55 protein-coding genes (2 of these 55 only partly in view) are annotated in these 57,671 nt (G+C 50.2%); 41 read left to right on the top strand and 14 right to left on the bottom strand.

What is annotated here, in order from left to right:
- Positions 1–2,174, bottom strand: the 5' portion of a protein-coding gene (locus MHI45_RS13595; RefSeq protein ID WP_076112556.1) for an AraC family transcriptional regulator. The gene continues 58 nt to the left of window position 1, outside the view; only the first 2,174 of its 2,232 coding nucleotides appear in the window; it begins with the start codon at positions 2,172–2,174; its stop codon lies beyond the left edge, outside the window.
- Positions 2,175–2,486: 312 nt separating this feature from the next.
- Positions 2,487–3,236, bottom strand: coding sequence for an AraC family transcriptional regulator (locus tag MHI45_RS13590; RefSeq protein ID WP_076112557.1), 750 nt, complete (start codon positions 3,234–3,236; stop codon positions 2,487–2,489).
- A gap of 327 nt (positions 3,237–3,563) precedes the next feature.
- Here MHI45_RS13590 and MHI45_RS13585 point away from each other — a divergent pair, with 327 nt between their 5' ends.
- From MHI45_RS13585 to MHI45_RS13520, 14 genes are all read left to right on the top strand, one after another.
- A complete protein-coding gene (locus MHI45_RS13585; RefSeq protein WP_038596449.1) occupies positions 3,564–4,700 on the top strand; it encodes a BMP family ABC transporter substrate-binding protein in 1,137 nt (378 codons plus the stop codon).
- A 108-nt stretch (positions 4,701–4,808) separates the two neighbouring features.
- The gene (locus MHI45_RS13580) at positions 4,809–6,371 is read left to right on the top strand and encodes an ABC transporter ATP-binding protein (protein WP_076112558.1); all 1,563 of its coding nucleotides are present in this window, start codon (positions 4,809–4,811) and stop codon (positions 6,369–6,371) included.
- Positions 6,364–7,413, top strand: a complete 1,050-nt coding sequence (locus MHI45_RS13575) for an ABC transporter permease (protein WP_038596445.1) — start codon at positions 6,364–6,366, stop codon at positions 7,411–7,413. Before MHI45_RS13580 ends, MHI45_RS13575 begins: the two co-directional genes overlap by 8 nt.
- Positions 7,410–8,348 carry an ABC transporter permease gene (locus MHI45_RS13570; RefSeq protein ID WP_038596443.1) on the top strand — a complete coding sequence of 313 codons (939 nt, stop codon included), beginning with the start codon at positions 7,410–7,412 and terminating at the stop codon, positions 8,346–8,348. Before MHI45_RS13575 ends, MHI45_RS13570 begins: the two co-directional genes overlap by 4 nt.
- Positions 8,349–8,385: 37 nt before the next feature.
- Complete coding sequence (locus MHI45_RS13565; RefSeq protein ID WP_076112559.1) at positions 8,386–9,342, top strand: nucleoside hydrolase; 957 nt, start codon at positions 8,386–8,388, stop codon at positions 9,340–9,342.
- 3 nt (positions 9,343–9,345) lie between these two features.
- Positions 9,346–10,752: an ADP-ribosylglycohydrolase family protein gene (locus tag MHI45_RS13560; protein ID WP_076112560.1), complete on the top strand. Its 1,407-nt coding sequence runs from the start codon at positions 9,346–9,348 to the stop codon at positions 10,750–10,752.
- A gap of 252 nt (positions 10,753–11,004) precedes the next feature.
- Positions 11,005–12,546, top strand: a complete 1,542-nt coding sequence (locus MHI45_RS13555) for a response regulator transcription factor (RefSeq protein ID WP_076112561.1) — start codon at positions 11,005–11,007, stop codon at positions 12,544–12,546.
- 20 nt (positions 12,547–12,566) lie between these two features.
- Positions 12,567–14,393: a sensor histidine kinase gene (locus tag MHI45_RS13550; RefSeq protein ID WP_076112562.1), complete on the top strand. Its 1,827-nt coding sequence runs from the start codon at positions 12,567–12,569 to the stop codon at positions 14,391–14,393.
- A complete protein-coding gene (locus MHI45_RS13545; RefSeq protein WP_076112563.1) occupies positions 14,390–15,928 on the top strand; it encodes a response regulator transcription factor in 1,539 nt (512 codons plus the stop codon). Before MHI45_RS13550 ends, MHI45_RS13545 begins: the two co-directional genes overlap by 4 nt.
- Positions 15,929–16,042: 114 nt before the next feature.
- Positions 16,043–17,743, top strand: coding sequence for an extracellular solute-binding protein (locus MHI45_RS13540; RefSeq protein WP_076112564.1), 1,701 nt, complete (start codon positions 16,043–16,045; stop codon positions 17,741–17,743).
- Between the two features lie 74 nt (positions 17,744–17,817).
- Positions 17,818–18,795: an ABC transporter permease gene (locus tag MHI45_RS13535; RefSeq protein WP_076112565.1), complete on the top strand. Its 978-nt coding sequence runs from the start codon at positions 17,818–17,820 to the stop codon at positions 18,793–18,795.
- A 2-nt stretch (positions 18,796–18,797) separates the two neighbouring features.
- On the top strand, positions 18,798–19,757 hold the full coding sequence (locus MHI45_RS13530) for a carbohydrate ABC transporter permease (protein ID WP_083675782.1): 960 nt from the start codon (positions 18,798–18,800) through the stop codon (positions 19,755–19,757).
- 41 nt (positions 19,758–19,798) lie between these two features.
- Positions 19,799–21,337 carry a glycoside hydrolase family 43 protein gene (locus tag MHI45_RS13525; protein WP_076112566.1) on the top strand — a complete coding sequence of 513 codons (1,539 nt, stop codon included), beginning with the start codon at positions 19,799–19,801 and terminating at the stop codon, positions 21,335–21,337.
- Between the two features lie 47 nt (positions 21,338–21,384).
- Positions 21,385–22,398 (top strand): endo-1,4-beta-xylanase, encoded by a 1,014-nt coding sequence (locus MHI45_RS13520; RefSeq protein WP_076112567.1) that lies wholly within the window; start codon positions 21,385–21,387, stop codon positions 22,396–22,398.
- Positions 22,399–22,644: 246 nt separating this feature from the next.
- Here the strand turns inward: MHI45_RS13520 and MHI45_RS13515 are convergent, their stop codons facing one another.
- Positions 22,645–23,169, bottom strand: coding sequence for a hypothetical protein (locus tag MHI45_RS13515; RefSeq protein WP_076112568.1), 525 nt, complete (start codon positions 23,167–23,169; stop codon positions 22,645–22,647).
- A gap of 640 nt (positions 23,170–23,809) precedes the next feature.
- On the opposite strand from MHI45_RS13515, the gene MHI45_RS13510 reads away from it, so the two are divergent.
- The 3 genes from MHI45_RS13510 to MHI45_RS13500 are packed head-to-tail and all read left to right on the top strand — an operon-like array spanning position 23,810 to position 26,111.
- Positions 23,810–24,571 (top strand): methionine ABC transporter ATP-binding protein, encoded by a 762-nt coding sequence (locus MHI45_RS13510; protein WP_076112569.1) that lies wholly within the window; start codon positions 23,810–23,812, stop codon positions 24,569–24,571.
- A complete protein-coding gene (locus MHI45_RS13505) occupies positions 24,564–25,226 on the top strand; it encodes a methionine ABC transporter permease (RefSeq protein ID WP_076112570.1) in 663 nt (220 codons plus the stop codon). Before MHI45_RS13510 ends, MHI45_RS13505 begins: the two co-directional genes overlap by 8 nt.
- A 60-nt stretch (positions 25,227–25,286) precedes the next feature.
- Entirely contained in the window at positions 25,287–26,111 is an 825-nt protein-coding gene (locus MHI45_RS13500; RefSeq protein WP_076112571.1) for a MetQ/NlpA family ABC transporter substrate-binding protein, read from the top strand.
- Between the two features lie 172 nt (positions 26,112–26,283).
- On the opposite strand, the gene MHI45_RS13495 is transcribed toward MHI45_RS13500, so the two are convergent.
- The 6 genes from MHI45_RS13495 to MHI45_RS13470 all read right to left on the bottom strand — a co-directional run bounded on the left by MHI45_RS13495 (position 26,284) and on the right by MHI45_RS13470 (position 31,599).
- The gene (locus MHI45_RS13495) at positions 26,284–27,168 is read right to left on the bottom strand and encodes a metallophosphoesterase family protein (RefSeq protein ID WP_076112572.1); all 885 of its coding nucleotides are present in this window, start codon (positions 27,166–27,168) and stop codon (positions 26,284–26,286) included.
- Positions 27,169–27,234: 66 nt separating this feature from the next.
- The gene (locus MHI45_RS13490; RefSeq protein ID WP_076112573.1) at positions 27,235–27,576 is read right to left on the bottom strand and encodes a DMT family transporter; all 342 of its coding nucleotides are present in this window, start codon (positions 27,574–27,576) and stop codon (positions 27,235–27,237) included.
- Positions 27,573–28,358: an HAD family hydrolase gene (locus MHI45_RS13485; RefSeq protein ID WP_076112574.1), complete on the bottom strand. Its 786-nt coding sequence runs from the start codon at positions 28,356–28,358 to the stop codon at positions 27,573–27,575. The genes MHI45_RS13490 and MHI45_RS13485 overlap by 4 nt, the downstream gene beginning before the upstream one ends.
- A 104-nt stretch (positions 28,359–28,462) precedes the next feature.
- Positions 28,463–29,809: an ABC transporter substrate-binding protein gene (locus MHI45_RS13480; protein WP_083675783.1), complete on the bottom strand. Its 1,347-nt coding sequence runs from the start codon at positions 29,807–29,809 to the stop codon at positions 28,463–28,465.
- Between the two features lie 33 nt (positions 29,810–29,842).
- A complete protein-coding gene (locus MHI45_RS13475) occupies positions 29,843–30,685 on the bottom strand; it encodes a carbohydrate ABC transporter permease (protein ID WP_052092313.1) in 843 nt (280 codons plus the stop codon).
- A gap of 32 nt (positions 30,686–30,717) precedes the next feature.
- Complete coding sequence (locus MHI45_RS13470; protein WP_076112617.1) at positions 30,718–31,599, bottom strand: carbohydrate ABC transporter permease; 882 nt, start codon at positions 31,597–31,599, stop codon at positions 30,718–30,720.
- Positions 31,600–31,820: 221 nt separating this feature from the next.
- Here MHI45_RS13470 and MHI45_RS13465 point away from each other — a divergent pair, with 221 nt between their 5' ends.
- The 3 genes from MHI45_RS13465 (at position 31,821) to MHI45_RS13455 (ending at position 35,164) form a co-directional block, all read left to right on the top strand.
- Positions 31,821–32,381 carry a GbsR/MarR family transcriptional regulator gene (locus MHI45_RS13465; protein WP_076112576.1) on the top strand — a complete coding sequence of 187 codons (561 nt, stop codon included), beginning with the start codon at positions 31,821–31,823 and terminating at the stop codon, positions 32,379–32,381.
- An 836-nt stretch (positions 32,382–33,217) separates the two neighbouring features.
- A complete protein-coding gene (yedA, locus tag MHI45_RS13460) occupies positions 33,218–34,189 on the top strand; it encodes a drug/metabolite exporter YedA (RefSeq protein WP_083675784.1) in 972 nt (323 codons plus the stop codon).
- Positions 34,190–34,216: 27 nt separating this feature from the next.
- On the top strand, positions 34,217–35,164 hold the full coding sequence (locus MHI45_RS13455) for a helix-turn-helix domain-containing protein (RefSeq protein WP_076112577.1): 948 nt from the start codon (positions 34,217–34,219) through the stop codon (positions 35,162–35,164).
- A gap of 99 nt (positions 35,165–35,263) precedes the next feature.
- Here the strand turns inward: MHI45_RS13455 and MHI45_RS13450 are convergent, their stop codons facing one another.
- From MHI45_RS13450 to MHI45_RS13430, 5 genes are all read right to left on the bottom strand, one after another.
- A complete protein-coding gene (locus MHI45_RS13450; RefSeq protein WP_076112578.1) occupies positions 35,264–37,456 on the bottom strand; it encodes an alpha-galactosidase in 2,193 nt (730 codons plus the stop codon).
- A 184-nt stretch (positions 37,457–37,640) separates the two neighbouring features.
- A complete protein-coding gene (locus MHI45_RS13445) occupies positions 37,641–40,172 on the bottom strand; it encodes an ABC transporter permease (RefSeq protein WP_076112579.1) in 2,532 nt (843 codons plus the stop codon).
- Positions 40,169–40,873, bottom strand: coding sequence for an ABC transporter ATP-binding protein (locus MHI45_RS13440; RefSeq protein ID WP_038596393.1), 705 nt, complete (start codon positions 40,871–40,873; stop codon positions 40,169–40,171). Before MHI45_RS13440 ends, MHI45_RS13445 begins: the two co-directional genes overlap by 4 nt.
- 89 nt (positions 40,874–40,962) lie before the next feature.
- Positions 40,963–41,997: a sensor histidine kinase gene (locus MHI45_RS13435; RefSeq protein ID WP_144024394.1), complete on the bottom strand. Its 1,035-nt coding sequence runs from the start codon at positions 41,995–41,997 to the stop codon at positions 40,963–40,965.
- Positions 41,994–42,680 carry a response regulator transcription factor gene (locus MHI45_RS13430; RefSeq protein WP_144024395.1) on the bottom strand — a complete coding sequence of 229 codons (687 nt, stop codon included), beginning with the start codon at positions 42,678–42,680 and terminating at the stop codon, positions 41,994–41,996. Before MHI45_RS13430 ends, MHI45_RS13435 begins: the two co-directional genes overlap by 4 nt.
- Before the next feature lie 255 nt (positions 42,681–42,935).
- On the opposite strand from MHI45_RS13430, the gene MHI45_RS13425 reads away from it, so the two are divergent.
- From MHI45_RS13425 to MHI45_RS13325, 21 genes are all read left to right on the top strand, one after another.
- The gene (locus MHI45_RS13425; protein ID WP_038596389.1) at positions 42,936–43,238 is read left to right on the top strand and encodes a LiaF transmembrane domain-containing protein; all 303 of its coding nucleotides are present in this window, start codon (positions 42,936–42,938) and stop codon (positions 43,236–43,238) included.
- 47 nt (positions 43,239–43,285) lie between these two features.
- Positions 43,286–43,963: a PspA/IM30 family protein gene (locus MHI45_RS13420; RefSeq protein ID WP_038596387.1), complete on the top strand. Its 678-nt coding sequence runs from the start codon at positions 43,286–43,288 to the stop codon at positions 43,961–43,963.
- Between the two features lie 4 nt (positions 43,964–43,967).
- Positions 43,968–44,453, top strand: coding sequence for a PspC domain-containing protein (locus MHI45_RS13415; RefSeq protein WP_038596379.1), 486 nt, complete (start codon positions 43,968–43,970; stop codon positions 44,451–44,453).
- Positions 44,454–44,456: 3 nt separating this feature from the next.
- Positions 44,457–45,161 carry a PspA/IM30 family protein gene (locus tag MHI45_RS13410; protein ID WP_038596377.1) on the top strand — a complete coding sequence of 235 codons (705 nt, stop codon included), beginning with the start codon at positions 44,457–44,459 and terminating at the stop codon, positions 45,159–45,161.
- A gap of 204 nt (positions 45,162–45,365) precedes the next feature.
- The gene (gene liaF, locus MHI45_RS13405) at positions 45,366–46,013 is read left to right on the top strand and encodes a cell wall-active antibiotics response protein LiaF (RefSeq protein ID WP_076112581.1); all 648 of its coding nucleotides are present in this window, start codon (positions 45,366–45,368) and stop codon (positions 46,011–46,013) included.
- A gap of 59 nt (positions 46,014–46,072) precedes the next feature.
- Positions 46,073–47,086, top strand: a complete 1,014-nt coding sequence (locus tag MHI45_RS13400; RefSeq protein ID WP_379145701.1) for a sensor histidine kinase — start codon at positions 46,073–46,075, stop codon at positions 47,084–47,086.
- 23 nt (positions 47,087–47,109) lie between these two features.
- On the top strand, positions 47,110–47,763 hold the full coding sequence (locus tag MHI45_RS13395) for a response regulator (protein WP_038600745.1): 654 nt from the start codon (positions 47,110–47,112) through the stop codon (positions 47,761–47,763).
- Between the two features lie 94 nt (positions 47,764–47,857).
- Positions 47,858–48,304 carry a helix-turn-helix domain-containing protein gene (locus tag MHI45_RS13390; RefSeq protein ID WP_076112582.1) on the top strand — a complete coding sequence of 149 codons (447 nt, stop codon included), beginning with the start codon at positions 47,858–47,860 and terminating at the stop codon, positions 48,302–48,304.
- Positions 48,305–48,377: 73 nt separating this feature from the next.
- Positions 48,378–48,737: a hypothetical protein gene (locus tag MHI45_RS13385; protein WP_144024397.1), complete on the top strand. Its 360-nt coding sequence runs from the start codon at positions 48,378–48,380 to the stop codon at positions 48,735–48,737.
- On the top strand, positions 48,643–49,008 hold the full coding sequence (locus MHI45_RS13380) for a transposase (protein ID WP_144024398.1): 366 nt from the start codon (positions 48,643–48,645) through the stop codon (positions 49,006–49,008). Before MHI45_RS13385 ends, MHI45_RS13380 begins: the two co-directional genes overlap by 95 nt.
- Before the next feature lie 259 nt (positions 49,009–49,267).
- Entirely contained in the window at positions 49,268–49,537 is a 270-nt protein-coding gene (locus tag MHI45_RS13375; RefSeq protein ID WP_076112583.1) for an acyl carrier protein, read from the top strand.
- Positions 49,538–49,593: 56 nt separating this feature from the next.
- Positions 49,594–49,881 carry a BMC domain-containing protein gene (locus tag MHI45_RS13370; RefSeq protein ID WP_076112584.1) on the top strand — a complete coding sequence of 96 codons (288 nt, stop codon included), beginning with the start codon at positions 49,594–49,596 and terminating at the stop codon, positions 49,879–49,881.
- Positions 49,882–50,194: 313 nt separating this feature from the next.
- Positions 50,195–50,644 (top strand): GNAT family N-acetyltransferase, encoded by a 450-nt coding sequence (locus MHI45_RS13365; protein ID WP_083675785.1) that lies wholly within the window; start codon positions 50,195–50,197, stop codon positions 50,642–50,644.
- Positions 50,641–51,468, top strand: coding sequence for a 2-amino-3,7-dideoxy-D-threo-hept-6-ulosonate synthase (locus MHI45_RS13360; RefSeq protein ID WP_076112585.1), 828 nt, complete (start codon positions 50,641–50,643; stop codon positions 51,466–51,468). The genes MHI45_RS13365 and MHI45_RS13360 overlap by 4 nt, the downstream gene beginning before the upstream one ends.
- Positions 51,440–52,576, top strand: a complete 1,137-nt coding sequence (locus tag MHI45_RS13355) for a 3-dehydroquinate synthase II (protein ID WP_083675786.1) — start codon at positions 51,440–51,442, stop codon at positions 52,574–52,576. The genes MHI45_RS13360 and MHI45_RS13355 overlap by 29 nt, the downstream gene beginning before the upstream one ends.
- A 23-nt stretch (positions 52,577–52,599) precedes the next feature.
- Complete coding sequence (locus MHI45_RS13350) at positions 52,600–54,141, top strand: AMP-binding protein (protein ID WP_076112587.1); 1,542 nt, start codon at positions 52,600–52,602, stop codon at positions 54,139–54,141.
- A complete protein-coding gene (locus tag MHI45_RS13345; protein WP_144024399.1) occupies positions 54,117–55,229 on the top strand; it encodes an acyl-CoA dehydrogenase family protein in 1,113 nt (370 codons plus the stop codon). Before MHI45_RS13350 ends, MHI45_RS13345 begins: the two co-directional genes overlap by 25 nt.
- A 14-nt stretch (positions 55,230–55,243) precedes the next feature.
- A complete protein-coding gene (locus MHI45_RS13340; protein ID WP_076112589.1) occupies positions 55,244–55,522 on the top strand; it encodes a EutN/CcmL family microcompartment protein in 279 nt (92 codons plus the stop codon).
- Between the two features lie 12 nt (positions 55,523–55,534).
- Positions 55,535–55,822, top strand: coding sequence for a BMC domain-containing protein (locus tag MHI45_RS13335; protein ID WP_076112590.1), 288 nt, complete (start codon positions 55,535–55,537; stop codon positions 55,820–55,822).
- 62 nt (positions 55,823–55,884) lie between these two features.
- On the top strand, positions 55,885–57,591 hold the full coding sequence (locus MHI45_RS13330; protein WP_076112591.1) for a TrpB-like pyridoxal phosphate-dependent enzyme: 1,707 nt from the start codon (positions 55,885–55,887) through the stop codon (positions 57,589–57,591).
- 17 nt (positions 57,592–57,608) lie between these two features.
- Positions 57,609–57,671: the start of a UbiD family decarboxylase gene (locus MHI45_RS13325; protein ID WP_076112592.1), read on the top strand. It continues 1,362 nt past the right edge of the window; the window shows 63 of its 1,425 coding nt (coding positions 1–63); its start codon is at positions 57,609–57,611; the stop codon falls past the right edge of the window.

Genomic DNA, 57,671 nt, shown 5'->3' with positions numbered 1-57,671 from the left:
ATCCGGTGCAGGTAGGAGCTGCTGGTAAAGCCGCAGCGCTCGGCGATGATAGTTACCGGGAGATCGGTACTCTCCAGCAGACTGCATACTTCACGCATGCGCACCTCCAGAATGATGTCCACGATGCTGGACATGGTCTGCTGCTTGTATAGCCGGCTGATATAGATCGGGGACATATCAAGCTCGTCCGCGATCTGGTTCAGGCTAAGGTTCGGCTCCATATAATTCTCGTTTATTTTCTGATTAATCAGAAGGATCAGATCATGCTGCTTTGAGCTTTTTTTCTCAGCGAGCTGCTCCCGCATTTCACTGAACAGCACGAAGAAGGCTTCTTCCAGCTCAGCAACGGTTTCTACGGAATCCAGAGCGGGCAGCCCTGATGTCCCATCACATTGTAAACGGTTACGTTTTTGGACGGTACTGATGATTTCTTTGATCGTCACACTAAGCCTGGACAACGCTAACTGCACGGTGTGGAACGGATAAGATTCCGCTTCACGGAGGATGGCGCTAAAATGCTCCTGGGCGTCCTCCACTTTTCCGCTCATCAGAGCGTCGATAAGTTTCTTTTCCTTCTCGGTCGGATAGTGGTAGGTATTGGCCTGAAGACTGCTAACGGCCTGGGCGCTGATGATGCAGCCATGCCCGTAGAACAGACGGTGATTTGAAGCTTCCCGGACCTGCTTGTAAAGCTGATGCAGCTGCAGGGCATTCCGGTCAATATGGCTGTAGGTAAGAGTGAGGCTCACCTTCAGATAATCGGAGCAGGCCTGCTGAATCTGCCGCAGCAGCGTCTCGATCAGTCCTGTATCGGTATATTCTACAGGATCAATGATATTCAGCAGCACCAGTATGCCGTCATCATTCATATCCACGGTCTCCACACGGTAGGTCTGGCCGCAGATTTCCGAAGCGATGTTCATAATGGCAAATTTGTAGGCCAGCAAATAAGAGGATCTGGCTTCCCTGAATTCATTGTAGTTGTCAATCCGCAGCAGGATGAGGCGGTAATCGTCATTGAACGTGAAATGAATGCCAAGCTGCCTCAGCTTCTCCACCTGTTGCATGGATTGCAGCGGCTTTAACCCCAGCACCAGATCGCGCACCGTATTTTGCCTAATCATAAACATGCTGTCACGTTTTTCGCTTTCGAGAATATTCATCTCGCTGACGATCCGGTGAATGGGCAGATACAGCCTTTTCGACATGATCCAGGACAGCCCGATGCCTCCCACCAGAATAATGACTGCAATGAGCAGGGTAGCGTTCCGGATGTTGTCGGTCTGCTCGGTGATGATGTCATACGGCGTGATCCGCACATACTGCCAGCTTAAAGCATCCGGGGCGGTATAAGAAATCAGTGAGTTCTCTCCAGCAAATTTGCCGATAAAATAACCTGCGGAATCGCCCTTGACTTTTTGCTCGATCCAGCGGGTTTCCTCCGGGGAAAGCTCCTGCTGCTCCAGGCTGTTGCTAGACAGGAAGGCGCCATGGTCTGCCAGGATAAAGGTCGAGCTTTTGGAATCTACAGGACTGGTAATCTCTTTGTTGATCCAGGGTGCGGAGATGTTCACAATCACTGCTGAATTAATCGCCCGGTCCCAGCCGATGGCATCAAAGCATAGAAAGGTATAAGCCCGGACCTGATCGTCCTCCTCGGCACCATTGGAATAGACCCGCGGAATCGGCATAAACGGCTTATATTCCTCATAGTGGTTCAGGATGTCCAGAATGTTCTTATCCACCAGTTCCTGCTCGGTAAATACACCGTTTTGTCCGCTGGAGGAGGCAATGTAGAGTTTTTCGCTTTTCGGATTATAGACATAAATGGACTCGATGTATGGCATCGAACTTAAATAATTACCAAGCTCGGACATGGCGGCCGTGACGTCGTAAATATCCGGCTTGTCGTAAAGTACAATTTTGGAGACAGTGCTGTTACGGTAGATTTGAAAGGAAAGCGATTGTGCAGCATCGTTCATGTTTACAACCTCTCTGCTTGTTTTGGTGAGGTCGCTAAGGTCGGAGCGGAAGGCCTGCGTCTTTTCGACGCCAATATAGTAGTTGTAATAAATGATCGTGGAGACGAGGAAGGTTAAGGACACGCATAACGTCATACTGACTAATATTTTGCTGTACAGTGCTCTTTTGTTGCCAATCTTATTCAGTCTCATTGACATCCCCCTGACTTCATTGTCTGTACTGGCGATAATAAGCCCTCTCTATATTGTTCACAGTATAATTATAAACTTCACCCTATGAACAGAACAGTAGAGCAAGATTACAATAGTGAACAGGATGAATTCCCGAGGAGTGAACAAATCCAATATCTGTGTACAAAAGCTACCTCGACACGGCGGTTGTGCAACTAAAGGAGCTGGGTTACGGGGAGTGACCGTTACACCCTGTAAAGGTGCTTGCGTTCCATCAGACCAAAAGACCAGACGAGAGGAAGCTAAATCGCTTCCTCTCGTCTGGTCTTTATTTCATTTACTCTTCTTCCGGAAGGTCCGGGGGGAGAGGCCAACCTCTCTTTTGAACATATTGCAGAATTGGGCATCGTTTACAAACCCTGCAGCAGCTGAAACCTCAGCGATTTGCATTTGGGTATGAAGCAGCAGTGATTTCGCATAATTAATCCGCTTTAACAGAAGATAACGGAGCGGAGAATGTCCGAATCTTTCCTTGAATAAATGCCGGAACCTGTCATAGCTGTAGCCGGACATTTCTGCGAGCGATTGAACCGAAAGCTTATGGCGGTAATGCTCGTCCATATAGTTCAGAACATACTGCATCTGGTCCTCTGAAGGAGATGGCGTATGTCCCGTGCCAAGCAGCCGCAGCAGATGAACGATGATCTCACTCATCTGCAGATTCATAAGCTCAGTGTAGCCATCCCGTTTGCGGGAGAACTCCTCTTTCATCCGCAGCATGATCTGCAGCACGGTCTGATCCTTGTCGTCGTCATAGACTCCGGCTAAAGCGCGGAGATTCGGATGGCTGCAGATAAACCCTACGAACAGAACATCCGCCTCAGGCGTGTGTTTCTCATCATGCTTAAAGTTGGGCGGGATCAGCGCGAATGAATAGGGCCGGAAATGATAGTTGCGGGTCCCCACATTCGAGGAACCAAGCCCCTGGATGTAATAAATCAGTTCGAAGCATTCATGCTGATGCGGTGGGATATAAGTATTAGCTTCATGATCTGCACTTACAATATATAGGACTCGATCCATTGTGATCCTCCGTTATTCTGTCATTTAGCCGAATCGTGCAAAAACCTGACCGAATCCATATAAATATTTGCTGCCTTATTTGTTATGATCGTATCAATTAAACCGAAGATTCGCAACCAGACTGGCCATCTCGTTCGGGAATTGCCCGGTTTTTCAAGATTTATATCCATGTAATGTTTGCTTTTGAAAGTAATTCACTAATTTTCATAGTTTTTATGAATTTGCCGAAACTCAACGGGGTCATCGCTATAACACAAAACGTGCAATTGGGACATTCAGCCATTTCTTTAAGTTAAACCAACTACAAACAGGGGTGTGAACAAAAAAATGAAAAAGAACGTTCTTGCTTTATTGTTGCTCATGGTAATGGTACTTGTCACGGCTTGCGGAAATAATACGTCCGGCAATGGAAATACAGCAAATTCTGCAAATGATGCAGAAGGCGGAGAAGCGGCTGCAGGGGACAAGCTCAAGGTCGTGCTGCTGATTCCGGGAACGCTTGGAGATAAATCATTTTTTGATGCGGCCAATAATGGTCTGCAGAAGGTGAAGGATGAGCTTGGTGCGGAAACCAAGGTTGTAGAAATGGGAACCGACAAGACGAAATGGGAGCCTACGTTTAACGATATCGCCGCCGAGGATTGGGATGTTGTTATTTCGGGCGGATCGGAAATTACAGAGATGTTCAATGCAACGGCTGAAGCCAATCCGGATAAAAAATTCATCAACTATGACACGGACATCGAAGAAGCACCTGCCAATATGTACAACATGTCCTATTCCACCAATGAAGTATCCTTCTTGGCTGGTGCGGCAGCAGCATTGGCTACGCAATCCGATATGCCGAATGCGAATAAGGAGAACATCATCGGGTTTGTAGGCGGAATGGATATTCCCGGAATCAATGCTTTTCTGGTAGGTTACATTCAGGGCGCGCAATATGTTGATCCTGAGGTGAAGGTGGCAGTATCCTATGCGGGCGATTTCGTGAACCCGGCAAAAGGGAAAGAGCTGTCGCTGATTCAATACAACTCCGGCGTGGACATTATCTTCAACGTAGCGGGCGGAACTGGTCTTGGAATCTTCGATGCTGCCAAAGAGAAGACCAAATATGCCATCGGCGTCGATTCCGACCAAGCGATGCTGCTGAAAGATACAGACAACGACAAAGCCAACCTGATTGTTACATCCGCGATAAAAAAGATCGACAGTGCCATTCTTGGAGCAGTGAAGAAGCTGCAGGACGGAACGCTTGAAATGGGCAAACGTGATGTGCTCGGCTTTGTGGAAGACGGCGTGGGCATTGCAGAGAACGAGATCTATAAAAGCGTCTACCCGGCTGACCTGCAGGCCAAAGTTGAAGAAGTGAAGCAGAAGCTCATCAACAAAGAGATTACTGTAGACAATGCAATGGGCATGGAAACCTCGGAAGTTGAAGCTATCCGTAATGCCGTTAAACCTTAATCGTATTTATGATTTAACATGTTAACTCATGCAGTTGGAATTCTTCCGCAAGAAGATTTCCAGCTGCCTATTTTTGCAGACACCTAAGTTGAAAGGCGTTGATGACCCATGCAGAACGCTCTGCTGGAAATGCGGGGAATTACCAAAGTATATCCAAATGGCGTCGTTGCAAACAAAGACGTTCACTTTTCTCTGCGTGAAGGAGAGATCCATGCGATTGCGGGAGAGAATGGGGCCGGCAAATCGACCCTGATGAAGATTATGTTCGGGATGGAAGAGCCGAGTGAAGGCGAGATCTACATCAGGGGTGAAAAGGTGAAGCTGCAATCCCCCCAGGACGCCATTGACCGGGGCATTGGCATGGTCCATCAGCATTTCATGCTGGTGCCTTCCTTTACAGTAGCCGAGAATATGGTGCTTGGCATGGAGCCGCGCAAAGGCGTGAGCTTCAACTACAACGAAGCCGTGCGGTTGACCGAAGAGACGGCGCGTAAATATAACCTTGCGGTGAATGCCAAAGCCAAGGTCGAGGATCTTACCGTCGGCATGAAGCAGAAGGTGGAGATTCTGAAGGCACTGGTGCGCGGTGCCAAAATCCTGATTCTGGACGAGCCGACAGCGGTTCTGACTCCGCAGGAAACGGAAGAGCTGTTCCATGAGCTGCAGCAGCTTAGGGAGCAGGGTCATACGATTGTGTTTATTTCACACAAGCTGAAGGAGGTCAAAGCGATCTGCGACCGGATTTCGATCATGCGCGGCGGCAGAAGCGAAGGTGTCTTTCAGACGAAGGATGTAACGGAGCAGGAAATTTCACGGCTGATGGTGGGCCGGGATGTGGTCTTGAAATATGACAAGGACAACGTGGCTCTTGGGAACTCCGTGCTTTCGGTAGAAAGCCTGGGTGTCCATGACAGTCAGGGCAAGGCGCTGCTGTCGGACGTCAATTTCTCTGTCCGCGCAGGGCAGATTGTCGGAATTGCCGGTGTGGAAGGCAATGGGCAGTCGCAGCTGATTGAGGCTCTGACTGGCGGACTTCGCGGGGTGTCTTGTACCGGATCAGTCAAGGTGAAAGGGACGGAGATCCGTGAATCAGATATCCGTGACATTCGCGGACTGGGTGTCTCTTATATTCCAGAGGACCGGATGCGGCAGGGCTCAGCCGGGGAGGCCAGCATTTCCGATAACCTGATCTCTACCCGTTACCGCTCCAAGGATATGAATAAAGGGCCTCTTCTGCATGGCTCCAGAATTGCCAGCCTGGCCGCTTCATTGGTAGAGGAGTTCAAAGTGCGCTGCTCAGGACCGCAGCAGCCGATTGCCATGCTGTCGGGAGGAAATATGCAGAAGGTTGTAGTGGCGCGGGAATGTTCGACCGGGCCGGAGCTGCTGATTGCCGAGCAGCCGACCCGGGGCGTGGATATCGGCGCGGCCCAGTTCATTCACCAGAAGCTGCTGGAGCTGCGTTCCGGCAGCTGTGCCATTGTACTGGTGTCGGCGGACTTGAATGAAATTCTGGAGCTGAGCGATCAGTTACTCGTGATGTATGAAGGTCAGATTGTTGCCTGCTTCGATGAGCCTTCTAAGGTCAGCGAAGAGGAGCTCGGACTATATATGCTGGGGATCAACCGGCAGGACAAGCAGCACACCGGGAGGGCCGAAAACCATGTTTAAAGTCAAATATTTTGAGGCAATCCGGACAACAGCGGTCATATTGATTGCCCTGGTCATCGCCTTTATGATCATCTCGCTGGTCAGTGACCAGCCGCTCAAGACGATTGGCATTTTCTTATGGGAGCCTATATCCACGAAAGGGCATATCGGCAACGTGATCGAGATGGCCATTCCGCTGATGTTCACGGGTCTGGCCGTCTCCCTGCTGTTCCGGGCCAATATGTTCAACCTTGGTGCGGAAGGAATCTTTTATTTCTCCGGGGTAGTGACCTCGGTGCTGGCGATCCATTTGACCCTGAACAGCTGGATTCATCCGCTTGTGGCGATTGCAGCCGGTTCGATTGTAGGCGCTTTGCTGTCGGCGATTCCCGGAATTCTCAAGGCCAAGTGGAATGCCAACGAACTCGTTACCTCTTTAATGTTCAACAATATCCTGTTCGGGATTGGCCTGTATCTGCTCAACTATCATCTTCGTGATGCCAAGGCATTCGCCAACGTTTCTTTTAAATTCGAGAAGACGGCGCAGCTGGATAAAATCTTTCAGGGAACCCGGATTCATACCGGTCTTATTATCGTGCTGGTGCTTATTGTGCTCGCCCATCTGTTCCTCTACAAAACCAAGTGGGGCTATGAGCTGCGGATGACCGGTGTGAACCGGGAGTTTGCCCGCTACTCGGGAATGAAGACCGCCAAGGTCATCATCCTCGTCCACCTGATTGCAGGATTTATCGCCGGAATGGGCGGATCGGTGGAGGTGCTGGGGATGTACAACCGGTTCCAGTGGACCTCACTGCCGGGTTACGGCATGGACGGTGCACTTGTTGCGATGCTGGCCAAAAATAACCCGCTGTCCGTGATCGCCTCGGCGCTTTTCCTTGCGTATATCCGTATTGGAGCGGATCTGATGGCACGCCTGTCCGATGTGCCTTCCGAGATGATCTCGATCATCCAGGCTGTCATTATTCTGCTGATTTCCGCTGAACAGTTCCTGAAATTCTGGAAGAACCGGATGCTGCTGAAGGAGGCGAAAAATAACGTATGAACAGCCTGCTGGATGTTATTTTTACCACGGACTTTGCGTTCTCTCTGCTGCGTGTAACGACGCCAATTCTGTTCGCCGCGCTGGGTGCGCTGATCTCAAACCGGGCGGGTATTATCAATATCGGGATGGAAGGGATCATGCTGGTGTCCGCCTTGGCCGGTGTTATTGTAAGTGCCTATAGCCATAGTGCCTGGATAGGGCTGCTCGGTGCGGTGCTGTCGGGGACGATCATCGCCGGAATTCTGGCTTTTTTCACCCTGAGATTCAAGACGCATATCATTCTCGGCGGTGTGGCGATCAACATGTTCGCATCCGGAGGGACGGTATTTATCCTGTATCTGCTCAGCGGGGACAAGGGTTCTTCCACCTCCCTGGCGAGCAAGGTGCTGCCGAGTGTGCAGATTCCGCTGCTGAAGGATATTCCGGTGCTTGGCCCAATCCTCTCGGGGCACCATATTCTGACCTATTTCTCTATACTGTCTGTGCTGATCGTCTATTACCTGCTGAACCGTACACCGCTTGGCCTGCGCATCCGTTCCGTAGGGGAGAATCCGCATGCAGCCCAGTCGGTTGGTGTCAGTGTGATCAAGATTCAATATGCGGCTCTGCTGCTTAGCGGTTTTTTTGCCAGCCTGGGCGGCGCTTATATGTCGATGGGTTATCTGTCACTCTTTACCCGCGATATGATTGCAGGCCGGGGCTGGATTGCTATTGCGGCAGAATCAATGGGCCGGAGCACAACGGTCGGAACGGCGCTTACCTCACTCCTGTTCGGGGCCGCTGATGCGCTATCCAATGCGCTCCAGGTGCTGAAGATCCCGGCGGAGCTGATTGCGACGCTACCTTATGTGGCAACGGTCATCGGCCTGGTGATTTACGCGGTCTCCGAGACCCGGAAGAAGAACCGCAAAATAAAAACTACGACCACGAAATAATTCGGAATTCAGATACACACACAAGGGAGCGAACGTTATGCCAACACCTATAATTATTGACTGCGATCCGGGGCATGATGACGCGATTGCCATTCTGCTCGCGCTGGCTCATCCGGAGCAGCTGGAGATCCGGGGAATTACGACGGTTGGGGGCAACCAGATTCTGGACAAAATTACCGACAACGCGTTGAAGGTGCTCAGCTTTGTAAATGCCGACATTCCTGTGGCCAAAGGAGCAGTAGGTCCGCTGCTTGGCAAGCTGGTTACGGGCGCAGAAGCGCATGGGGAATCCGGGATGGACGGCCCGGCACTTCCGGCCAGCAAATTCAAGCCTGTAGATCAGGGGGCGGTAGAATTTATGCTGGATATTATCCGCTCTTCGGAGGAGAAGATTACACTTGTGCCGATGGCGCCTTTAACGAATATTGCCCTGCTGATCACCGCTTACCCAGAGGTGAAGGAAAGAATTGAGAAAATTTCACTGATGGGCGGCGGCTTGGCATACGGAAATGTAACAGTGACCGCAGAGTTCAACATTTATGTTGACCCGGAGGCAGCCCGGATCGTCTATGAATCCGGTATTCCGATTGTGATGAGCGGTCTGGATGTGACCGATCAGGCGGCTATATTTGAGGATGAAATTCTCGAACTGAAACGCCGGGGACCGGTCTCCGTCATGGTAGGGGAGCTGCTTGATTTCTATTCGATATATGGCAAAAAAATGGGCTATGTCGGCAACGCGCTGCATGATCCGTGTGCCGTGGCCTGGCTGCTGCACCCGGAGCTATTCGAATCACAGCATTTGTATGTCACGGTGGAGACGGAAGGCAAGCTGACCCGTGGGATGACCGTGGCCGACAGAAGGAAGAAACCGGACCGCGCCGCGAACACGGAGGTGCTGCTGGGGATCGACCGGGAAGCATTCATGAAGCTGCTGTTTGATTCGCTGGACAGACTTGACGGTGAGCTTCTGCTTGCGTCCGGGGGGAACTAGCGGATGGCTGGATGGGAACAGCTTCAGGAGACGGTCCGGCTGGAACTGCTGCAGCGGATGGAAGAAGGCTGCCAGGCCGGCAGTCTGACAGACAAGCTTGCCGCCGCCGGAAGCGATGAAATGAAGCTTATGGAGGTATACCGCGAGCTGATGGAGCTCAAGGTAGGTGAGGATTTCCCGTACCGGGAGCCGTCGGGTCTTGCGGAAATCCGCAGCCTGCGCCCGGATGGACCGCGGAAGCTTGACGCCCGGTGGAGTCCTGCGGAGTGGAGGGACAAGTTCTACGGGGCTTGGTTGGGCAGAAGTGTCGGCTGTGCGCTGGGTAAGCCGCTGGAATATTGGGATTACCTGTATGGCAAAGACGGCCGGCCGGGCTGGCAGAATATTGAGCTGTGGTTCCAGGGTGCTGACGCGTGGCCGATTACCGGCTATACCCCGGAGCATTCACGGGCGGAGAAGGAATACGGTCTGGGCTTAAGCGGCTGGTCCTTTACCAGTACCCGGGAGACCATCCGGTACATGGAGAGTGACGACGATATCCGCTATACGGTCCTCGGTCTGATGCTGCTGGAGCAGAAAGGCCTGGACTGGGATTCGTGGGATGTCGGTAAGCTGTGGCATGGAAATCTGACGTATAGCCAGGTCTGCACAGCAGAGACCCAGGCTTACATGAATTTTGCCCGGGAAACTTCCCATATGCATGGAGAAAAGCCGGCGGATTGGCCGCAGCGGCAGGAACGTGTGCGCATGTTTCTCAATCCGTACCGTGAATGGATCGGCGCCGCAATACGTGCGGACGGTTTGGCCTACGGGGCGGCCGGGTATCCGGAGCTCGCGGCGGAGCTGGGCTGGCGGGACGCCTCCTTCTCGCATGTGAAGAACGGAATCTATGGGGAGATGCTGAATGCCGCGATGATATCCGCCGCCTTCGCCGAGCAGGATAACGAGCGCATCCTGGAGATCGGGCTCAGCGAGATCCCAAGCACAAGCCGTCTGGCCAGTGATGTGAAACGCGGAATCGATATTGGCCGGAAGGCCAAAAGCGAACGTGAGCTGGTGAGCACAATCTGGGATCAATTCAGCCATTATGATCCGGTGCACACCAATAATAATGCTGCGCTGGTCGCCGCCTCACTTGTCTACGGCGGCAATGATTTCGAGAAGGCCGTAGTCACCTCTGTATACGGCGGGATGGATACGGATTGCAACGGTGCCACGGTCGGCTCGATTATGGGAGCGAAGCTTGGCGCGAAGGAGCTGCCGGCGAGCTGGACAGCGCCGCTGAATGACACACTATACGCCGATCTGCCCGGCTTCCATCCGATAGCCATATCGGAATGCGCCGAACGGAGTTATCAGGTATTTCTGAAGATCCGCAAGGAGCTTGAGACACAAGAACAGCAAGTTTGAGTGAAACATAGGGATGTTCCACAGCCTTGTAAAGAAGGCCGGGGAACATCCCTTTTTGTATCCGAAAGATCTGCGGCTTCTGCGGGAGTACCTTGGTTAATGCCTGTAATTTACTGAAATGGGAAGTTATCTTGGATACAGTATTTATGCCCAGGACCTATTCCATAACTTAGTCTATCTGTGTTAGCATGATCTATAGTAATTTTGCTAACGTATCTCTCTATAAAAAAAGGATATGAAGGAGCGAGACTCATGCTGAAGGTCATGCTTGTTGACGATGAACCGTGGGTTCTTGAAGGTCTGAGAACGATGGTGAATTGGGGGAAGTTCGGTTTCGAGATATGCGGGGAAGCCCTGAACGGCCCGGATGCGCTCAGGCTTATCCAGGAGCAGAAGCCGGATTTAGTATTAACGGATATCAATATGCCCGTATTCAATGGTCTCGAATTGATTGCCAAGCTAAATGTAAGTATGGCCAAGCCGCCAAAGTTTGTCATTCTAAGCGGTTATGACGATTTCCAGTATGCCCGGACCGCGCTCCGCCAGCGGGTGGATCAATACCTGCTGAAGCCGATCGACGACGAAGAAATCGAGTCCTTGCTGGGCAAGATGCAAACGATCATTCAAAATGAAATCGCTTCCAATATGGATCGTCAGAAAAAGCGGGCATTTATCGTAAATAATCTGATCACTCGTCTGATTCAGGGTGAGCATAGTGAAGAGCTGCGGGTTATGGCGGTCAATCTGCTGAACCTGCAGCCGGATACGGAGCTGGTATGCATTCTTATCGCCCCGCCTTATACCGCCGTCGATATCGACCAGCGCCTAAATGATTATTTCCCCTGGGAATCCACTTGTTTCTTTCAGGATGCGGCGGGCCGGTCGGGCATGATGATTCAGTCGGCTTCGATCAGCTGCGATAGTCTGGCGGAGAATGCCAGAAGGCTCCAGAAAGCACTTGCGGAACAGCTGCTTGAGCCGGCAGCCATCATGATCAGTGACAGAATGAACGGGATAGAGTCCATGCGGGAAATTTATTCGCAGACGCTTGAAGTATGGAAGCTGAAGTACCACCGGGAGAAGGGCGGAGTCTTTTTTTATAGTGACCTCAAGAGAATGAGTACAGGGGCGGAGCTTCAGAATGACAATCTGGAGAGGCTGCTGGAGAAGGTTAAGGCTAACGATACGGCTGGAATTGAGCCCAGTATCAGGGAACTATTCTCTTCTTTTGCAGAACAGCTGCTGACTGTTGAAGCGGTACAGGCTCAGGTGGCTCACCTGGAGATGACGTTATGCCGGCTGCTGGCGGAGATGAACGGGGACCCGGCTACCCTTATGAATGAGCTTCAGAAGGAATATGGAGAACTCGGCAGTCTCGGTGATTATTTTATGCTGGGCAAATACGCGGATGGACTATGCAGGCAGACAGCTGTCTATCTGGCAGAGCTGCACAGCGCCAATGAAGGGAATACGATTTTTAACGTTATCCAGTATGTCGATCTTGAATTCCGCAACAAGCTGCAGCTTCAGGAGCTGGCGAGACAATTCCACATGAATTCCGCTTATTTGGGACAACTGTTCCGTAAAGAGACAGGCCGCAGCTTCAGCGAGTATTTGAATGAGAAACGCATTGAAGCCGCGAAAGGACTTCTTAAGCGGACGCAGCTGAAAATCTCCGATATTGCCCTTCAAGTTGGGTTCTCCAATACGGATTATTTTATCGATAAATTCAAGCTGATCGTGGGTGTTGTGCCCTCGGTCTATAAAAATGCCAAAAAGAATAAGCAGCTCTAAGAAAGCCGGGTGCATGAGGCATGGAAACCAAAAAAGTAAGAAGATTCGGAAATATCGTCAACGACATTCCCCTGAATTATAAGTTCATCCTCATTTACATCGTGGGTGTGCTGTTGCCGATTATGGTAATCAATCTGGTCTTTCTGGACCGGATCTCGGATTTGATCAAATCAAGGGAGCAGCAGAACCTGGAGATTTCTTTGGAGCGGGCGCGAAAGGACGTTCATGATTTTATCGAAGGTGGCGTAGCTGTCAGCTACACGCTGTCTGCGGATAAGAGTCTGTATGAAATGCTGGACCGGACGTATAAGGACTCGATTGACTTTTACAATACCTATGATGAGCAGCTGCGGGACCGGCTCAACAGCTATATGCCGGTGAATAATCAGATCGAGCGGATCAGTGTATTCACCAATAATACATCGATTGTGTCCGGCGGCAACTATCAGGTCATGAACCAGAAGGTCTGGAAGAGCGAATGGTACAAGCAGACGAGAGCATCTGGCAACCGGGTTGTTGTCACCGCTTACAGGAACAGCGAGAACGAGCTCGGCACCTCTTCCATTCCCATGCTCAGCGTGGTTGAGCAGATGGATAATTACAGCTCACTGAATAAATTTGATAAGCTGCTGCGGATTGATCTGGATCTTAGTGAAATTTACGACATCATTGTCAGGGAAAAAGACTATCTGAGCCTGTACCTGGTCAATGAGCAGAATCAGATCGTCATGTCAGCGGACGGCGGTTACCAGCGGGTGACAGATGAGCCGTATCCGCTGTTAGAACAGCTGGATGACGGCCAGCAGGAGGACGTTCATGTTGTGGCTGTAGGCACAGCCAACTACCTCAAGGGCTGGAGAATTATCGGAATTACCCAGGGAGAGCGGCTTACCCAGGCCATTCTGGATATGCAGCTGTATGCGGCAGTTCTGGCGACAACAGTCACCCTGCTGACCTCCTGCTTTATCTACGTGATGTTAAGATCCTATAATTACCGCGTGAAACGGCTGTCCAGACATATGCAGAAGGTATCGAACGAAAAGTTTGAGCTGATCCGCATCGACGAGGGCCGGGATGAGATCGGCGGCCTGATCCATAATTTCAACCGGATGACCTCCAGGATCAATTCGTTGATTAATGATGTGTATAAGCTGGAGATTCAGAGCAAGAATCTGGAGATGGAGCGGGTCAGGGCGGAGCTCAATTTCCTGCAAAGCCAGATGAACCCGCATTTTCTGTTCAATACCTTAAATGCAATTCTTGTTGTCTGCACCAAAAACAACTACTCCGATGTGACAGATATTGTGAAGAGCTTGTCGAAGCTGCTGCGCAGGCTGCTCAGCTGGAAGGAGGATGTGGTGTCGGTGCAGGAGGAAATGTCGTTTATTGAGATGTATCTGAAGATTGAAAAGTTTAGGTTCAGGGATAAATTTGACTATCAGTTTGACATTGATGAGCAGGCGCTGCGGTACAAGATTCCGAAGCTGAGCATGCAGCCGCTTGTGGAGAATTCCTGCAAGCACGGCCTGCAGACCATAGAGGGGCTTGGCATTATTAGGGTGAGGGCAGCGGTTCAGGATAACCGCCTGCAGATCACGGTTTCGGATAACGGCAAAGGGATGGAAGCCGCGAAGCTGAAAGGGCTGTTGTCCGCGATCTCCACGGAGGACTCCTCTCGAGCGAACATCGGACTCCGCAACGTGTACCGCAGACTGGAGCTGAATTATGCGGATCAGGTACGCTTTGAGATTGTCAGTGCGCCGAACCAGGGGACGGTAGTTTCCTTCGGTATCCCGCTTAAGCTGCTTGAACAAATTAGTCCGCCGGGAAATGAGGGGAACTTATGAAGTATAAAGTGCTGTTGATTGATGATGAACCGAGTGCCCTGGAGGGTATGCTGCTATGGATTGATTGGCAGGAGCTGGGGTTCGAAGTGTGCGGAACCAGCAGCAATGGCAGGCAAGGGCTGCAGCAGATGAAGGAGCTAGAGCCGGATCTGGTCATTACGGATGTGAATATGCCGTTGCTGAACGGGCTGGAGATGATTGCCGCCTGGCAGCGGGAGGGCCAAAGAGAGATTAAATTTGCCATATTGAGCGGCTACAGCGAGTTCGAATATGCCCAGACAGCTATCCGGTACGGCATTAACCATTATCTGCTCAAACCGGTATTTCCGGAAGAGGCGGCGGAGGAATTGCGGGAAATACACCAGGAGCTGAAGCAGGAGACCCGCAGCCGGATGATGAATCTGATCGCGACGTCGGAGGAGAGTAGCACTCTTATTAAGGAACTGCTGAATGAAAATCCGGTAGACAAGACCTATACTGCGCTGTATGCCAGGCTGTCGGAGGGCATCAGCTACTGGAACCTGTGCCTGATTCAAAGTGCGCCGGAAATGTACGCAGAGGTAAGAGAAAAGGCGGCATCCCTGCTGACCGGGAAAGCTGTGATGTATTTGATTGATCTGGACGCCGGAAGCTTCGGCATTGTGTATGCGAGTTCCCCGCATGCCGTGGAGGGCGACGGCATTCATGAGCTGACGCTTGCCTTGCGGGAGGCGTACCCTGGCCAGCCCTTATTTATTGCGGGTGGAGACCATGAAGAATCCTTGTGCTGTATAGCGAACTGTTACCGGACGGCCAAAGAAGCGCTTATGCATTATTTCTACCAGCCGGAGAATTCCGGATTGTTGGCCTATCGGGAGATCCGGGAGCAGACATTCAGCTATCACTATGATCCTATCCGGCTGATCGATGCCTTGCTCAGCCCGGTCAATACATTGGATATTGCCGGTTACCGCCAGGCTGTGGATGAGGCAGCCCGCGGCTTTCGGGAGAAGCGGGTCGCCCCGGAGGTAGTGAAGAAGTTTGCAATTCATATTATGTACCGCATACAGGAGCTGACCCCTGAAGCGGGGGGAGAACATGGGGAGAATGCAGCCAAGGCCTTTAAGCTTCCTGAAATTCAGCATTCCATGATGAGTTTGAGCGGGTTAATGGACCACCTGCGGACCTTCGGCGAGAGCAGTATTGAACTGCTTCTGCAGGAGCAGGACGAGTGCTCGCACGGAATCGTGCGGGAGATCAATCAGTATATCCAGCAGCATTACCGTGAAAGCCTGAGCATTCAGAAGCTGGCAGAAGTCTTTTTCCTGCACCCGGTTTATCTGGGACAGCTGCTAATGAAGAAGAACGGAATCAACTTCAATGAGCAGCTTCATAACCTGCGGATCGCGGAGGCCACGGTGCTGCTGCGTGAGCATAAATTAAAGCTTTCAGAAATTGCCGAGCAGGTGGGCTATGCCAATTATGGACAGTTTCTGAAGCAATTTGAGAAGAAAATGCATATGGGACCGAATGAATACCGGAATGCAAAGTTCTAAACTTTTTGGGGATACACCTTTAATTCAGTCGTATTTTACAGGCATTATCACCTCTATAATTTATAAATGTAAGTGCTTACAAGATGCGGCGTCAAAAAATTATGGAGGTGCTTTATGGGGGGCAAGTCTAAAACAACGTTTAAGTTTTCCCTGATTATGCTGTTATCCCTGAGCTTTACCCTCGCCGGATGCGGCGGGAACAACAACACCAAGAACAAGGCTAAAGTGGAAGAGACCGGTGGAGCACAAACTACGGCGGCTGCAACTTCAGGCGACAAAGTCGAGCCGTTCAACATTAGCATCTTCCTCGGCGAAGCCGGACAGCAGCCGACGCCGGACAATAAGATTTACAAGAAAATCAAAGAAGAAACGGGTGCCAGCTTCAATTTTGAATTTTTGGCGGGCGACATCAACCAGAAGCTGGGTGTTATGATTGCCGGCCAGGATTACCCGGATATGATGACGGGCAATACGAAGCTGACGGCTGCAGGCGCCTACATTCCGCTTGAAGATTTGATTGAACAATACGCACCGAATTTGAAAGCGCATTACGCCGATTACTGGAACATGATGAAAGACCCGAATGACGGACATATTTATATCCTGCCAAATTACGGGGTGTACAACGGTAAGGTCAATAGTGCCTATTATTCGGGTCCTGCCTTCTGGATTCAAAAGGCAATTCTCAAGGAGTTCGGTTATCCAAAGGTCAAGACGCTTGATGAATATTTCGATCTGATTGAAAAATATAAGGAGAAATATCCAAAGATTGACGGAAGCCCGACCATCGGGTTCGAAATTCTTAACTCTGACTGGAGAAACTGGGGTCTGTTCAATGCGCCGCAGCATCTGATCGGCCATCCGAACGATGGCGGTGTAGTTGTAAATGACGGCGTGGCCGAAATTTTCGCAGACAAAGATTATGCCAAGCAATACTACCAGAAACTGAACGAAGTCAATCAGAAGGGCCTGATTGACAAAGAGACCTTTGTTCAGAACTATGACCAGTATATGGCGAAGCTGTCCAGCGGTACGGTTCTGGGGATGTTTGACCAGCACTGGAACTTTGGCTCTGCCGAAGAATCGCTGACCACGCAGAATAAAATCGAGCGTACTTACGTAGGTCTTCCGCTTGTATACGATACGGCTACTAAAGACTACTATCGCGATAGAGCGGCTTTGAACCTGAACAACGGCTTCGGTATCAGCATCAACGCTAAAGATCCGGTGAAGATTATCAAACTGTTGGATACACTGATCAGCGAAGACTGGCAGAAGACGTTTGCCTGGGGGATTGAAGGCGAGGATTACATCGTGAACGAGAAAGGCCGCTTCATGAGAACACAGGAGCAGCGCGATAAAGCTACAGATGCGACATGGCAGCTTGCCAACAAGGCCAAATCGCTGTACAGCTGGATGCCTAAAATTGAGGGCAGCTTCAACGACGGCAATGCCACCGGCGTATCCGAGCAGCCTGAAGAATATCAAGCCGGCTTAAAACCTTTTGACAAGGAGTTCCTGGATGCTTATGGCTTTAACAGCTATGTCGATTTCTTCAGCGAACCCCCTGCTAACCCTGTCTATTACCCGGCCTGGTCCATCGATTTGGTGGAAGGCTCGGATGCCAAAATCGCCAACACCAAGCTGAATGAATTGTCGACAAAGTTCCTGCCTAAAGCCATCCTTGCCAGCCCGGCAGAATTTGATTCCGTCTGGGGCGATTATGTCGGAGAGGTTAAGAAGGCCAATGTAAAGGCTTATGAAGACAAGATCAATGAGCAGATTAAATGGAGAATTGATAACTGGAGTAAATAACGAAGCATAGGTGGGGGGCCGGTTCCGGCCTTCCACCTGCTAAATTAAAATGATTGAGTGGGGAGACAACTACTATGGATGAGACCCTAGAAATAGATACCGTCGTCCGGCATCCCAAGAAAAAGAAGAAGAAGAAGAAGCGGCCCGTCACCTGGTCGTTGATCAAAAGCCAGAATCAGCTCATATGGATGTCTGTACCTCTAATGCTCTATATTATTCTTTTTGCCTATGTCCCCGTCTGGGGCTGGACAATGGCTTTCCAGAATTACAAGCCGGCCAAGTCCTTCAGCGAACAGGAATGGGTAGGATTGAAGCAATTCAAGTTTCTGTTTACCGATGATAATTTCCTCCGGGTGCTGCGCAATACATTGGCGATGGGGATTATCAATCTTGTGCTTGGTTTTGTTACGGCCATCGTACTCGCGCTGCTGCTGAATGAAATCAAGAAGGTGTTCTGGAAAAGAACCGTGCAGACGATTTCCTATCTGCCGCACTTTTTGTCCTGGATTATTGTTACCGGCATTGTGGCCACCTCGCTGTCCATCAATGACGGGATTGTCAACATCGTTCTGATGAAGCTGCATCTGATTAAAGAGCCGATTCTATGGCTCAGTGAAGGCAAGTATTTCTGGGGAATAGTAGGCGCCTCGCATGTCTGGAAGGAAGTCGGCTGGAATACGATTATTTATCTCGCGGCCATTGCCTCCATTGATCCAGCACTTTATGAAGCCGCCGAAATTGACGGCGCGAACCGCTACAAGAAAATGATGTTTGTAACTTTGCCTGGTATTAAAGCAACGATCGTAATTCTGATGATTATGTCCATAGGGCATGTCCTGGAAGCGGGCTTTGAGGTTCAGTACCTGCTCGGCAACGGGCTTGTTGTGGACTGGGCGGAAACGATAGATATATTCGTGCTTAAATACGGGCTTGCCCAAGGGAATTATTCACTCGCGACTGCTGGCGGGATTTTTAAAACCGTCGTCAGCGTAACATTGCTGCTTATGGCTAACGGAATTTCTAAGCGGCTTGGGGAAGAGAGGCTGTTATAACCATGGATAACCGACAGATTAGCCCTCAGAAAAAAGCAGGCTTCACGATGAAAAAGAGCTTAGGCACCGGCAGGCTTGAACCGATTCTATTCACTTCGTTCAATACGGTCTTTATGATCTGCCTGGTGCTTGTGACATTATATCCGTTCCTTAATACCATTGCTGTTTCGTTCAACGCGGGCAATGATACGATCCGCGGCGGCATTTACTTATGGCCGAGAGTCTGGACTGTTCAGAACTACAAGGCGATCTTTGCCTCAGGGACAATTTATGACGCATTTCTGATATCAGTGGCGCGCACAGTGATTTCAACGATTCTAAACATTTTCCTGACGACCATGCTTGCCTACACATTAAGCCGGAAGGAATATGTATTCCGCAAGCCGATTACTGTGATCTTTGTACTCACCATGTATTTCAGCGCCGGTTTGATTCCAGGGTATTTCCTGATCAAGGATCTGCACCTGCTGAACAGCTTCTGGGTATATATTCTCCCGTCCATGATCAGCGCATTTAATATGATCGTCATCCGTACGTACATCGGCACGATTCCGGAAAGTCTGCTGGAATCGGCGAGAATCGACGGTGCAGGGGATTTCAGAATTTTCATGAAGGTTGTTTTCCCTTTGTGCAAGCCGGTGCTCGCTACCATTGCCCTGTTTGTGGCTGTCGGCGCGTGGAACTCCTGGTTTGATGCCTTTATCTATACCTCTTCCAGACAGAATCTTAGTACCCTGCAATATGAGCTGATGAAGCTGTTATCTTCAACGATGAATTCCAACAGCAATCCGAACGTTTCCGCCGGGGTAGGGATGGATCAGGAATCGGCCAGAGCGTTGGTGACGCCGTTGTCGATCCGGGCCGCTATTACCGTAGTGGCTTCGGTACCTATCTTGCTCGTCTATCCGTTCATGCAGAAATATTTTGTTGTGGGCCTGAATGTGGGCAGTGTGAAGGAATAACGCAATCGTAATTACTGATACAGAAAGGTTGTCTGCAGGCTATGAACCCGTCTTCAACACAATACGCGAACCCGGTTCTTCCGGGCTTCTATCCCGATCCGAGCATAACCCGGGCTGGGGAAGATTATTATCTCGTGTGCAGCTCCTTTGAATATTTTCCGGGAGTGCCGATTTTTCACAGCCGGGATCTGATTCACTGGAAACAGATCGGCCATGTGCTGGACCGGATCAGCCAGTTGGATATCCGCGGCTGCGGCAGCTCCGACGGCATTTATGCACCAACGATCCGCTATCATGAAGGAACCTTCTATATGATTACAACGGATGTGCGGGGAAGAGGCAACTTTTACGTTACAGCAACCGATCCTGCGGGGCCCTGGTCAGATCCGATCATTGTCCCGTTCGGGGGGATCGACCCTTCCTTGATGTTTGACGAGGATGGCAAAGTTTATGTGACCACTCAGCAGGGAGCTAATTATGATTCCCATGTCATCCAGTATGAGATTAATATCACTACCGGAGAGGCGTTGTCCGAACCGGTTGTGATCTGGACCGGTGACGGCGGGCCTTGGACGGAAGGTCCGCATTTATACAAGATAAACGGATTGTATTATATTATGGCGGCTTCAGGCGGGACGGCCAAGGAACACCGTGAGATTATCGGGCGCAGCAGTTCCCCGTACGGGCCGTTCGAGCGGCTGCCGCAGCCCATTCTGACACACAGAGGGATTGATCACCCGATTCAGTATTTGGGCCATGCCGATCTGATTGAGGGGCCGGACGGGAACTGGTGGGCTGTCTTTCTGGGTGTGAGGCTTGGAGAACACGGCTATGGAGTGCTCGGACGGGAGACGTATCTTGCACCGGTGCACTGGAATGAAGACGGCTGGCCGATGATTGATAATAATGAAGGAACAGTTGAGCTGGAGATGAAGGTGCCGCGTCCGTCAAAAGGTTCGCCGCAGCCTGTTGAATATAACGGGCGGCATGAATTTGCAGACAGCGTACTGCCGTATGCACTGACCTTTCTGCGCAATCCGGCAGAGGGCAGCTGGTCTTTGCAGGCACGGCCAGGCTGGCTGGCGCTGCGCGGACAGCCGGGAAGTCTGAACGAGATCGGCCAGGTGGCTTTCGCCGGCAGAAGGCAGCAGCATGTGGCTGCGGAATGGAGCACCCTGCTGGAGCTGGATAGCGGGGCGGACGGTGAAGAAGCCGGTCTATGCGCCCGTATGAATGAGCAGGCGCATTATGAAATTGGCCTGGCACAAAAAGACGGCCAAAGAGTGATATCCGCCTATTTGACGGTGAAAGGACATACACAGCTTGCGGCGGAGGTTCCTGCCCCAACCGGCAAAGCCTACCTGAAAATTGCAGCCGATGCTGCCGAATATTATCTTCTCTATTCCTTGGACGGTGAGAAATGGATCAAGCTGGCTTCGGGAGCCGCCTATGCCTTGTCGCCGCAGGCGGTAGAAGGCAACGGTTTTACCGGTGTGGTAATCGGCCTGTACGCTACAGGCCATGGCAAAACAGCGGAAGCGACGGCTTACTTCGACTGGTTTGATTACCGCTCATTATAGGCTAACAAAACTTAAGTCTATGCTAACAAAACTTTTAGGAGGGCAACATGAGGGGCATTAACAGCTTTACCGAGCCTGCGCTAAAGGCAGTGTTCGCGGACGATTTCAAGATTGGAGCGGCGGTGAATCCGCGGACGATAGTGTCGCAGGAACATTTGCTTGCCTATCATTTTAATAGCATTACCGCTGAGAATGAAATGAAATTTGAGAGCTTGCATCCTGCAGAGGATGTGTATGATTTCAGTGAGGCGGACAAGCTGGTTGCCTTTGCCCGGAAGCATCAGCTGGCGGTGCGCGGCCATACCCTGGTCTGGCATAATCAGACGACCGACTGGCTGTTCCAGGACAAGGCAGGGAGTCCGGTTAGCAAGGAGACGCTGCTGGCCCGGTTGAAGTCGCATATTGATACGGTTGTCGGACGTTACAGAAATGATATTTATGCCTGGGACGTAGTCAATGAAGTGATTGCCGATGAAGGGGAAGCGCTGCTCCGTCCGTCCAAGTGGCTCGATATTTCCGGGCCGGAGTTTATTTCCAAGGCGTTTCAGTTTGCCCATGAAGCGGACCCTAAGGCTCTGCTGTTCTATAACGACTACAATGAATCGCATCCGCATAAACGCGATAAAATCTATGCTCTGCTGAAGTCGCTGCTGGAGCAGGATGTGCCGGTGCATGGTGTTGGTCTGCAGGCACACTGGAATTTATACGATCCGGCGCTGGATGATGTCCGCGCAGCGATCGAGAAGTATGCTGCACTTGGGCTTCAACTGCAGCTAACCGAGCTGGATATGTCACTCTTCCGCTTTGACGACAAACGGACGGATCTGAAATCGCCTCCCGCAGAGCTGCTTGAGCAGCAGGCAGAGCGTTATGATGTGATGTTCCGGCTGTTGAAGGAATACCGTGAGGTAATTACCTCGGTGACCTTCTGGGGAGCGGCGGACGATTATACCTGGTTGGATGATTTCCCGGTCCGCGGGCGGAAGAATTGGCCGTTTCTGTTTGACGAGCAGCATGCTCCGAAGCCTGCTTATAACCGGCTTGCTGTTCGGAACAGCTGAGACTGGAGTGCGTGAGAGGATTTTTGAAGAGAGGTTGGCAAGGAAAGAGAGAACCCGAAAGTTCGGGAGTATCTGGACAGCTTCTCGATTATCGTCGAGGATATGGTGTAGGCTCGGCGTATGCAAGCTAACCCATGACTGGGTTAGCTATTTTGTTCATTCATGATAGAAAAAGAACATTTCAACTACTATAACAAGTTTCATGTACATCGAAGTTCTGAGGGGAATTAGCGGTATTCAAGGAATTCAACAAGGTAATTTCATAAGAAATTCAGAGTTGCTCCCTAACTTACCCAAATTTTCAAAACCATATTTTTCAAAATAATTCATGGTTGTACTTGCTTCTGTCCATAATGAACCGGGAATATTTAGGTTCCCTTGAATTTGCAGAAATGCCTCCATCAACTTTTCCCCTTCCCCTTTACGGTATGAATGGATATGAAGTAAATCTACAATTTGTGGAGAGTCGTAGTGCTCTAGAAACCTTTTATCTGTTCTATTCAGAGCAACGAACATAACGGCGTTCAAGTTCTTGGACATTAATCCAACTGAAGGCTCATTTGGATTAAAGGTAGGAACGATGTAGAAATTCTGTTCACCTTGTTTCATGATTTCTTTAATAAAGTTGGCTTCGAGAACTGATATTTTTTTTGTACTAAGCGTTTTTTTAAATTCAGTCATCATTACATTTGTAATTTCATCAGCCTTATCTCGGGTCAATCCTTTTAATACAGTCTTAAATCTAGCGTGTGACGTTGATGCCTGTGACATAGTAAGTCTCCTTTTGAAATGTTAAGTTTATATCAGTAATTCATATATTCGCGTTTAGGTAAAATTATCCTCTGTTTGCTCTTAACTTTATCTTGTTTGACCACGAAACCCCACCACCCACTAAAAGCCCAAGCGACCGGCGAAAAACCTGCCGTTCCATTGGGCTTTTTTGCTGCGCAACCATGGGTACCCGGTGGCGCGGAAGGGCAAACCCAAGTCTATTGCAACAACTGCAGCAGATTCTCTCCGGTTAATCTGATAATAGCAATCTGTTGTATTTCATGCAGCAGAATTACTCTCTTTTCCGTTAATCAGAGGTTTCTGCCTCTATCTGCTGTATGAAATACAGTAGATCATCCGTTTGAGCAACTGGCAAGCAGATCAGCTGTACAAAGTGCAACAGATGGGACTAAGAAGTTTATTAAAGGTACAGCATAATTCCGGCGTTGTCGTGCATCCTTATAATGTTGTTTTCTTCCATGCCGCTGATATATCATTTTGAGAAAAATGATGACACAGACGACGAAATACCTTATTATTTAAAGAGATTTTTAATGAAACAGATTTTAAATAATTATAGTACACTGTTTGAGGCGATAAAAGGCTATAGTATAGGCGTTCTGGAGAGGGGGGCTTACATATTCTATCGCTGAGTGGGGTGAGTAAAAGCTTCAAGTTGAAGGAAGGCAGCTATCATGCTGTCCGGCAGGTATCGCTTGAGGTGAAGACAGGAGCTGTCCATGGCATCATCGGGGCCAGCGGGGCCGGCAAATCGACGCTGCTGCGGCTGATCAATCTGCTGGAGCGGCCGGATGAGGGGAATGTTACGGTTGACGGCAAGAAGCTTACCGGAATGGCGGAAAAGGCTCTGCGTGAGGAGAGGCAGAAGATCGGTATGATCTTCCAGCAGTTTAATCTGCTCGGCAATGGTACAGTCAGCCGGAATGTCGCCATTCCGCTGGAGCTGGCCGGTATGCCGCGGAGCGGAATGATGAAGCGGGTGGAGGAATGCCTGCAATTCGTCGGACTTGCGGACAAGGCGCAGCAGTATCCCGCCCAGCTCAGCGGCGGGCAGCGGCAGCGGGTAGCCATCGCCCGGGCGCTGGCGAACAGCCCGAAGCTGCTGCTCTGCGATGAGCCGACCTCGGCGCTTGATCCGGGAACAACGGCGGATATACTTGCTGTGCTGAAAGAGATTAACAGCACACTCGGCGTCACGATTGTTATCGTCACCCATGAGCTGGATGTTGTCCGCAGCATCTGCAGTGATGTATCTGTGATGGAAGAGGGCAGAATCGTGGATTCCTTCTCCCGCGGGGAGATTGGTTTTACAGCGCCTGTCGGCTATACCGGTTCCTACCGTGAGCAAATTACCGGCAAAGCGGGGGAAGCCTATGTTTGAGGATATGCTGAAATATCAGGATCAAATGTGGCAATCAATAGGGGAAACCTTTGTAATGGTAGGCATTTCGGTAGGCGCAGCCGTACTGCTGGGGCTCCCGCTGGGGACGCTGCTTTATTTTTGCCGCAAAGGCCAGCTGTATGAGAATCAGCTGCTGTCTCTTATCCTCAACAGCATCGTTAACGTTGTCCGTTCGTTTCCGTTCCTGCTGCTTGTCGTGGCGCTGATTCCCGTCACCCGCTTCCTCGTGGGGTCGGCGATTGGTACGGTAGCGGCTACTGTGCCGTTGTCTATTGTTGCAATTGCCTATTACTCGCGGCTGGTAGAACAATCGCTGCTGGAGGTTCCGAAGGGGACGATTGAAGCGGCCTTATCTATGGGAGCTTCAAAGGTTTCGCTGATTTTCAAGTTTCTTTATGTGGAGGCCCGTTCCGGTCTGGTGCTTGGATTGACTGCTTCTACGATTAGCTTTATCTCGTTCTCAACTGTAATGGGCGTTGTCGGCGGGGGCGGAGTAGGCGATTTCGCCATCCGTTACGGGTACCAGCGCTTTGAGACGGAAGTGATGATCTATGCGATTGTCGTGATGATTGTGCTCGTGCAGGTGATTCAGTTTACAGGCAGCACTGCGGCGAGACTGCTGGATAAACGCTGAGGAATTTGCAAGCATCTATGACCTTGAAATCAAAATATAAATTGGGGGTTAGTTATACTTATGAAAAAAACAATGCTATTCGCGCTTACACTGCTTGTATTGATCGTTGCCGGTTGTGGAAATAACAAGGAGAATACAGAGGCGCCCGCTGCAGACAGCAAAGAGCCTGTAAAGATTAAAGTGGCTTCGCTGATTCCGCCGATGACGGATATTCTTGATATTGTGAAACCGCTGCTGCTGGAAGACGGTGTGGATATGGAGGTTGTGGTGCTGTCCGACAATGTGCAGCCGAACGAAGCGCTGGCGAACAAAGAAGTGGATGCGAACTTCTTCCAGCATGTTCCTTACATGGAGCAGTTTAATGCCAGCAAAGGCTCCAAGCTGGTCGCTGTACAGCCTGTATATGATGCCATTTACGGCGGATATTCCAAACGTTACAAGGCGATCAGCGAACTGCCGGAAGGTGCAACACTGGTAATGGCCAACGACCCGTCGAACATTGGACGTTCCCTGCAAATGTTCGCGGACGCTGGACTCATCAAGCTTAAGGAAGGCGTAGGCATTAAGGCTACACAGGCCGACATCACCGAAAATGCCAAGAACTACAAGTTCGAGGAAGTGGACCTGCTGATGCTGGCCCGGATGCTGGACGACGCCGATCTGGTAGCGATGACTCCGGCTTATGCCAGTCCGCTGGGCCTGACGCCGAAGAAGGATGCACTGATTACAGAACGCGAAGATTCCGAATTCACCATCACCCTGGTAGCACGCGAAGATAACCAGGCTTCGGATGCCATCCAAAAGCTGGCGAAGCGCATCAGCGGACCTGAAGTGAAGAAGTTCCTTGAAGATAACTATGCGGAGATTGCTTTGCCTGCGTTTTGAGGCAAGGTAGCCGCAGCAAGCTCTGCTATGTGTTAATCCGGCCTAGCGACTATTGATATAAATGGTATGATGCCAACATGCAAAAGCAGCCTTCACCACTAACGGGAGAAGGCTGCTTTTTGTTATAGCTGTTTTGTCAATGTAACCGGATGTTCCGGGCATCGCCAAGGTATTAGCTGCGTACATTTAAGGATGTAACCACCTCGTACTGCGCCGATTCAATCCAGCTCCCCGTAGTGAAATTCCGTCCCTTTATAAGGACTTTGTCGGTATAGACTTCCACATAATACCCTTGGCTGCCGGTCTTGTGTTCATCCGCATTCGTCCAGAGGTAAGCAACAGAAGCACTATTGAACATGGTTGCCGTCTCGCCGTTGCCGGGGTACATCGTGTTGTCCACTTCAAGCTCCCAATGTGTATGGCCTGTAAAAAGAAGTGTCTGAGGGTATTTGGACAGGATGGAGCGCAGCTCCTTATCTTGAGTGACGCCATACCACTCTTGTGACTCCAAAGATCCGGCTACAGTGTCCTTCAGCGGCTGATGCAGGAAGAGAAAAACAGGCTGCTCAGGCTTCGAGTGTCCGTCCACCAGCTTTTCCCCAAGCTTACGGTCCAGCCATCGAAGCTGCTCCTCTGACAGTTTACAGAACGTTGGCAGACCTTCCTCTGTTCCCAGAAAAATAAAATGATATCCGCCGATCCAGTGGTCATGATAGGGGCCGGGCATTCCCATGCGGGAAGTGTACATTGCCAGGCGGGATTCCCAGTGGCCGAGGCCAACGTCATGGTTCCCCAAGGTGTAACGGATCTCCGGGAGTGCTGCCTGATGCAGCTGCAGGATGCGGTGGACTTCCTCGTATTCTTCCAGTAAGCCATGATCCGTAATGTCGCCAATATGCATAATTCCGCTGCTGCCCTGGGCATGGTGAGCCAGATCGTGCAGCGCCCGCTCGAAATTCAGATTATACTCATGGGATGGATCGGCAGTAACATGAGTATCGGTGATAATTTGGAAGGTGAGCAGCGGCTGTGGTCCGCCTGGTTCATTTGTACTCATTTGCGAGAGAGCCTCCTTGGATTGCATGGTATTAAACTGAATGCAAAGTTTATGAATAGAACTTTGTTAATGCCCCTTGGCACTAATGTTCAAGCCCACTATTCCGGCCACAATCACAGTCACCCATAATAGGGAAGACAGTGTCAGCCGCTCCCCGAAATACACCGCCCCCACGACGGAGATCAGGATGATTCCTGCACCTGACCATACCGCATAAGCTACCCCGACCTTGATCGAGGTGAGCGCCACATTCAGCGAGGTGAAGCTGATCCCATAGAACAGGAACATCAGCACGGAGGGCCAGAGCCGGGTGAAACCGTGGGATATTTTCATGGAGATGGTTCCCGAGAGCTCGAACAGAATCGCCAGCGCGAGAAAAACCCAGGCCCACACCCCTTCGGCCCTCACCTTGTATTCCTTCCAATACTTAGTTCTGCATAGGACTGCACCAGAGAATCTGCATCCGGCAAAAGACCGCGCACTGATATATCCGCTGCGCCGGCAATCCCGACGGCTACAGCTGCCCCGGCGGCCTTAGCCATCCGCATATCGCCGTTTGTATCGCCAATCACGGCGGCCCCGGCAGGTTGTACCCCAAGCCGCTCACAGGCGAGCAGCGCCATATCGGGGAACGGTTTGCCCCGCTCGACCTGATCCGTACCGATCACGGCAGAGAAATAATGTTGGATACCGAGCCAGCGGAGGTGATTTTCGGCCGCCGCTGTTTCATCGGCGGTCACTACAGCCAGAGCAATGCCCTTGGCTATGCAGTCGTCAAGGAACCGGAGCAGGCCGGGAAGCGGGAGCACCGGGCGGCTGCGCTCCAGCATTACATCTGCTTCCTGACGGCAGAGCTCTACCAGTTCCTTGGACTCGGCCCAGGATAAGCCTAGCAGGTAACCCTGCCAGGACAGAATGGCGTAAAGGTCGCTCATCGTCCCCATGGCCAAGGGACCATTCCGGTCATAGTCTGTAATTCTACCCTCAGCATCGTGAACGGTTCCCAGCAGGGAGGCCAGATACTGAACCGGGAATTTGAGGCCGCGTTGTTCCAGCTGCCGGGTGAACTGTCCCAGGAAACACTCGCCCCAGCTTCCCCAGAGGGAAACGAACTGCAGCAGTGTGCCGTCCTTGTCGAACAGAATCGCGGATATGGAATGTTCCCCTTGCGGAGTGATGAGCTCAGGCATGCTGCCGCCCCCTCAGATTTAATAATTCACGTCCTATTTCTCGCTGAAACGGATAGCGTCCTTTTAAGGACGGCGAAGCCGTTTCCCTTGATACGATATACCGCTTATTTTACTTTATCAAGAGCGGCCTGGGCAGTTTGCTGCGCTTCCTTCAGGGCCTCAGCCGCAGGGATATTTTCAATCTGCACCTTGTCCGCAGCAATGGTCAGCGCATCATTGATTTTGCCGCCGGTAGGGTCCTGGAAGGGGGCGGAGGCGTGGGACGCCTGCATTAACGGGATTTTGATCTGCGGATTGGTCTCGCTGAAGGAGACGAATGCCGGATCTTCAAGCGCAGACTGGCGGACGGAAATATATCCGGTGTTGATTGACCAGAAGGCGGTATTCTCGGAGTTCGTGAAGTAGGTCAGCCATTTCATCGCTGCCAGCTTCTCGTCATCCCCGGCTTTGGCAGGAATACCGGCCATGATCGCTTGTGCCACAGGCTTGCCTTCGCCAACTCCGGCCCAGCCCGGCTGCTCCATTGCGGAGACGATGCTGAAATCCAGATCACCCTGATCTCCGCTGGAGCCAATATAGCCTGCCGCTTGGCCTTTCATCACATCGTCAATGGTCTTGTACCAGTACTCCCAGCCTTGTCCGCCGGAGTGGATGCGCATGGTCTTGTCCTCGTGAATCCATTTGCGGAACAGATCCCAGGTTTCAATCCACTCAGGGGAGTCGATCGTTACTTTGGTGCCATCCTCGCTAAGAACGCTGCCGCCCTTGCTGAGCACGGCATCGATCATGTTGCCGGAGCCCCACATCGGCTCCCATCCGAAGAAGGTTGTTTTGCCGCCGTCTTTAACGGCCATTTTCCCAGCGGCTGCCGCCAGGTCTTCCCAGGTCTTCAACTGGCTGGCATCGATACCGCTTTTCTCAAAAGCATCCTTGCGGTAATACATAATCTGTGTCGTTCCGTACATCGGAAGGAAATACTGCTTGCCGTCAACCTGGCCCTGGTTCAGAAAGGTCTGGACAAAATCCTCTTTATTAAAATCCGGCTGCTGGGTGATCAGCTCATCCATCGGAGAGAAATATCCCTTACGCGCCCAGTCCATATTGGAGGAGAGCACGGCTGCAGGAACCTGTCCGGTAGCAATGGCCGCCTGAAGCTTCTGTTCGGTTTCGCTGTAGTCTGCCTGCACGATGCCTTTGACGATGACCTCCTGCTGCGAGGTGTTGAACTTTTGGATGAGTGATTCCATATTCTCGCCAAGCTTGCCGCCAAGTCCATACCAGAATTCAATGGTTACCGGTTCGCTTTGGGCTGGAGGGGCGTCTGCCGCTGGAGCTGCGGAGGCACCGCCTCCCGCCGTAACGTTGTCCGAAGCGGAATTTCCGCCGCAAGCCGTGAGCACTGTGAATCCGGCAATCATAGATACCGCCGACAACCTTTTTAATACGTTCATCATCATTCTCCTCTTTGTTCAAAAATGTAAGATTCAGCCTTTACTGGAGCCTGCCGTCATATTGACACTTTGCATAATCGTTTTCTGCGCCAGCAGGAAGACAAGCAGCAGCGGGGCGATGGTGAAGGCGCTGGCGGCCATGATCAGCGGCCATTGTAATCCGTATGCACCCCCTTCCACGAAAAAGCTGCGCAGGCCAGCCGAGACTAACTGCAGGTCAGGGTCTTTGGTAATCAGCATCGGCCAGAAATAATTGTTGTACTGGTCAATGAAGGTAATCAGCGCCAGCACGGCAAAGGATGACCTCGTAACCGGCACCAGCACCGTCCACAGAATCCGCATATGCGAGGCGCCGTCCACTTCACCGGCCTCCACCAGCTCATGCGATACCTGCAGGAACGCTTGCCGGATCAGAAAGATCGCGAAGATGCTTACAGAGTTGGAGAGAATCAGGCCGCCGTAGGAATTCAGCAGGTGCAGCTCGGACAGCACAAGATAGCCGGGCAGGTAGACCGCTGTAGCCGGAACCATATACCCGAACAGGATCACTCCGGCAAAAAGCCCCTTCAGGCGGAATTTCATATGTGTCAGCGCATAGGCCATCATGCCGGAATTGATGATCTGCAGAATGACGATGGAAGTGGCGACGAAAATGCTGTTGCCCATGTATCTTGCGAACGGGGCCTCATTCCAGGCAGCGGCAAAATTTCCCCAGAGCGGCACTTCAGGCCAGAGTGTAGGCGGGGAACGCCAGATTTCATCATTGGTTTTCAGCGCGCTGGTGACCATCCAGTAGAACGGGAAAGCCATCAGCAGGGCAAGCGTGGCAAAAAAAAGATGACGGGCCGGTCCGCCCAGCCGTGTGAATATACGCAAGCGGTGAGACCTCCTCTTGGAAAATGTACGGATTATTGATAATGGGTCGTCCGTTTGCTGATGCCAAATGAGAATACGGACAGCAGCATGCAGATGATGACAAGGACAACAGCTACACTGGAAGCCTCTCCAATCTGGAAGGATTCGAAGGCGGACTGATAATACAGATACAGCAGCGTGCGGGTGGAGCCGGAGGGGCCGCCTTGGGTCAGCACGTTGATCTGATCGTAGGCCTGAAGGGCCTGGATAAGCTGCACGACGAATAGAAACAAGGTGGTTGGCGAGATCAGCGGCAGAGTGATGCGAAAGAACTTCTGAGCAGCGCTTGCGCCATCAAGCTCCCCGGCTTCCAGCAGGTCTGAAGGCACATTCCGCAGTGCCACCAGATAAAAGATCATCGCCCAGCCGACGGATTTCCAGATGGTCACCAGGAGGACTCCCACAAGCGCCCATTTGGGGTCCTGCAGCCAGCCGATTTTCGCGAGTCCGAGGAAATCAAGCACCGTATTGGCAAGGCCGACCTCAGGCTCATAGATCCACGACCAGACAATGGATACAGCGACGGTTGGCGTGACCCATGGCGAGAACAGCAGCACCTGATAAAGTGCGGAGCCTTTCAGCTTGCGGTTCATCAGCAGCGCAAGTCCGAGTCCCAGGAGAATGATCGGCAGCACACTGCCCGCACAGAAGAGCGCGGTCACTCTCAGCGCTTTGTAAAAGGCCGGGTTGCTGAAAAGATCGGCATAATTTTGCAGTCCGACAAAAGTTTTCTCCGGGCTCATAAAGTCCCATTCTGTGAAGCTGAGGTACAGCACATACAACAGCGGCGCCAGCCAGAACAGAACGAACGGTACCATCGCCGGCAGCGTGAACAGCACGGGCTTCAAGCCGTTAATAACCTTTGAGCGTGTCATTTTCGTTCCGATACCCCATTCCATCAGCTTGATTTTGCGGTATAATGCAGAGGAAAGTTCCTCTGTTCAAAAAAAATTGTACACTCATGAGACAAGCCCGTGGTTAAGCGGAAGTAAACATCGTTCGGAAGTTGTGTAAAATTTGCAGAAAACCTGTAACGAAGCTTCAGTATTGTGTAATGTAGAGGGAACGATTCTAAAAAAGAGTGAAGGTGCAGCGAATGAAGCAGGCCGCATTTGGCGAGGACAACGAGCATTTATCACCACGGGAGCAACTGCTGCGACCGATGATTGATGCGATAGCGCAGACGATGGATTTATATGGAGCAAATTTTTCTTACGGACAGCTATACGGGATTATGTTCTTTGAGGACAAGCCGATGACGCTGGAGGAAATGAAGCAGGTCATGAATATGAGCAAAAGCAATATGAGCTACGGCGTCCGCTCCCTGATCGCTTCCCGGATGGTGACCAAGCTGGACGAGAAACGCGAGCGGAAGGAGCTGTATGTAGCCGAGACTGATTTTTTCCAGGCATTCAAAAACTTCTTCACCCTGAAGCTTCAGCGGGAAATTGATGTCATGCAGGAGGCGATGGGTACGGTGATGCCAGAGCTCCAGGAGCTGATCCAGGCGAAGGACACTCCTGAAGAGGAACGGCAGGCCTGCCTTCGGGATCTGGACAAGCTCCAGCATGCGGGAGAATATTATGCCTGGCTGCAGCGGTTTGTGGACGGCTTGGAGGAAGGAACGGTGTTCGGCGGGCTGACCGGCAAGGAGTGAATTCCTGAACTCTGAGAACAGCTTCATCTCTTTGGTTAGTTTGTGTACAGCTCAGAGGTGCCATCTTCCAATTGTAACTGCATTCTATGCAACTAAAAGGGAAGAAATCGGCAATAAAACGGAGTTAATTGTACTTGGTACACCTATCTAAAGCTCATCCTGCTAAAAGGAGTCTATCGTCCTTTTTTAACTGTACAGAATACATCTAAAGCTAAAAATAAATGGTTGCACGGCATTTTTATTGTAGCAAATACATTTATCGGGCCAGCAGCGCTTAAGCCACCCTCATACGGATTCCGTCTTGAGGGTTTTTTGCATGTGCAAAAATAGCCTGCAATTCGTTATTTTCAAGGGCAACAAAGGCGTTGTTGAAATCCGCTTTGGTCGATTTGTTCCTGGGTTGCTGCAAGGAAGACAGGTACTGTCGTAATCTTGCTCTCCTATTTCACAGGGCTGCATAAGGTGAGCCGAATCATTTATACTGGCGGTATGAGGTGATTGACTGTGGACCCGATATATTTCGAGCGTATCTATGGCTCCGTTGTGCGGAGCGAACCGACCTATGACGGCGTGTAGTATATAGCGGTGCTGACGACACATATTGCTGCATATCTCGCGGCCCCCGGTGCATCAAAAAATAGGTAAGCTGGAGAAGAACGGAGTCATCAAAGGCTACAAAGGGATTGTGGACTGGGGCAGGCAGGATTAGAAAATCAAAGTCATGATCTCAGTGAAGGTGGTCAGCCAGAGTTTCAAGGAAACGGCAGGTCAGATCATCGGCCCTCAAATCCTCGTCATAAGGCTGTACAAATTTTTATAAGAGAGGAACGTGCAGTATGCTGCAAAAGAATGGAGCTAACGCGATGTATGGGGTTGGCATCGCGTTATTGTCTGTTTATTTATTTTGGGGAGGAACTTATGTCGGCATGAAGGTCGCGATAGAGACCATGCCGCCCTTTCTGATGGCCGGAATCCGCTTTTTTGTGGCCGGAGCTTTACTTTATGTCATTTCCAGATTAAGCGGTGCTAAGCACCCGGCAGGACGCGAGTGGCGGTCTTCGGCCATCGTCGGCGCACTGCTGCTGCTTGGAGGCAATGGACTGGTGGCCTGGTCGGAGCAAAGGGTCTCTTCATCTATTGCTTCTCTGATCGTCGCTGCGGTGCCCGTCTGGATGATGCTGTTCGGGTGGTTTGGCCGCAGCGGCAAGCGTCCAAATCCCGGTGTTATCGCCGGGATTGTGTTTGGACTGCTGGGCATCGCCGTTCTGGTCTTCCAGCCGGGGCAGGGAGACAATGGCACTGCAACCGACCTGATCGGCATTATTACCCTGCTGGTAGCTTCCCTTAGTTGGGCGGCAGGTTCCATGTACTCACGCAGCGCCCGGATACCGGATTCCCCGCTGATGTCAACGGCTGCGCAAATGCTGACAGGTGGCGCACTGCTGCTGGTTTTCTCCTTCTTTACCGGCGACTGGTCTAAGATGGACGTTCCGGCCATTTCCCTCCGTTCGTACGCAGCTCTGGGTTATCTAATCGTCTTCGGCTCCATTGTTGGATACACGGCCTACATCTGGCTGCTAAAAAACGCCGATCCTACACTGGTTTCGACCTATGCCTTCGTCAATCCGGTAGTTGCCGTGCTGCTTGGCTGGCTGCTGGCAGGCGAACAGATAACCGTGAACACCCTGACCGCTGCCGTTATCATTATCGCTGCTGTAATTTTGGTGACCGTTTTCCGCGGCAGGCCGCAGAAGGCAAGAACTCAAGCAGCGCTTGATATGCAAAATCAGCAGCAATCGATACACTGAGGACATCACAGCTGAAGGGGTGGTAACATGTTCGATATGCTAAAGGTAGGCAGGAATATCGTTAAATTAAGAGGGGCCGCAGGGCTCACGCAAATGGGGCTTGCGGATAAGCTGGGAATCAGCTATCAGGCGGTCAGCAATTGGGAGAGGGGCGCAAGCATGCCCGATATCTCTAAGCTCCCGGAGCTGGCGGAAATCTTTAATGTCTCTATTGAGGAGATTCTGGAAGAGGGTAGGGGGACAGCGATCCTAACAAGTGTGCTGGAAAATGCAACTGAGGATTACCTGCATCAGCATGAGGTATCTGCAATAGAAATATTGGAAGTTGCGCCTCTGCTTAAGACGGAACAAATCGAAGAGGTGTTTGAGCATGTAAAGGCCAATGTGCCGATTGGCGACCTGGTGGCACTGGCTCCTTTTCTGAGTGAGGAAGTACTGGATGAATGCGCCAGGAAGGTGATAGAGATCGGGCCAATCGGCGACCTGGTGGCGCTGGCTCCTTTTCTGAGTGATGAAGTGCTGGATGAATGCGCCAGGAAGGTGATAGAGATCGGGCCAATCGGCGACCTGGTGGCGTTGGCTCCTTTTCTGAGTGATGAAGTGCTGGATGAATGCGCCAGGAAGGTGATAGAGATCGGGCCAATCAGCAATCTGGTGGCACTGGCCCCTTTTCTGAGTGATGAAGTGCTGGATGAATGCGCACGGAAGGCTATGGAGAGCGGGGAAATAATCGACCTTTTACCACTGGCGCCTTTTCTGAGTGAAGAAGTGTTAGATGAATGTGCCAGGAAGACATGCGAACGCGGAGAGTTCATTGATCTGGTACCGCTTGCTCCTTTTCTGAGCGAGGAAGTACTGAATGAGTGTGCCCGGAAGCTTGTGGAGGAACAAGGTCTGGGAGCCGTCCTACCGCTTGCCCCTTTTCTTGGTAAAGGGATTATGGAGGGGTTAACCACGAGTCTTTTTACCAAATAAGTTCGCAGGTTGCCTGTGAGGTGGTCTCCGATATCGAAATTGTTGCTTAAAAAACAAGCAGGCACCATCCATTGCGGGCCTGCTTGTTTGAAAATGTATTTACTTTTCAACTGCAACAAAATGCAGCAGCTTGCTCTGGAAATCGCCATGCAGCTCGGGAAGCAGCAGGCCTACATACATCAGGCGGTCGCCGCCGTATACGGTACCCGTCTCTTTTAGCACGTAATCCTTGTCCGGATCAAGTCCCTGAAGGCGGAGACGGGGGCGGGCGGTGTTTGGTCCGGCCAGCACACGGAAGTAGCCGGCCAATGCCTCGGACCGGTCCTCGGCTACAAACATCCAAGCCGTTTCATTGCCTTCAAACGGCGAAAGCAGCCGGTACATATCCCCTTGCTGAACAAGCGAACGGATTTCTTTGTAGAAGGCAACCTGGGCAGCCGCTTCCGCCTGCTCCTCTTCGGTGAACCGGGTCAGGTCCAGCTCATACCCGAAGTTGCCGGACATCGCCACATCGCCGCGCATGGAGAGCGGGGTGCTGCGGTGAACCTGATGGTTCGGCACAGCCGAGATATGTGCGCCCATGGCGCTGGCCGGATAGACAATACTTGTGCCGTACTGGATCTTGAGGCGCTCTACGGCATCGGTATTGTCACTGGTCCAGGTCTGCGGCATGTAGTGCAGGATGCCCGGATCGAACCGGCCGCCGCCGCCGGAGCAGCTCTCGAACAGCACATGCGGGAAGCTGGATGTGATTTCTTCCATTACCCGGTACAGCCCCAGCATATAGCGGTGGGCAGTTTCCCCCTGGCGCCCGGGCGGCAGCGACGCGGAGCCGATCTCCGTCATATGGCGGTTCATATCCCATTTGACATAAGTGATCGGAGCCGAGGATAATACGCTGCTAACGGCATCTATAATGTAGTCGCAGACCTCCGGCCGGGACAGGTCGAGGATCAATTGATTGCGGCTTTGACTGCGTCTGCGGTCTGGCACATGCAGGCACCAATCCGGGTGGGCACGGTACAGCTCACTGTCGGGGGAGACCATTTCCGGCTCGAACCAGAGGCCGAACTGCATGCCAAGCCGGTTCACCCGTTCCGCCAGATCGGACAGGCCCTGCGGCAGCTTGCGTTTATCCACGAACCAGTCTCCCAGGGAAGTGGAATCATCGTCCCGGCGGCCGAACCAGCCGTCGTCGAGCACGAACAGCTCAATGCCAAGCGCTTGTCCGGCACGGGCGATATCTTCGATCTTGTCCGCATCGAAGCCGAAATAGGTGGCTTCCCAGTTGTTGATCAGCACCGGACGCGGTTCATCGCGGTACAGCCCTCTTGCCAGACGGGTACGGTACAAGCGGTGGTAAATACGGGACATGCCGCCGATCCCCGCATCGGAATAAGCAAGTACAGCTTCCGGCGTCTGGAAGCTTTCGCCCGGCTCAAGCAGCCAGCGGAAGCCGAAGGGGTTGATGCCCATCGTGACCCGGGTGGACCCGTATTGATCCACCTCGGCCCCGGCACTGAAGCTGCCGCTGTAGACAAGGCTGAAGCCATAGGCTTCTCCGCTGTCTTCCCCGGCATTCGGGGAGAGCAGGGCCAGGAAGGGGTTCTGCTGATGGCTGCTCGCTCCGCGTTTGCTGTCGATGCCCTGATTTCCGCTGCGCAGCGGGGCACGGACCAAATGGCGTTCCCGGGCCCAGGAGCCGGAAAGATGGATCAGCTCGAATTCATCATGCGGGAAATCGAGCGCCAGGGACAAGGCACGGTTCAGCTTAAGCGGGGCGGTTCCGGTATTGATCAGCCGGGCCGAGCGGATAATGGTATCGAAACCCTTCATGACCGTGTAAGACAGTTCGGCCCTGAGGCCGGCAAGTGAATCTTCCAGCACCAGCTGCAGCGTTTCGGCTTCCTCGTCAGACTCGGCGTATACAGCAGGTAGGCCTTCCAGCGCCGGTTTCCCCTTGAGGATGCTGTGGGACACGTAAGCCAGTTCCGTGACCGTTGTGCCGTTGGCCAGCTCAGCTACGTAAGCGGGCTCCCTGAAATCGCCCGAACCATAGCCCGGATATTCGTGGGGGAGTGTATCCAGGGAAAGCGAAGGCTCTGCCGGATCAACGGTGCTGCTGAAGCCCATAGCTCCGGGATCGAATAAATCGGAAACGGCAGAGCTGCGGATTTTTTTGCCCCAATGCAGATGTAGGGGATACGTACCGCGGGCCAGGCCGAATACATAACTGGTATTTTCAGTTTGCAGATGGAAGATTTGCAGCTTCGCATCATAGTGAATGGACAAGGAAATAACCTCCTAAGGTGGATGCTGAAGTAATGAGACAGCCTCATTATAAGTCTGTTTCGCAGTCAAACGTATGGAGGAATGCAGAATGAATATGGAGGAATGTAGTCTCTTTTGCAATTGGATAAAGGGACGGACCTTAAAAAGCAGACCCGGCTGCCCGGATCTGCTTCATCGTTAGAGGTTATTCTGCTTGCCGCAATCTTTCAACAACCGTCGCCTTGGTCAGCAGGCTGTAGGAGCTTAGCGTTACAGTGTACGCAATAGCGGCCAGGACCGGAATGACCAGAACAAACGGCAGCCAGCTGAAGTGGTAGACCGTAAAGGCTATATTATCCGCTATGTTTTTGGAAATGATGTAAGTCAGAAATAGGCCTAAGCTGGAGGTGATCGCCACGGTCAACAGGACATTGTACATTCCCTCATAGACCAGAACCTTTTTCAGCTGCCGCTTGGTCATGCCGATGCTCTCCAGTAAGGCGAATTCATTTCTGCGGGTAATAACCCCGGTAATGACGGTATTGATATAATTGAGAACGCCTATGAGCGCAACGACAAAGCTGAGACCGTAGCCGACCGTCTGGAAAATGCGGATATACGAGCCAAGCTCCTCCTTGTAATCTTCTCTTGATTTGAAGACCAGCTCATCACTTGAAGCTACAATTGACTTAACCTCCTGTTCAACACTGCTCAGCTTGGCCGGATCGGCGTGAATGGTTGCTGATAATCCCATAGGCGGATTGCTTCCCGCCGGCAGCTCCTTTGTTAATTCTGAGGCGGGAAGGAAGGTGTTGTATCCATAGATTGGATATGCTTGAGTAGTTGCTGCATAAAGGGCATCAAGTTTTAAAACGGCCATGACTTCATAACTCTTTCCCAGACCCGGATATTTGATAGAGTCACCGGGATGATAATAAGTTTCATAATTATCTTCCCCATGCATCATAGCCTCTGTCACGAGCACATAGTTACCGGAAGCGAACTTCTGTTTATCGAAGGTTCCTTCAATAACATCTTTCTGCACCAGGTCATACCAGCCGCCATCAATGCCGTACAGATCGAGCATAATGAAGTTATTCTTAAGTGTTTGTACAAGGATCGGTTCAGGTTGAGGCGTCTCTGCTTGAGGTTTCAGTGCAGTGCGTATCGTGTCATCCAAAATGTATTTTTCGAATTTATAATATACGTTGTCCACCTGTTCGACTCCGTCAATCTTATCCAGAGTACTTTTGAACGCTGCCGAAAGTTTGTAAGAATCCCCGGCCTGTTCGCCTTCTGTATACACGATAGCGTTATTGTGGATTACAAAGTCACCGGCGATATAAGTCTCCAGGTACTTATTGACATCCAGCGATGAGATCACGGTAAAGATAACACTGAACAAGACCATGCTTAAGGAAAGCGAGGTCAGCATAAGAAACAGCTTCTTTTTATTGCGGAACAGATTGGAGAAGGCCATACTGTAAAGTTTTGCCCCGCGTTTCGAGCGTTTGTTCATCCGCCGTTTCACGCTCACACCTGCGAATCTGACTGCTTCCACAGGAGAGATCCGTGCGGCCATCCGGCCCGGCTTGCTGGCAGCGATCCAAAGCGTCAGGTAGGAGAACACGGCAGCCCCAATAAAAATCCACGGGCTGGCTGAATTGGAAGCTTCCATAGTTTCAGGAGAGATGTTACTAAGCATTGGGGTCAACCACCGGCCAATACCATAACCGGAAGCCAGGCCAAACGGCAGTCCTACAATGTACAGCAGCTGCGCCTGACTAATAATTATTCTCCTCAGTTGTCGCGGCGTGGTTCCGATTGCCTTCAGCAGGCCGTAAAATTTGACATCCCGCACTACCGATATGTAGAAGATATTATAAATCAGCAAATATCCGCTGAGCATGATAATGAGTATGACTCCCATATAAGGAACAAATTTGATGATGTTATCCGAAAGGGAGGAAGTTGTGTACCCCCAGTTTATCCCGATCGGGGCATCTACACCTGTGTCCTTGAGTACCTTATTGAGCTTTTTTTCGATATCGACGGCATTGCTGAACATCACACTTAGCCCGGAGGTATTCACATAAGAACCGCTGGCTATGGACTTCTCCCGATCGATAGTGGACAGGTTCTTGTTTACAAAAGCCTCCGATACCAAAGCCAGCCCCGACATGGCCAGGTTTCTGTCCGCGTAATAGTACCCCGAAACAATAAAATCCTGCTGAATCACGCGCTCCCCGATATCTATATCCAGAGCAACCCGCTGGCCCAGCGCATGCCTGATGCCAAGCTTATCCATCACCCAGGTGTTCAGCACAACCTCGTTCTCTGCGACAGGTAACCCGCCTTCAATGAATGTTATAAAACCGTGCTTTGCGCTGTTCTCATCCATCTGCAAAACCTCTACCCGACTATCCCTGAACACATCATTTGTTAAATCTCCTGCATTAACTGTAACCCCGTATTCCCGGATGGAGGGATGTTTCTTCAGCGCTTCGACCTGTGCCGGGGCCAGATATTTGAAGCCTCCGTGGAAGTCAGAGCCAACCGTTTTCATCTGGGCTAATTCCATCGATTTGTTAATGCTTAAGACCATGGTGAAGATGGAGGTAATGAGCAGTGTAGTCAGGATGACCGCGCAGATTACGGCCAGATTGCGCATTGGATTGGCTTTCAGGCTTTTTAGAGCGAGACGGTTTACAATTTTGCGGTTGTTGGTTGTGATCATAACGTCTTAACCCCGGTGGATATCGTCTCGTTGCCGGAAACAATGCGTCCGTCTTCAATTCTAATAATGCGGTCGGCAGTCTGGGCGATGGACTCGTTATGAGTAATCATGACAATGGTCTGATTGAATTTCTCGCTCAGCTGCTTCAGCAGAATAAGAACCTCCTGACTGGTTTTGCTGTCCAGATTCCCTGTAGGCTCGTCAGCCAGAATAATGGAAGGTTTAGTTGCCAGCGCTCTGGCAATCGCAACACGCTGCTGTTGCCCGCCGGAAAGGTTAGACGGCAGATTGTGGATTTTCTCCTGAAGTCCCAGGGCCTGGATCACTTCGTCCAGATATTTCTGATCAATTCTGCCGCCGTCGAGTTCTATAGGAAGCAATATATTTTCGAGCACATTCAGAATCGGTACCAGATTATAGCTCTGAAAGATGAAACCAACCGATCTGCGTCTAAAAATCGTTAATTTCTCATCACTCATCGCAAAGATATCGTTCCCATCCACAATCACCTTGCCTTCAGTGGCCCGGTCCAGGCCGCCGAGCATATGAAGCAGGGTGCTTTTTCCGCTGCCGCTGGTGCCGACAATGGCCAGAAACTCGCCTTTTTCTACAGACAGAGAGACATCGTCAAGCGCTTTAACCGTCGTCTGCGGATCTTTGCCATAATATTTCTTGAGGTGTTCTATTCTTAATATAGGCATGGTGATTCATCCTCCATAATCTTTGATGCTCTTAAGATATCAGACAATTCTAACTGGACAGTGTCTGAAATCTGATGATAATGACACATTTAGATTTGGGGTAGAAACATAGAGATCTTTGTTCCTCTGCCTGGCTCGGATACCGCTGTAATAAAACCTCCCTGCATGCTGATAATCTTCCGCGTCAAATAAAGCCCGATTCCAATGCCTTCATACTCCCTGGCGCTGTGTCCCCGGTAGAATCGTTTGAAGATGTGCTTAAGCTCATCCTGGGGAATCCCCATGCCTGTGTCCGAAACATCTACCCGGGTAAACATTTCATTGCTTTCAGTCACGATGGAAATTTTACCGCCTGCCTCTGTATACTTTACCGAATTTTCCAGAAGATTGAATAAGGCCTCGCTGGTCCATTGCGGATCATGACGGGCTTTTGTAAGGTGATTGCATTCGATATGAATATCGATCTGTTTACTTTCCGCACGGGTATAGATATGGGATACGGCCCGGGTTATCGTCTGAATCACCGGATTGACCGTGCTGTGCAGGGTGATCATCCCCGTTTCCAGCCGGGACATCTTGACCAGGGAGGTAATCAGCCATTCGAGCTTTTCTGATTGCGACTGAATATGGCTCACCAGTTGCCGGGATTCTCCATCCAGCTCCGGGACTTCGGCAAGCAGCTGGCTATAGATCATGATATTGGAAAGAGGTGTTTTGGTCTGATGTGAAATATCCGAGATCAGCTCTTTGATTCTGTTCTTTTCCGTTTCCAGGTTCTGTTCGTTCGCTTTGGAGATCTCAATGTAACGCAACAATTTATGTTCCATGGAAGAGAGGAGGGTTTCTTCAAAATCGGTCATTTTCTCCCGTCCGTAGATCGCCCGGTCCACCATTTCATCCAACGTATCCACAAAGGATGTAACTTGCCGCCGCAAGGACCAGTTCCAGGCAGCACCCATGACGAGCATTAAAGAGACAAAAAGTGCAGTGAGTTCCGGGAGAGCCGGATGATCCCCTTGCAGAAAAAGGACCACTCCCGCATAGCCGAATACCAGGAGAATGAAGATTGCCGAAAATAAAAGGCTAATGCGTTTGGAGTAGTGGATCTGTCTGCTGCTGCTCACGGGTTTGGCCTTTCCGCCCATAGATATCCCAAACCGTAGACTGTTTTTATGTATTGTGGAGCTGAAGGCTCGTCCTCGATCTTGGCCCGCAGCCGTTTGACAGCTACTGTCAGCGCGTTCTCATCCACAAACTCAGCCTCCTGCGACCAGATCTTGTCGATTAACTGTTCTCTATTTAAAATAATGCCGGGGTTCGTGACAAATATTTTCAGCAGCTTCAGCTCGGTTTTGCTAAGGATCAGTTGCTCTTGGTTCTTATAAAACTCCAGCTTTCCAAAATCGAAGCTTAAGGGTCCTATCGTTACTTTGTCCTCGCTGTGCGGGGCAGATCTTTTGAGGACGGCCATGACTCTTGCCCTTAAGACCATCAGACTGAACGGTTTCGTAATATAATCATCGCCTCCCAGCTCAAACCCCGTAACGATATCAGGCTCCATGTCGTTCGCGGTCAAAAAGATAATCGGCACCTGCGAGGTTCTTCGGATCTTCTCACAGTAATCCAGCCCGCTTCCGTCGGGAAGATTGATATCCAGAATAATAAGATCAATCTTAAGGGAAGAGAGAAGCAGCTCCGCTGAGGCTATGTCGTAAGCCTGCTGTATAGATAGATCGTTCTGGGAAAGGGTCAGGGCGATGCCTTTATTGAGACTCCGGTCATCTTCAACGATTAACAATGTCTTCAAGGTGTGTGCTCCTTTGTTCCTCTGCATGCTGCAGAAGCTATATTAAGGGATACCTGCAACAATTATACACACTAGCGATGTTTAAAGTCTCTCCCGGCAGAGAGTTAGGCTTGTTTCCGCTCCCGGCAGCCTGCAGTCCTACCCTTGCCCCGACTAAGGTCCAGTTTATAAAACCGTCCACGGTCTGTTTTGAAAGTCTGCGGTTTACCCTAGAATAAGGTTATAAGGTTGAGGTCAACGAAAGGCGGTGAGAAAATGCAAAATAGAAAAGGTAACGGACTTGCGGTTGTGCTGATCGTGCTCGGAGCAATAATGCTGATGGGTATTGCGCTTCCTCTGATTCATGGAGTCTTCAGAATTCTGTTCCCGGTATTGCTGGTTGTTCTCGGATACTACGGAATTAAAAGCGGACGCAAAATTATCGGCTGGATCGTAATGTTCATCGGTGTCATGTCGCTGATTGCCAAGCTTTCCTGGATCATCGGGCCCCTGCTCGGTATCGCGCTTGTGGTTTGGGGAATCTCAGTACTGAAGGGCAAACAAAACAGAACATACTAAGTTTTTAGAAGTTTACTTACTAAGAAGCAGGGAGGGAGCAGGAAATCATGAGTGTTTTTCGCCGCATGAGGGATATCACCGTAGCTAATCTAAATGAACGTCTGGAACAAAGCCAGGACCCTGTGAAGCTAATTGATCAATTTCTCCATTCAACCCGTGAAGAAATCAGTGAAGCTGAAAGACTATATCAGCAATACGCTTCCCACACGAAGCAATTGCAGCAGCAAGTCAACCAGGCAACGGCCATGAAGAATAAGCGTGAAGAACAGGCGCTGCTGGCACTTAAGGCAGGAGAGGATCATCTCGCCAAGCTGGCTTTGCAGGAAAAGATCATTCACGAGGAAAAGCTGGAGCAGTACAGCGGGCTGCTGGAACAGAGCCAAGTATCGCTGTATGAGCTGGAAAGCCAGCTTAATGAACTGAAAGTCGAATATCAGACCGTATATAACAAACGCCAGTATTATGCAGCACGGATGGAGTCGCTGAGACTTCAGCAGCGGATGAACCAAAGAGCCGGAACCTACGGCAACGGCGGTGATGTTCCCAAGATGTTCGGACGGCTGGAAGACCGGATGAACGACTGGGAGCTGGAAGCGAAAAGTCTGCGCGATTTGCGCCGGATGGGGCAGGAATACGCAGTGCAGGCTGGAGAAACCGTAGCAACTGTACTGGAAAGAGAAATGGCCCGTCTGAAGGAGAAGCTTAACAATGACGGAAAGGAGTAGTACTATGAGCCGATTGTACCGTTCAACCCGTGACAAGGTAATGACAGGGCTTGCAGGAGGAGTGTCCGAGACTCTCGGTATTGACTCCACCCTGTTCCGGATATTGCTCTTGGTCAGCATCCCCTTTACCGGGGGCGCAACGATTCTGGTGTACCTTGTTGCAGCGCTTGTCATTCCCAAGGAGCCAACGCAGTATAATCCTTTTGGCCCTGGACCCGGAGCTCCGGGCGGCCCTTATGGCGGCCCTTACTCCGGAGGACCTGGATATGGACGCGGCCCGCAAGGCCCGCAGGGTCCTCATGGACAGGGAGGATATGGTCCGAATAACGGACAGCCCGGCTATAACCCCGGTTATGACAAAGCAAATGCTTACTCGGCCCCGGACTCCGGTCTGGATGCCATGATGAAGGATATTGAGAAGAAGGCCCTGCAGAAAGAAGTCGAAGAGCTTAAACAAAAACTTGCTAAATACGAGAAGGGAGAAGTGTAAAACATGGGAGTATTTCAACGGATTAAAGATATGACAAAGGCGTCGGTAAACGACTTGCTGGATAAGGTAGAGGACCCAATTGTAATGCTGAATCAATATCTGCGCGATATGGAGGCAGAAATTCACGAAGCTGAGGTTACTGTAGCGAAGCAAATGGCCAATGAGCGCCGGATGAAGCAGCGCGTCGATGAAGCAGCTAAAATGTCCGGACAACGTGCGGCACAGGCTGAGCTTGCCCTGAAGAATGGCCAGGAAGAAGTAACCCGCAAGCTGCTGGAGGAAAAAATCTATTTCGACCAGAAGCAAGTTGAATACAGCGATCTTCATGCTCAAGCGGAAGTGCAAGCCAAAGAACTGGTACAGCAGCTGCATGACATGAAGGATGAGTTCTACAAACTGCGCAACAAACGCAACGAGCTGGTATCCCGTGCACAAATGGCGAAAGCCAAGAAGCAAATGTCGCAAATCAGCAGTGTTCATGCCATCGAAAGCGGCAGTGCATCGCTCGGATTCCACCGTATGGAAGAAAAGATCATGCAGCTTGAAGCGGAAGCAGATGTTATGCGTGCCCCTTACAGCCCTTCGGCCGGTGTATACAGCAAGCCTGTGGATGCCGAGAAGCAGCTTAAAGTGGATGAGCAGCTCGCTGCACTTAAGAGCAAGCTGAACCCAACTTCTTCATCCCCGTCACTTGACAAAAAAGAATAATAAGCCAGTTCCTAAACAATAGGCGTATATGATATGCTGAACAAGGTAAAGCCATACGGTATGGATTCTCCATACCGGTATGGCTTTTGTAGCGGGATGCGGCTATAGGTGGAAGTTTCTCCAATTCATGATGCATACAATCATCGATTGGAGAAACTTCAACATTAATCAGTTTTGCTCCGCAAAACTTTAAGGAGGTGCGAAATGGATAAACGAAACCGTTTGATTGCCATCGGACTGATTGGAATAGGCTGCTTGATGATATTTGGCAGATGGATCGGCTTTTTCTCCATTGTCGCGCTCCTGTTCCTGCTGCTGGGGATTTACCGGACGACATCGGGCAGGGTGAAGCAGGGTTATACTCTGCTTGGAGTCGGTGCCGTACTGATGCTGCTGGATCATTTGCTGCTTGTATTGGGGATTTGTCTGATCTCACTGGGGATGTTTTTTGTGAAGTCCAAAAGAATGCAGAAACGCGGCGGCTTCATGCAGAAGCAAAGCTTCTCTTCCCGGTTTGACTGGGACCTCTCCCCATGGGTGATGCGCAGTCTGAGTGCATGGCATGTGATGGGTGAAGCCGATGTGGATCTTTCGCTGGCCATGGCGGAGGATAAAGAGACCATCATGCTGTTTCAGGGCATTTTTGGCGATATGGATGTTCATTTGTCGGAAGACTACGGCGTGGAGATTGAAGCCTTTGTGCTGTTCGGATCGATCGAATTCGGCAGCCATCGGGATACCGGAATGCTGAACCGGCTCAATTGGAAATCGGCTAATTATGACATCAGCGAGAATAAGGTGAAGATTAATGTATCTTATTTAATGGGTGACCTGGATATAAGCATGTCCTAAAAGGGATGAGCGTTAGCTAAGAAGGGAGTGCTCCCGGCGTGGAGGAAAAGAATAGGAGTATGGTAACGCGCAGCATGGGCGAGGGGGCTCTGTTCTCCTTTGTCATGCTGCTGGTTATCCTGTACATTATGTATACATACGGATATTTGCAGCCCTTTGAAAACTGGAAGATCGGGGTAAGAACGGCGGTGACGCTAATTCTGCTGCCGATGGTTTTCGGGATTGGCTTCGGTTTCTACCAGAGCTTCCGTATCAAGCGCAAGCTGGAGCGGCTGCGGGCAACACTCGTAGCCTGGGAGAAAGGAAATCTTACCCCGGCCATGCCGGAACTGGGTACGGATGAACTGGGCAGGCTCGGCTTGCAGCTTGGCCGGATCAGCGGCAAGTGGGAGAACCAGGTGAACACACTGCAGCGGCTGTCCACCAATAACGCCAAGCTTGCCGAACAGGCGCGCGTATCGGCGATTATGGAGGAAAGGCAGCGGCTGGCACGTGAGCTGCATGATGCTGTATCGCAGCAGCTGTTCGCGATCTCCATGACGGCGACGGCTGTAGGCAGAACGCTGGAAAAGGACTTTGACAAGGCACAGCGGCAGATTGCGCTTATCGAGGAGATGTCCGCCGTAGCCCAGTCGGAGATGCGGGCACTGCTGTTGCACCTGCGTCCGGTGTACTTGGAGGGCAAAGGTCTGGAGCAGGGGCTGCAGGAGTTGATTAAGGAACTGGAGATTAAGGTTCCTATGGAGATTGTGTTTGAGATGGACCCGGATGTGCATCTGCTTAAAGGGATCGAGAATCATTTGTTCCGCATTGTGCAGGAGGCCATTTCCAATACGCTGCGCCACGCCAAAGCGGATAAGATGGAAATCCGGCTGCACCGCCGGGGAGATACCGTGCGGCTCACACTGCGGGATGACGGGATTGGCTTCGAGATGGATGAGAGTAAGCAGACTTCCTACGGACTCTCCAATATGCAGGAGCGGATCAATGAAACCGGAGGCTCCATTCAATTTATCACCGCACCCGGCAAAGGGATGCGCATTGAAATTACTGTACCACTAGTTAATGAATAAGGGGGCAAGGGCAAACTATGGAGATGGAGGAAGCGGAAGCGATTAAAGTACTGCTCGTGGACGATCATGAAATGGTCCGGATCGGACTTGCTGCGGTGCTTGGCACCGAGGATGGAATTGAAGTTGTGGGCGAAGCCGGAAGCGGAGAAGAAGGCATCCGGCTGGCCCAGGAATATAATCCGGATGTGGTGCTTATGGATCTAGTGATGGACGGCATGGACGGTATCGAAACAACTAGACAGCTCCTCAAACTTTATCCGGATTGTAAGGTAATCGTACTTACCAGCTATTTGGATGACGAAAAAATGTACCCGGTCATTGAAGCCGGAGCCTTCAGCTATTTGCTGAAAACCTCGCGGGCCAGTGAAGTGGCGGATGCCATCCGTGCAGCGGCAAGAGGCCAATCGGTGCTGGAGTCACAGGTAGCTTCCAAAATGATGAACCGTTTCCGTAATAACGCCAAGGGCGAATCACCTGCCTATAAGGAGCTTACCGAGCGCGAAATGGAAGTGCTGAAGCTGCTGGCCCAGGGCAAATCCAACCAGGATATTGCTGACCAGCTGATTATCGGGATCAAGACTGTGAAATTTCACGTAACGAACATTCTCGCCAAGCTGGGTGTGGAAGACCGGACCCAGGCAGCTATATATGCTTACAAGAACGGTCTGGCTGAATAACCTTAACAAAACAAAGGCCGGTGGGCTAGTACCTTGACCAAGGATAATATTACCTTTACGCTCTCCATATAGAGTCAAATGGGAGGGCATACCAATGAACAAAAAATACATGGTTGAACTGAACGACGAAGAATGCGAACGGATCCAACAGCTTCTTCATACGAAGGAGACTTCTCGGGAAATTCGAAATCGATGTCTCATCCTCATGTTGGTCGATGAAAGTCAAGGAGCCATTCCTAAGCAGATGGAGATTGCCCAGAGAGTCGGTGTCAGTGACGTTACGATCCACCATACCGTGAAAAGTTACTGTACCCGCGGCTTGGAGGCTACTCTGAGTTATCGAAAGCGGCCGGAGCCAGGGAGTCCTGCGATCATTACGGGAGAACTGGAGGCCAGAATCATCGCATTGGCCTGTTCTGAGCCACCTGAGGGCTATGCCCGCTGGACCGTTCGTCTGTTGACGCGCCGGGTCATCGAACTGATATCATGGAATCCGTGGGACGAGAGACGATTCGGACCACGTTTAAAAAACGAAACTTAAGCCTCATTTAAAGAAACAATGGTGCATTCCTCCGAAATCGAGCGCCGAATTTGTTGCGCGCATGGAGGACGTTTTGGAGGCCTACGCCTTGCCCTATGATCCTGAAATTCCGCTGATCTGTATGGACGAACAACCGATTCAGCTTCTGGAAGATTCTCGTCCATCCGAGCCGATGAAACCGGGGCAAGTGCAGCGCGAAGATTATGAATACGTGCGAAAGGGAAGCTGTAGTGTGTTTTTGTTTACGGAACCGATAGCCGGTTGGTGTCACGTACAGGCCAGCGAAAGACGAACCAAAGACGAATCAAAGACGAACCAAAGTCGATTGGGCACTTCAAATCCAGGAATTACTGGACGTTTACTATCCAGACGCGAAACTTGTTCGGCTCGTGATGGACAACTTGAACACGTACACGATCTCTTCGTTGTATGAAGCCTTTCCACCAGAACAGGCCCTATCTTTAGCGAAGCGCCTGGAAATCCACTACACTCCCAAGCATGGGAGTTGGTTAAACATGGCCGAAATTGAACTGAGCTCGATGACAATCCAATGTCTGGATCGGCGTATTGGCTCCATTGATCAATTGCAACGCGAAATCACGGCATGGGAAATCGACCGGAATCAGGCACGAAAATCCGTGGAGCGGCACTTCACGACGCCAATGGCCAGAGGGAAATTGAAACAATTGTATCCTGAAATTTGATGCGGTCAAGGTACTAGGAGACGGATTGTAGAGCATACGAATACGCGGCTGTCTTTATTTTTTTTATGTAGAACGCAGGTATGCGTTCTTTTTTTTGCTATATAAGATGAACTTGGATTTTATAAAAAATATATTGAAGGAAAGACATGGATATGGTAAAATTTATATATAATAACATATTTTATAACGTTAAATTATCAAATCTATGTTGTTTAGATTTTAATCAATTGGATTCAACTATTTCACGAAAGGAGACCCTATGGATAGAGTCCAAATCTTGGATGTTATTCGTGATATCGTAGCTTACGAGCTGAAATTGGTCGCCCACCCTCAGGAGATTCAAGAGGAGTCGGATCTATTGGCCGACTATAGCATCGATTCGATCAAGATTATCCAATTAATTGTGGAGATCGAAACAGCCTTCGATTTTGAAATCGATACCGCTATGCTGTCTACGGAGACAATCACACGAATTTCAGAACTGATTACCTACGTCGGGCGCCAGTTGTTGCACGCAGACGGGGACTGACTGGCAGAGGGGAGCGAAGAAGAACTCCAAATTAATTATTGGAGAGAAGGGGCAATATGAATCGGGCTCTGGCAACGGTAAAGGTAAGAGGTTTGGCAGATGTAATTCGTGTGTGCGATTTAATTGTTAAGAATACATATGTCGAACTGGTCAAGGTACTTCATGAAACGATGGGAGGATCGCTTGTCATCATTTTTAGAGGCAGTCTGGGACAAGTCAGGGAAGCAGAGGCTCTTGTAATGGAGATGTGTATTCTAAGAAATATTGATTATGAGTTGAATGTCATTCCTAATTTTGATTTTGATATTGTTGCTCTCGACAGCAAAGGAATAGAAATGAATTGACCGAAGGTTTTTTGGCTTGAAATTCAAACGTTTGCACTGCTTTCAGATTTTTCGACCTCACCAAAATCACCATGAATTACCTATACCCTGGCTCGGAATTGATAGTTTTTTATTTTTATTGCAAAATTCAAACGTTTGCATTAAATGTGTACCCGGAATGCGTTTTTAGACCACGTATTGTCAAGAATAGTGACGGGCAAATCTTCGGCGAAAAAGTCAGAAGACATACAACAGTGTCTTTTTACTTTAGTGCGACGACGCGTTATAGCGTCAATTCTAAGATTCGTTAACCTTTGTTTGAGGAGGCTATGAGTTGATAGAAGATGCAAGAATGGAGGATCTCCCGGAAATTCTGAATCTGCAGAAACTGGCATTCCAAAGAGAAGCGGAAGAAATCTACGGTATGGATATTGAGCCGCTCAAACAATCGCTGGAGGAAATTCAGGGAGAGTTTAAACGATCTACGATACTGAAATTCTCGGAGCAAGGCAGGATTATCGGCTCGGTCCGGGCATTCCTGGATGTAGATAACGTCTGCCATGTAGGGAAATTGATCGTACATCCTTTGGAACAGAATAAAGGTATCGGTACGCAATTGATGAATAGGGTACACGAAATATTTAGGGAAAGCAGCAGCTTTCTGATCTTTACAGGAGAGCGAAGCAAAGATGTTAAACGCCTTTACGGCAAGCTGGGCTATTGGGATGAGTCATTGAAGAACGTGGGTAGCTTTCAGCTGTGCTATATGAGGAGGATCAAATGAAAGATTTGAGAATGCGAAAATTATTTCATCCTTCCACCGGCAAAATTCTGATAACTCCTCTTGATCATGGCATTACACTGGGACCAATCGACGGAATTGTGAATATTCGAGATACAGTAGCGAAGCTGTGCCATTCCAAGGTAAATGCGGTTGTATTGCATAAAGGAAACATACACGTATGCAAGGATATTTTCAAAGAAAACAGGGATATGGCTGTTATTATGCATCTGAGTGCTTCCATCGGATTCAGTCCCAACCAATTGAGGAAAGTGCTGATAGCTTCTGTAGAGGAAGCATCAAAGACCGGTGTAGATGCCGTTTCAATCCATATCAACATCGGCAACGACTTTGATTATCAGATGATCAAGGATTTTGGCAAAATATCGGAAGAGTGCAACCAGTGGGGGATACCCCTTATAGCCATGATGTATCCGCGGGGGGATATGGTTGACGAGTACAATGTGCAAAACGCTTTGGTGAGTGCGCGGGTCGCAATGGAAATTGGTGCCGACATTGTTAAGGTGAACTATACGGATAAGTATTCCTTTGAAAAAATTGTAAATGCAGTGGATATTCCAGTCGTCATTGCCGGTGGTGAAAATCACCATGACAAAAAAAGACTGCTGCAGACGATAAGAGATGCCATTGATGTTGGAGCAAGCGGCGTAGCGATTGGAAGGAATGTGTTTCAGGACAATCATATGCAGGGGATTATTGAAAGCATTGATTTAGTGGTTAACCATGGGGCAGACCCTGAGGATTTGATACAAACAATTTATAGGGGGAGTGTGGCGAATGGAGAAAGAGAGAGGGATTTGGTTTGAGGCAACTGCTGATACTAAGGTAGACACAATTGATAAGGTGTGTCAGCTTAACTACTCCACCATCTATATTGATTACCGGCATTTTTCTCTATTAGGGAAAATCCAATTGCCACAGCGGATAGAATTAGCGGTACTGGTATCCGAGATGGCCGATGTCGAGAATTTGGTAAAAGAGCCTTTGTTTAAGAAAGTTAAGTATATTGTTGCGAACAACTTGAAGATGCTTCAACAAACCAAGGTGAAACTAAATGGACAAAACATAAAAATCGCTCTAACCATCAATGTGAAGGATCGCGAAACGTTAGATCAAACTGTCGAATTGGTCAATTCTGTGGATTTGGTCATCATTGAGTTCAAAGATCCTACCAACATTCCGCTGGAATTGATACTGGCAACGACACAGCTTACATCCTGTCAAGTATTTAAAAAGGTAAGAACGGCAGAAGATGGAGAAGTCAGCTTGATGACGATGGAGGTAGGCAGTGATGGAATTGTACTCTCCACCAATCAAGTTCAAGATATTATCAGGTTCAGCGAAACAGTAAGCCGTTCCAAAATAAAAAAATTCGAGCTGCGGGAAGGCGTAGTTAAAAAAATCAAACATACCGGCATGGGGAGCCGGGTCTGCATCGATACAACTTCAGAATTATATCAGGATGAAGGAATGCTCCTAGGCTCCACCTCAAGTGGAGGAATCCTGACTTGCAGTGAAACTCATTTTCTGCCGTACATGAATCTAAGGCAATTTCGGGTAAACGCTGGCGGACTGCATCTGTATGCCTGGGTGCCGGGGGACAGGGCAGTCTATCTATCCGACATCAAAGCAGGAGATGAGGTGTACATCGTCAATTCAAAGGGTGAAGCCAGAGTGGTTACTGTAGGCCGCCTGAAGATTGAATCCCGCCCTTTGCTGCATGTTGAATGTGAAGTGGACGGAACGATTCTGAATACGTTTATCCAGGATGATTGGCATGTCCGCATGATGGGAAGCAAGGGAGAAATTCGCCCGTCGAGCGAGATCAGAATCGGAGATAAGCTGCTGGTGCATCTGGATGTTCCGGGAAGACATGTAGGCTTGAAAATTCTCGAAACAATCAGAGAAGTATAATTGAATGTTGGAGTGATTGCCTAATGAGACTGCGACAACTACTTCACCGGCGGCAATTGGCCCCTGACCGCCCTGCTTTTATTCACCGGGAAAGAACTTGTGCAGATACAGAATTCCTGCAAATGGTAACTAACGCTGTTTATTTATTCCGGTCTCTAGGGCTTGAACGGGGAGACCGTTTGATCATCGCTTCCGCCAAGTCCATTTCCGTAATCGCGGTTATTTTCGCCTGCCTGGAAGAAGGGGTTGTGTTTGTACCCATTGATTATTCCAGTCCCAAAGAACGAATACACTATATAATTGGCAATTCCGGAGCGAAGGCAATTTTTTTGGATCAAGTTGTTATGGACCGGGTGGGGGAAGCCACTTTTACCAGTGTGAAGGACCTCTCTGTTATTCGGGATATTCCGATGGAACCGATTGTTCACGAGATCAGTAACGCTGTTTCGATTAACACGGCTCCCGAGGGGGAAGATCTGGCTTACTTGATCTATACTTCGGGTTCTACAGGTATACCTAAGGGAGTGGCCGTGCAGCGGACGGCATTGGCCAGTTTTTTAGAAGCCGCTGCTGCTAAAGCCGGTTATTCGTCAGATACCCGGTTTCTTAATTTCTTTCCCGTACACTTTGACCCGGTGCTGATGGAGCTTCTTGTACCGTGGGTTGTCGGGGGGACCACCGTAGTTTTCGATAGGTTTGTCTTTATTGATTCCTTGATAGAAGTGTTGCAGAAGCATCGTATTACAGATTTCTCCTGCACACCTAATATTATCTCCATGTTGGTAAGCCGATTCTCTAATTATCCGCGGTTCTCTTGGGATTTCCTGCGTTCGATCTGGTTCGGTGGAGAATCTGCGAATGCCAGTGATCTGCAGAAATTTCATGGAATTTCACCGCATGTAAAATTGTTGAACGGCTACGGACCGACGGAAACGGTCGTTGCCTGCTGCGTCCATGAATTGGAGAGGGGGGATTATGAAAAGGGAGTTATTCCGATTGGCAGACCACTTCCAGGCGTTGAGTTTCTACTTATAACAACCGGAGAAGTTATTATTGGTGATGGTGAGGGGGTTGGTGAACTATATGTTGGAGGTGCACAGCTGATGAAAGGATACTGGGGCCATTTTCATGATCCTTCGGCCAATAAATTTGTCATGCTGCGCGACCAAATCTATTACAAGACAGACGATCAAGTATATCAGGAGAACGGTGTATACTACTTTGCTGGACGCAGCGGCAATATGATCAAAATGAGGGGATACCGAATCTATCCGCAGGAAGTCGAGAATACGATCAGGCAAATAGAAACAGTAGGGGCCTGTTATGTTTTTATGGATGAGAGGGGGGACTATCTGGTCGCCGCTGTTGAGGTGGATCAGCCGGATACTAAGATTGAGGCGACCCTGCTGGAAATCAAAGAGTTTGTTTCAACCAAGCTTCCTGCTTATATGATCCCGGGAAGCTATGTCATTGAACGTAAATTGCCCCGGTTAAGCAACGGAAAGCTGGATCTGAACAAAATTAGGGGGTTGGTTGCACATTGGTTCAACAAGCCGTTGAAATGAAGACGACGATAGATTATCTCTCTGCCGGACTGGGCACATGGATGAAGCTTGGTTATCTTCCGCGAGAGGCATGGAAGCAAATGGGTGATCAGGATTGGATCGGCTTATCCAGCCGTGCAGAATCAGGGTTGGAGTCATTCTATTTACTGTGCCAGGAACTGGCAGTCCATAAAAGTGTGGGCCTTATCGGCACCTATTCGGTTAATGAAATTGCCCTTCGCCTGTTGCGGAGGTTCAGTAATCCGGCTGCTGAGAAGGCGGCAGAGGAAATCAGAACGGGCAATAAAAATATTGCTCTATGCATTTCTGAGGAAAATGCCGGTTCGGATATCAACAAGCTGACAACGCAGGCGATTGCTGCAGATAATGAAGGCTACATGATTACCGGTGAAAAGATGTATATTACAAACGCTCCAATAGCCGACTATTTTCTGGTGGCTGCCAGAACGAATGAAGCCGGTGAAGCCTGGAAATCCATCAGTCTATTCCTGGTTGAAAGACATCAGAAGGGGATTTTCGTATCGGAAGAGAAGGACAAGGCCGGTGCCAGACTGATGCCATTCGGAGAGGTGCACTTTGCAGACTGTCCGGTGGCTGCAGATTGTTTGCTGGGCAGGAAAAACCGCGGGTTTGAATACTTGGCGGGCGCATTGGATTTTGAGCGGACACTCATCTCTATTATGGCGCTGAGCATGAGTGAAATGGTCTTTGCAGAATTGACGGAGCACTTGAACCGGCGGGAAATATTCGGTAAACGTCTCATTGAATTTCAGCGGAACAAGTTCCTTATCTCTGATTTTTACTCGAAGATCAGCATGCTGAAACAGTTCGTACTTAACTTAATTAATGATTTGAAGCAAAATCAGGCCGACAAAAACCATGTTTTTGTTGCCAAGATTCAGTCAACCGAGCTGTTGAGGGAGTTGGCTGACGCTGCCCTGCAATTGTATGGCGCCAAAGGATATGTATCTGATCACTGGATTGCCAATCTGTACAATGATATCCGTTGGTTAAGCATCGGCGGAGGGGCGAATGAAATGCTTAAAGACATGCTGGGGAACAAGGTTGTCCGAAACCCAAAAATATAAAAGGAACTCAAGCGATGATACTAGGTAGAGTTGTGGGGAACGTGGTGTCTACGATGAAAAAGAAGGAACTCGACAAGTACAAGCTGTTTCTGATTGAGTCTCTGCACCCGAAATTAGGGAAGAACCGCGAAGTATTCGTTGCCCTTGATCTGGTCGGGGCCGGTATCGGCGACTGTGTGCTAGTTGTGAAGGGCAGTCAGGCGCAGCATGTCTTTCATGAAAAGACACCGGCAGACGCCGCCATTGTTGGAATTGTGGATACAGTCAATACGATAGACCCAAAAATATTCTAGGAGGATTACAGTATGAATGCTATTGGATTGTTGGAAACCAAAGGATTGACGGCGGCGATCAATGCCGCAGATGCCGCAGTAAAGGCAGCTTCGGTAAATATTATCAAAGTGGAGAAGATCGGCTCCGCCTTTGTGACGGTCATTCTTAGAGGTGACGTAGCGGCGGTAAAAGCAGCGATTGATGCCGGTGCAGAAGCAGCGGTTAAATGTGGCGAGTTGATCAGTGCCCATGTGATTCCTAGACCGCATGAAGAAGTCGAGAAGAGATTCAACATTCAACACGTTAAGGAAGAGTCGTAATTACACAATCCCAGAAGTGGTTTGGGTTGTTCGGCATCCCGGTCACTCGTGTAGGAGGAGCTATGAACAGAAATCATTCATATAGTCAAAAAAGCGACATCCCCACCCATTGGTACAATATCATGGCCGATTATCCGGAGTTTTACGTGCCGCATCTGGATTCCACAACACATCAGCCGGTTAATGTCCATTCGCTGTCTAATATTTTTCCCGAGCTGTTGGCGGAGCAGGAAATCAACAGGAAAGACGTAAATATCCCTATTCCCCCGGAGCTTCTGGATTATTATGCGATGTGGAGACCGAGCCCTTTGATCAGAGCACGGAATCTGGAAAAGTATTTGGATACAAACTGTAAAATCTTCTACAAATATGAAGGCGTCTCGCCAATCGGCAGCCATAAAGCGAACTCAGCCATCGCGCAGGCTTATTTCAGCAAAAAGTGCGGCTTTACCAACGTTGTTGCTGAAACCGGAGCAGGGCAGTGGGGGAGCGCAATGAGTATGGCGTCCAGCTTTTTTGATCTGAATTGCAATGTGTTTATGGTGAAAAACAGCTTTGATTCCAAACCGCAACGGCGGATTCTTATGCAAACCTACGGCTCCAAAGTGCACAGCAGTCCTTCAAATCTGACGGAGTTCGGCCGCCAGATCCGCAAGAATGATCCGGATTCACAGGGCAGTCTGGGGATTGCCATCGCTGAAGCGGTGGAGTATGCGTCTTCCGACCGGAATACGGTATACACCTTGGGGAGCTCGATGAATTTTGTCTGCCTGCATCAAACCATCATCGGCAATGAGCTTAAGAATCAGCTGAATTCCTTGCAGATCACGCCTAACTATATTATCAGCTGCATTGGCGGAGGCAGCAGCTTTGCGGGAATTTGTTTTCCTTTCCTGCGCGAGAAGCTGGAGAGAAACCGTGACTTGCATTTTATCGCGGTGGAGTCCAACGCTGTGCCTACGGTAACCAAAGGAATCTATACGTATGATTATGGTGATACAGCCAGATTGACCCCGCTCAGCAAAATGTATACGCTGGGGCATGAATTCTCAGCTCCCGTTATCCATTCCGGAGGCTTGCGCTACCATGGTCTGTCGCCGTTGGTCAGCAAGTTCATCGCAGACGGGCACGCCGAAGCCCGTGCATATTCCCAGCTGGATATTTACGGGGCGGCGAGATTATTCGCCAAGCTGGAAGGTTATGTTCCGGCGCCTGAATCGGCGCACAGTGTAAAAGCGGCAATCGATGTCGCTCTGGAAAACCGGAATTCCGGCAAAACAATTGTATTCTGTCTAACCGGGCATGGCTTTTTCGATCTCGCGGGATATGAGAAGTTCAACGCCGGAAAGATGGAGGATTCCGAAAGTCCTGATACAAACATTCATGAATCCTTGCGGAAGCTCGCACACACCGTCCGGCCGGAAACGGAAAAAGGAGCAGCGTTGCCGCCCCAGCCGCCGCTGAATGCCGGCGTTCAGGCCAATAACTCGTTTGAAGCCTGGTGGAACCGCAATTTCGAGTCCCAGTCCCCGGCGGACAGCTTCCAGTCTGGACACACCATTGGCAGCGCCGGCGCTTCTCCTAAAACCGCCTGCGGCAGAGAGCAGGACAAAGGGAATCCCAATCTGTACAACTTACTGACAGAGAGCAAAGTGAGAGAGCTGATTGACAAGGGCCAGAAGGTGGCGTTTCTTTCCAAAGGGTGTGTAATTACTCCGCTTGCCGGTGAACTGATCAAATCCCATGGAATTGAGATTAAATACGCTTAAGCAAAGAGGGGGTTATTATGCGTTCAGATGAGGTATATGATTTGCGCACCGCCCTTTCTTTCCTGAATCACAAAGGGCAT

This window comes from Paenibacillus sp. FSL H3-0321, assembly GCF_038002865.1.
Classification (GTDB): Bacteria; Bacillota; Bacilli; order Paenibacillales; family Paenibacillaceae; genus Paenibacillus_AQ.
Note: the sequence above shows the minus strand (reverse complement) of the source record. Positions and strands in the feature narration are given on the sequence as shown.

Excerpts from the sequence above, each read along its gene's own strand:
- MHI45_RS13590 (WP_076112557.1), bottom strand. The coding sequence starts at position 3,236 with ATGGATCGAGTCCTATATATTGTAAGTGCAGATCATGAAGCTAATACT.
- MHI45_RS13585 (WP_038596449.1), top strand. The coding sequence starts at position 3,564 with ATGAAAAAGAACGTTCTTGCTTTATTGTTGCTCATGGTAATGGTACTT.
- MHI45_RS13580 (WP_076112558.1), top strand. The coding sequence starts at position 4,809 with ATGCAGAACGCTCTGCTGGAAATGCGGGGAATTACCAAAGTATATCCA.
- MHI45_RS13575 (WP_038596445.1), top strand. The coding sequence starts at position 6,364 with ATGTTTAAAGTCAAATATTTTGAGGCAATCCGGACAACAGCGGTCATA.
- MHI45_RS13570 (WP_038596443.1), top strand. The coding sequence starts at position 7,410 with ATGAACAGCCTGCTGGATGTTATTTTTACCACGGACTTTGCGTTCTCT.
- MHI45_RS13565 (WP_076112559.1), top strand. The coding sequence starts at position 8,386 with ATGCCAACACCTATAATTATTGACTGCGATCCGGGGCATGATGACGCG.
- MHI45_RS13560 (WP_076112560.1), top strand. The coding sequence starts at position 9,346 with ATGGCTGGATGGGAACAGCTTCAGGAGACGGTCCGGCTGGAACTGCTG.
- MHI45_RS13555 (WP_076112561.1), top strand. The coding sequence starts at position 11,005 with ATGCTGAAGGTCATGCTTGTTGACGATGAACCGTGGGTTCTTGAAGGT.
- MHI45_RS13550 (WP_076112562.1), top strand. The coding sequence starts at position 12,567 with ATGGAAACCAAAAAAGTAAGAAGATTCGGAAATATCGTCAACGACATT.
- MHI45_RS13545 (WP_076112563.1), top strand. The coding sequence starts at position 14,390 with ATGAAGTATAAAGTGCTGTTGATTGATGATGAACCGAGTGCCCTGGAG.
- MHI45_RS13540 (WP_076112564.1), top strand. The coding sequence starts at position 16,043 with ATGGGGGGCAAGTCTAAAACAACGTTTAAGTTTTCCCTGATTATGCTG.
- MHI45_RS13535 (WP_076112565.1), top strand. The coding sequence starts at position 17,818 with ATGGATGAGACCCTAGAAATAGATACCGTCGTCCGGCATCCCAAGAAA.
- MHI45_RS13530 (WP_083675782.1), top strand. The coding sequence starts at position 18,798 with ATGGATAACCGACAGATTAGCCCTCAGAAAAAAGCAGGCTTCACGATG.
- MHI45_RS13525 (WP_076112566.1), top strand. The coding sequence starts at position 19,799 with ATGAACCCGTCTTCAACACAATACGCGAACCCGGTTCTTCCGGGCTTC.
- MHI45_RS13520 (WP_076112567.1), top strand. The coding sequence starts at position 21,385 with ATGAGGGGCATTAACAGCTTTACCGAGCCTGCGCTAAAGGCAGTGTTC.
- MHI45_RS13515 (WP_076112568.1), bottom strand. The coding sequence starts at position 23,169 with ATGTCACAGGCATCAACGTCACACGCTAGATTTAAGACTGTATTAAAA.
- MHI45_RS13505 (WP_076112570.1), top strand. The coding sequence starts at position 24,564 with ATGTTTGAGGATATGCTGAAATATCAGGATCAAATGTGGCAATCAATA.
- MHI45_RS13500 (WP_076112571.1), top strand. The coding sequence starts at position 25,287 with ATGAAAAAAACAATGCTATTCGCGCTTACACTGCTTGTATTGATCGTT.
- MHI45_RS13495 (WP_076112572.1), bottom strand. The coding sequence starts at position 27,168 with ATGAGTACAAATGAACCAGGCGGACCACAGCCGCTGCTCACCTTCCAA.
- MHI45_RS13485 (WP_076112574.1), bottom strand. The coding sequence starts at position 28,358 with ATGCCTGAGCTCATCACTCCGCAAGGGGAACATTCCATATCCGCGATT.
- MHI45_RS13480 (WP_083675783.1), bottom strand. The coding sequence starts at position 29,809 with ATGAACGTATTAAAAAGGTTGTCGGCGGTATCTATGATTGCCGGATTC.
- MHI45_RS13470 (WP_076112617.1), bottom strand. The coding sequence starts at position 31,599 with ATGACACGCTCAAAGGTTATTAACGGCTTGAAGCCCGTGCTGTTCACG.
- MHI45_RS13465 (WP_076112576.1), top strand. The coding sequence starts at position 31,821 with ATGAAGCAGGCCGCATTTGGCGAGGACAACGAGCATTTATCACCACGG.
- yedA (WP_083675784.1), top strand. The coding sequence starts at position 33,218 with ATGCTGCAAAAGAATGGAGCTAACGCGATGTATGGGGTTGGCATCGCG.
- MHI45_RS13455 (WP_076112577.1), top strand. The coding sequence starts at position 34,217 with ATGTTCGATATGCTAAAGGTAGGCAGGAATATCGTTAAATTAAGAGGG.
- MHI45_RS13445 (WP_076112579.1), bottom strand. The coding sequence starts at position 40,172 with ATGATCACAACCAACAACCGCAAAATTGTAAACCGTCTCGCTCTAAAA.
- MHI45_RS13440 (WP_038596393.1), bottom strand. The coding sequence starts at position 40,873 with ATGCCTATATTAAGAATAGAACACCTCAAGAAATATTATGGCAAAGAT.
- MHI45_RS13425 (WP_038596389.1), top strand. The coding sequence starts at position 42,936 with ATGCAAAATAGAAAAGGTAACGGACTTGCGGTTGTGCTGATCGTGCTC.
- MHI45_RS13420 (WP_038596387.1), top strand. The coding sequence starts at position 43,286 with ATGAGTGTTTTTCGCCGCATGAGGGATATCACCGTAGCTAATCTAAAT.
- MHI45_RS13415 (WP_038596379.1), top strand. The coding sequence starts at position 43,968 with ATGAGCCGATTGTACCGTTCAACCCGTGACAAGGTAATGACAGGGCTT.
- MHI45_RS13410 (WP_038596377.1), top strand. The coding sequence starts at position 44,457 with ATGGGAGTATTTCAACGGATTAAAGATATGACAAAGGCGTCGGTAAAC.
- liaF (WP_076112581.1), top strand. The coding sequence starts at position 45,366 with ATGGATAAACGAAACCGTTTGATTGCCATCGGACTGATTGGAATAGGC.
- MHI45_RS13400 (WP_379145701.1), top strand. The coding sequence starts at position 46,073 with ATGGTAACGCGCAGCATGGGCGAGGGGGCTCTGTTCTCCTTTGTCATG.
- MHI45_RS13395 (WP_038600745.1), top strand. The coding sequence starts at position 47,110 with ATGGAGGAAGCGGAAGCGATTAAAGTACTGCTCGTGGACGATCATGAA.
- MHI45_RS13390 (WP_076112582.1), top strand. The coding sequence starts at position 47,858 with ATGAACAAAAAATACATGGTTGAACTGAACGACGAAGAATGCGAACGG.
- MHI45_RS13375 (WP_076112583.1), top strand. The coding sequence starts at position 49,268 with ATGGATAGAGTCCAAATCTTGGATGTTATTCGTGATATCGTAGCTTAC.
- MHI45_RS13370 (WP_076112584.1), top strand. The coding sequence starts at position 49,594 with ATGAATCGGGCTCTGGCAACGGTAAAGGTAAGAGGTTTGGCAGATGTA.
- MHI45_RS13360 (WP_076112585.1), top strand. The coding sequence starts at position 50,641 with ATGAAAGATTTGAGAATGCGAAAATTATTTCATCCTTCCACCGGCAAA.
- MHI45_RS13355 (WP_083675786.1), top strand. The coding sequence starts at position 51,440 with ATGGAGAAAGAGAGAGGGATTTGGTTTGAGGCAACTGCTGATACTAAG.
- MHI45_RS13350 (WP_076112587.1), top strand. The coding sequence starts at position 52,600 with ATGAGACTGCGACAACTACTTCACCGGCGGCAATTGGCCCCTGACCGC.
- MHI45_RS13340 (WP_076112589.1), top strand. The coding sequence starts at position 55,244 with ATGATACTAGGTAGAGTTGTGGGGAACGTGGTGTCTACGATGAAAAAG.
- MHI45_RS13335 (WP_076112590.1), top strand. The coding sequence starts at position 55,535 with ATGAATGCTATTGGATTGTTGGAAACCAAAGGATTGACGGCGGCGATC.
- MHI45_RS13330 (WP_076112591.1), top strand. The coding sequence starts at position 55,885 with ATGAACAGAAATCATTCATATAGTCAAAAAAGCGACATCCCCACCCAT.